This window comes from Sediminibacterium sp. GW821-FHT12F12 (assembly GCF_058806635.1).
The window spans coordinates 1-57353 of the sequence record NZ_JBXAPW010000016.1 but is presented as its reverse complement, the minus strand read 5'-3'; the positions used below and the strand labels follow the sequence as shown (position 1 = coordinate 57353).

Annotated in this window: 58 protein-coding genes (1 of these 58 running past the window's edge); 30 read left to right on the top strand and 28 right to left on the bottom strand. The window is 45.4% G+C overall.

Annotated features, from left to right (window positions below; translation table 11 throughout):
* Positions 1-257, bottom strand: partial view of a fimbrial biogenesis chaperone gene (locus tag AC1RNB_RS17220; protein ID WP_493084844.1) — the beginning only. 556 nt of this gene lie to the left of the window's left edge; 257 of the gene's 813 nt are visible here — the first part of the coding sequence; it begins with the start codon at positions 255-257; its stop codon lies off the left edge, out of view.
* A gap of 60 nt (positions 258-317) precedes the next feature.
* A complete protein-coding gene (locus AC1RNB_RS17215) occupies positions 318-830 on the bottom strand; it encodes a DUF4402 domain-containing protein (RefSeq protein ID WP_493084843.1) in 513 nt (170 codons plus the stop codon).
* Between the two features lie 400 nt (positions 831-1230).
* Between AC1RNB_RS17215 and AC1RNB_RS17210 the strand changes: the two genes are divergently transcribed.
* From AC1RNB_RS17210 to AC1RNB_RS17170, 9 genes are all read left to right on the top strand, one after another.
* A complete protein-coding gene (locus tag AC1RNB_RS17210) occupies positions 1231-3438 on the top strand; it encodes a TonB-dependent receptor (RefSeq protein ID WP_493084841.1) in 2208 nt (735 codons plus the stop codon).
* A gap of 51 nt (positions 3439-3489) precedes the next feature.
* The gene (locus tag AC1RNB_RS17205) at positions 3490-3765 is read left to right on the top strand and encodes a 2TM domain-containing protein (protein ID WP_493084840.1); all 276 of its coding nucleotides are present in this window, start codon (positions 3490-3492) and stop codon (positions 3763-3765) included.
* A 30-nt stretch (positions 3766-3795) separates the two neighbouring features.
* Positions 3796-4425, top strand: a complete 630-nt coding sequence (locus tag AC1RNB_RS17200) for a hypothetical protein (RefSeq protein ID WP_493084838.1) — start codon at positions 3796-3798, stop codon at positions 4423-4425.
* Between the two features lie 165 nt (positions 4426-4590).
* On the top strand, positions 4591-5193 hold the full coding sequence (locus AC1RNB_RS17195) for a hypothetical protein (RefSeq protein WP_493084836.1): 603 nt from the start codon (positions 4591-4593) through the stop codon (positions 5191-5193).
* A complete protein-coding gene (locus AC1RNB_RS17190; protein WP_493084835.1) occupies positions 5186-5878 on the top strand; it encodes a hypothetical protein in 693 nt (230 codons plus the stop codon). The genes AC1RNB_RS17195 and AC1RNB_RS17190 overlap by 8 nt, the downstream gene beginning before the upstream one ends.
* Positions 5871-6164 (top strand): winged helix-turn-helix domain-containing protein, encoded by a 294-nt coding sequence (locus AC1RNB_RS17185; protein ID WP_493084833.1) that lies wholly within the window; start codon positions 5871-5873, stop codon positions 6162-6164. Before AC1RNB_RS17190 ends, AC1RNB_RS17185 begins: the two co-directional genes overlap by 8 nt.
* 138 nt (positions 6165-6302) lie before the next feature.
* Positions 6303-7238 carry an ABC transporter ATP-binding protein gene (locus AC1RNB_RS17180; RefSeq protein WP_493084831.1) on the top strand — a complete coding sequence of 312 codons (936 nt, stop codon included), beginning with the start codon at positions 6303-6305 and terminating at the stop codon, positions 7236-7238.
* Positions 7216-8091: an ABC transporter permease gene (locus tag AC1RNB_RS17175; protein ID WP_493084830.1), complete on the top strand. Its 876-nt coding sequence runs from the start codon at positions 7216-7218 to the stop codon at positions 8089-8091. Before AC1RNB_RS17180 ends, AC1RNB_RS17175 begins: the two co-directional genes overlap by 23 nt.
* A 30-nt stretch (positions 8092-8121) precedes the next feature.
* Positions 8122-8823 carry a LolA family protein gene (locus tag AC1RNB_RS17170; RefSeq protein ID WP_493084829.1) on the top strand — a complete coding sequence of 234 codons (702 nt, stop codon included), beginning with the start codon at positions 8122-8124 and terminating at the stop codon, positions 8821-8823.
* A 41-nt stretch (positions 8824-8864) separates the two neighbouring features.
* On the opposite strand, the gene AC1RNB_RS17165 is transcribed toward AC1RNB_RS17170, so the two are convergent.
* Both AC1RNB_RS17165 and pdxA read right to left on the bottom strand, forming a co-directional pair.
* Positions 8865-9755: an aldose 1-epimerase family protein gene (locus AC1RNB_RS17165; RefSeq protein WP_493084827.1), complete on the bottom strand. Its 891-nt coding sequence runs from the start codon at positions 9753-9755 to the stop codon at positions 8865-8867.
* Positions 9745-10839, bottom strand: a complete 1095-nt coding sequence (gene pdxA, locus AC1RNB_RS17160) for a 4-hydroxythreonine-4-phosphate dehydrogenase PdxA (RefSeq protein WP_493084825.1) — start codon at positions 10837-10839, stop codon at positions 9745-9747. The genes AC1RNB_RS17165 and pdxA overlap by 11 nt, the downstream gene beginning before the upstream one ends.
* A 179-nt stretch (positions 10840-11018) precedes the next feature.
* On the opposite strand from pdxA, the gene rsmA reads away from it, so the two are divergent.
* The 4 genes from rsmA to AC1RNB_RS17140 all read left to right on the top strand — a co-directional run bounded on the left by rsmA (position 11019) and on the right by AC1RNB_RS17140 (position 13935).
* On the top strand, positions 11019-11774 hold the full coding sequence (rsmA, locus tag AC1RNB_RS17155; protein ID WP_493084823.1) for a 16S rRNA (adenine(1518)-N(6)/adenine(1519)-N(6))-dimethyltransferase RsmA: 756 nt from the start codon (positions 11019-11021) through the stop codon (positions 11772-11774).
* Positions 11775-11807: 33 nt separating this feature from the next.
* Complete coding sequence (locus AC1RNB_RS17150) at positions 11808-12734, top strand: NAD(P)-dependent oxidoreductase (protein ID WP_493084821.1); 927 nt, start codon at positions 11808-11810, stop codon at positions 12732-12734.
* A gap of 218 nt (positions 12735-12952) precedes the next feature.
* Positions 12953-13429, top strand: a complete 477-nt coding sequence (gene greA / locus AC1RNB_RS17145) for a transcription elongation factor GreA (RefSeq protein WP_493084819.1) — start codon at positions 12953-12955, stop codon at positions 13427-13429.
* 104 nt (positions 13430-13533) lie between these two features.
* Complete coding sequence (locus AC1RNB_RS17140) at positions 13534-13935, top strand: HIT family protein (protein WP_493084817.1); 402 nt, start codon at positions 13534-13536, stop codon at positions 13933-13935.
* A gap of 119 nt (positions 13936-14054) precedes the next feature.
* Here AC1RNB_RS17140 and ruvC read toward each other — a convergent pair whose 3' ends face one another.
* Positions 14055-14612, bottom strand: coding sequence for a crossover junction endodeoxyribonuclease RuvC (ruvC, locus tag AC1RNB_RS17135; RefSeq protein WP_493084815.1), 558 nt, complete (start codon positions 14610-14612; stop codon positions 14055-14057).
* A 294-nt stretch (positions 14613-14906) separates the two neighbouring features.
* Between ruvC and AC1RNB_RS17130 the strand changes: the two genes are divergently transcribed.
* Positions 14907-15794 (top strand): lysylphosphatidylglycerol synthase domain-containing protein, encoded by an 888-nt coding sequence (locus AC1RNB_RS17130; RefSeq protein ID WP_493084813.1) that lies wholly within the window; start codon positions 14907-14909, stop codon positions 15792-15794.
* Positions 15795-15803: 9 nt separating this feature from the next.
* Positions 15804-16604: a DUF3108 domain-containing protein gene (locus AC1RNB_RS17125; RefSeq protein ID WP_493084812.1), complete on the top strand. Its 801-nt coding sequence runs from the start codon at positions 15804-15806 to the stop codon at positions 16602-16604.
* An 18-nt stretch (positions 16605-16622) separates the two neighbouring features.
* On the opposite strand, the gene AC1RNB_RS17120 is transcribed toward AC1RNB_RS17125, so the two are convergent.
* The 6 genes from AC1RNB_RS17120 to AC1RNB_RS17095 all read right to left on the bottom strand — a co-directional run bounded on the left by AC1RNB_RS17120 (position 16623) and on the right by AC1RNB_RS17095 (position 21677).
* Positions 16623-16955, bottom strand: coding sequence for a hypothetical protein (locus AC1RNB_RS17120; protein ID WP_493084810.1), 333 nt, complete (start codon positions 16953-16955; stop codon positions 16623-16625).
* A gap of 137 nt (positions 16956-17092) precedes the next feature.
* Complete coding sequence (locus tag AC1RNB_RS17115) at positions 17093-17962, bottom strand: MBL fold metallo-hydrolase (RefSeq protein ID WP_493084808.1); 870 nt, start codon at positions 17960-17962, stop codon at positions 17093-17095.
* Position 17963: 1 nt separating this feature from the next.
* Entirely contained in the window at positions 17964-19280 is a 1317-nt protein-coding gene (locus AC1RNB_RS17110) for an MFS transporter (protein ID WP_493084806.1), read from the bottom strand.
* Positions 19281-19414: 134 nt separating this feature from the next.
* On the bottom strand, positions 19415-20212 hold the full coding sequence (locus AC1RNB_RS17105; protein WP_493084805.1) for an undecaprenyl-diphosphate phosphatase: 798 nt from the start codon (positions 20210-20212) through the stop codon (positions 19415-19417).
* A 227-nt stretch (positions 20213-20439) separates the two neighbouring features.
* Positions 20440-20688, bottom strand: coding sequence for a DUF3098 domain-containing protein (locus AC1RNB_RS17100; RefSeq protein ID WP_493084803.1), 249 nt, complete (start codon positions 20686-20688; stop codon positions 20440-20442).
* Between the two features lie 113 nt (positions 20689-20801).
* Complete coding sequence (locus AC1RNB_RS17095; RefSeq protein WP_493084802.1) at positions 20802-21677, bottom strand: cell division protein FtsX; 876 nt, start codon at positions 21675-21677, stop codon at positions 20802-20804.
* Between the two features lie 308 nt (positions 21678-21985).
* On the opposite strand from AC1RNB_RS17095, the gene AC1RNB_RS17090 reads away from it, so the two are divergent.
* The 4 genes from AC1RNB_RS17090 (at position 21986) to AC1RNB_RS17075 (ending at position 29353) form a co-directional block, all read left to right on the top strand.
* The gene (locus AC1RNB_RS17090; RefSeq protein WP_493084800.1) at positions 21986-24964 is read left to right on the top strand and encodes a leucine--tRNA ligase; all 2979 of its coding nucleotides are present in this window, start codon (positions 21986-21988) and stop codon (positions 24962-24964) included.
* Between the two features lie 58 nt (positions 24965-25022).
* Complete coding sequence (locus AC1RNB_RS17085; RefSeq protein ID WP_493084799.1) at positions 25023-25304, top strand: hypothetical protein; 282 nt, start codon at positions 25023-25025, stop codon at positions 25302-25304.
* A gap of 131 nt (positions 25305-25435) precedes the next feature.
* Complete coding sequence (locus AC1RNB_RS17080) at positions 25436-28555, top strand: S41 family peptidase (protein ID WP_493084797.1); 3120 nt, start codon at positions 25436-25438, stop codon at positions 28553-28555.
* A 102-nt stretch (positions 28556-28657) separates the two neighbouring features.
* A complete protein-coding gene (locus tag AC1RNB_RS17075) occupies positions 28658-29353 on the top strand; it encodes a peptidoglycan DD-metalloendopeptidase family protein (RefSeq protein ID WP_493084795.1) in 696 nt (231 codons plus the stop codon).
* Between the two features lie 5 nt (positions 29354-29358).
* Here the strand turns inward: AC1RNB_RS17075 and AC1RNB_RS17070 are convergent, their stop codons facing one another.
* The 4 genes from AC1RNB_RS17070 to AC1RNB_RS17055 all read right to left on the bottom strand — a co-directional run bounded on the left by AC1RNB_RS17070 (position 29359) and on the right by AC1RNB_RS17055 (position 31881).
* Entirely contained in the window at positions 29359-29649 is a 291-nt protein-coding gene (locus AC1RNB_RS17070; RefSeq protein ID WP_493084794.1) for a hypothetical protein, read from the bottom strand.
* Between the two features lie 67 nt (positions 29650-29716).
* Entirely contained in the window at positions 29717-30454 is a 738-nt protein-coding gene (locus AC1RNB_RS17065) for an SDR family oxidoreductase (RefSeq protein ID WP_493084792.1), read from the bottom strand.
* Positions 30455-30511: 57 nt separating this feature from the next.
* The gene (locus tag AC1RNB_RS17060; RefSeq protein ID WP_493084790.1) at positions 30512-31402 is read right to left on the bottom strand and encodes an NmrA family NAD(P)-binding protein; all 891 of its coding nucleotides are present in this window, start codon (positions 31400-31402) and stop codon (positions 30512-30514) included.
* Between the two features lie 56 nt (positions 31403-31458).
* Positions 31459-31881, bottom strand: coding sequence for a MarR family winged helix-turn-helix transcriptional regulator (locus AC1RNB_RS17055; protein ID WP_493084788.1), 423 nt, complete (start codon positions 31879-31881; stop codon positions 31459-31461).
* A gap of 126 nt (positions 31882-32007) precedes the next feature.
* On the opposite strand from AC1RNB_RS17055, the gene ruvB reads away from it, so the two are divergent.
* Positions 32008-33039, top strand: coding sequence for a Holliday junction branch migration DNA helicase RuvB (gene ruvB / locus AC1RNB_RS17050; protein ID WP_493084786.1), 1032 nt, complete (start codon positions 32008-32010; stop codon positions 33037-33039).
* A 133-nt stretch (positions 33040-33172) separates the two neighbouring features.
* Here ruvB and AC1RNB_RS17045 read toward each other — a convergent pair whose 3' ends face one another.
* Both AC1RNB_RS17045 and AC1RNB_RS17040 read right to left on the bottom strand, forming a co-directional pair.
* Positions 33173-33868 (bottom strand): response regulator transcription factor, encoded by a 696-nt coding sequence (locus AC1RNB_RS17045; RefSeq protein WP_493084784.1) that lies wholly within the window; start codon positions 33866-33868, stop codon positions 33173-33175.
* Between the two features lie 139 nt (positions 33869-34007).
* A complete protein-coding gene (locus tag AC1RNB_RS17040) occupies positions 34008-34955 on the bottom strand; it encodes a cytochrome-c peroxidase (protein WP_493084782.1) in 948 nt (315 codons plus the stop codon).
* Positions 34956-35024: 69 nt separating this feature from the next.
* Between AC1RNB_RS17040 and AC1RNB_RS17035 the strand changes: the two genes are divergently transcribed.
* Both AC1RNB_RS17035 and AC1RNB_RS17030 read left to right on the top strand, forming a co-directional pair.
* Positions 35025-35396 (top strand): co-chaperone GroES, encoded by a 372-nt coding sequence (locus AC1RNB_RS17035; RefSeq protein WP_493084780.1) that lies wholly within the window; start codon positions 35025-35027, stop codon positions 35394-35396.
* Positions 35397-35445: 49 nt separating this feature from the next.
* Positions 35446-36978, top strand: a complete 1533-nt coding sequence (locus AC1RNB_RS17030; RefSeq protein ID WP_493084779.1) for a helicase HerA-like domain-containing protein — start codon at positions 35446-35448, stop codon at positions 36976-36978.
* Between the two features lie 4 nt (positions 36979-36982).
* On the opposite strand, the gene AC1RNB_RS17025 is transcribed toward AC1RNB_RS17030, so the two are convergent.
* From AC1RNB_RS17025 to AC1RNB_RS17015, 3 genes are all read right to left on the bottom strand, one after another.
* A complete protein-coding gene (locus tag AC1RNB_RS17025; RefSeq protein WP_493084777.1) occupies positions 36983-38887 on the bottom strand; it encodes a RecQ family ATP-dependent DNA helicase in 1905 nt (634 codons plus the stop codon).
* A gap of 54 nt (positions 38888-38941) precedes the next feature.
* Positions 38942-39295 carry a four helix bundle protein gene (locus AC1RNB_RS17020; RefSeq protein ID WP_493084775.1) on the bottom strand — a complete coding sequence of 118 codons (354 nt, stop codon included), beginning with the start codon at positions 39293-39295 and terminating at the stop codon, positions 38942-38944.
* Positions 39296-39409: 114 nt separating this feature from the next.
* Complete coding sequence (locus AC1RNB_RS17015) at positions 39410-41572, bottom strand: heavy metal translocating P-type ATPase (protein WP_493084773.1); 2163 nt, start codon at positions 41570-41572, stop codon at positions 39410-39412.
* Between the two features lie 211 nt (positions 41573-41783).
* Here AC1RNB_RS17015 and tsaE point away from each other — a divergent pair, with 211 nt between their 5' ends.
* Both tsaE and AC1RNB_RS17005 read left to right on the top strand, forming a co-directional pair.
* A complete protein-coding gene (tsaE, locus tag AC1RNB_RS17010; RefSeq protein ID WP_493084771.1) occupies positions 41784-42209 on the top strand; it encodes a tRNA (adenosine(37)-N6)-threonylcarbamoyltransferase complex ATPase subunit type 1 TsaE in 426 nt (141 codons plus the stop codon).
* A gap of 122 nt (positions 42210-42331) precedes the next feature.
* Positions 42332-43543: an alanine dehydrogenase gene (locus AC1RNB_RS17005; RefSeq protein WP_493084769.1), complete on the top strand. Its 1212-nt coding sequence runs from the start codon at positions 42332-42334 to the stop codon at positions 43541-43543.
* 62 nt (positions 43544-43605) lie between these two features.
* On the opposite strand, the gene AC1RNB_RS17000 is transcribed toward AC1RNB_RS17005, so the two are convergent.
* The 8 genes from AC1RNB_RS17000 to AC1RNB_RS16965 form a co-directional block, all read right to left on the bottom strand.
* Positions 43606-44103 (bottom strand): DinB family protein, encoded by a 498-nt coding sequence (locus tag AC1RNB_RS17000; RefSeq protein ID WP_493084768.1) that lies wholly within the window; start codon positions 44101-44103, stop codon positions 43606-43608.
* Positions 44104-44163: 60 nt separating this feature from the next.
* Positions 44164-45120, bottom strand: a complete 957-nt coding sequence (locus AC1RNB_RS16995; RefSeq protein WP_493084766.1) for a helix-turn-helix transcriptional regulator — start codon at positions 45118-45120, stop codon at positions 44164-44166.
* Positions 45121-45134: 14 nt separating this feature from the next.
* Complete coding sequence (locus AC1RNB_RS16990; protein WP_493084764.1) at positions 45135-45662, bottom strand: hypothetical protein; 528 nt, start codon at positions 45660-45662, stop codon at positions 45135-45137.
* Positions 45663-45831: 169 nt separating this feature from the next.
* The gene (locus AC1RNB_RS16985) at positions 45832-46515 is read right to left on the bottom strand and encodes an ABC transporter ATP-binding protein (protein WP_493084763.1); all 684 of its coding nucleotides are present in this window, start codon (positions 46513-46515) and stop codon (positions 45832-45834) included.
* Between the two features lie 44 nt (positions 46516-46559).
* Entirely contained in the window at positions 46560-47357 is a 798-nt protein-coding gene (gene lpxA / locus AC1RNB_RS16980; protein ID WP_493084761.1) for an acyl-ACP--UDP-N-acetylglucosamine O-acyltransferase, read from the bottom strand.
* Between the two features lie 81 nt (positions 47358-47438).
* On the bottom strand, positions 47439-48848 hold the full coding sequence (locus AC1RNB_RS16975; RefSeq protein ID WP_493084759.1) for a bifunctional UDP-3-O-[3-hydroxymyristoyl] N-acetylglucosamine deacetylase/3-hydroxyacyl-ACP dehydratase: 1410 nt from the start codon (positions 48846-48848) through the stop codon (positions 47439-47441).
* A 106-nt stretch (positions 48849-48954) separates the two neighbouring features.
* Positions 48955-50007, bottom strand: a complete 1053-nt coding sequence (lpxD, locus tag AC1RNB_RS16970; protein WP_493084757.1) for a UDP-3-O-(3-hydroxymyristoyl)glucosamine N-acyltransferase — start codon at positions 50005-50007, stop codon at positions 48955-48957.
* A gap of 50 nt (positions 50008-50057) precedes the next feature.
* Complete coding sequence (locus tag AC1RNB_RS16965; protein ID WP_493084755.1) at positions 50058-51272, bottom strand: HD domain-containing protein; 1215 nt, start codon at positions 51270-51272, stop codon at positions 50058-50060.
* 222 nt (positions 51273-51494) lie between these two features.
* Here AC1RNB_RS16965 and porX point away from each other — a divergent pair, with 222 nt between their 5' ends.
* The 6 genes from porX to AC1RNB_RS16935 all read left to right on the top strand — a co-directional run bounded on the left by porX (position 51495) and on the right by AC1RNB_RS16935 (position 57291).
* Positions 51495-53057 (top strand): T9SS response regulator signal transducer PorX, encoded by a 1563-nt coding sequence (porX, locus tag AC1RNB_RS16960; RefSeq protein ID WP_493084753.1) that lies wholly within the window; start codon positions 51495-51497, stop codon positions 53055-53057.
* Positions 53058-53179: 122 nt separating this feature from the next.
* Positions 53180-53452 (top strand): hypothetical protein, encoded by a 273-nt coding sequence (locus AC1RNB_RS16955; RefSeq protein ID WP_493084751.1) that lies wholly within the window; start codon positions 53180-53182, stop codon positions 53450-53452.
* Positions 53453-53504: 52 nt separating this feature from the next.
* On the top strand, positions 53505-54281 hold the full coding sequence (locus tag AC1RNB_RS16950) for an MBL fold metallo-hydrolase (protein ID WP_493084749.1): 777 nt from the start codon (positions 53505-53507) through the stop codon (positions 54279-54281).
* 33 nt (positions 54282-54314) lie between these two features.
* Entirely contained in the window at positions 54315-55238 is a 924-nt protein-coding gene (locus AC1RNB_RS16945) for a ComEA family DNA-binding protein (RefSeq protein WP_493084748.1), read from the top strand.
* A gap of 150 nt (positions 55239-55388) precedes the next feature.
* Positions 55389-56531: an acyl-CoA dehydrogenase family protein gene (locus AC1RNB_RS16940; protein ID WP_493084746.1), complete on the top strand. Its 1143-nt coding sequence runs from the start codon at positions 55389-55391 to the stop codon at positions 56529-56531.
* A gap of 73 nt (positions 56532-56604) precedes the next feature.
* Positions 56605-57291 (top strand): tetratricopeptide repeat protein, encoded by a 687-nt coding sequence (locus AC1RNB_RS16935; protein WP_493084744.1) that lies wholly within the window; start codon positions 56605-56607, stop codon positions 57289-57291.
* Positions 57292-57353: the final 62 nt, after the last annotated feature.

Here is a 57353-nt window from a genome sequence, read left to right as displayed (position 1 = left end):
GGAAAAAAACGTATATGTGGTTCGGCAGAGAATCCGTTCATTTCGGACTCAGAAATTTCCTCAAAGCCGCCATTTTCTGTCATACGTAAGTGGATGAGAGAAATAACATAGAATGCCGTGTCTTTACCTGAATTGGCAAGATTGATATTTTCACTGGTTTTACCACCATTAAATACCACCCGTTTAGGGGTTAGCAGCAGGCTCCCCTGCGCATATGAAACCGAAGTCAGCAGGCTGGCACTGCATAAAGTAATCATAGCAGATATGCACAGTTTTTTGTATATATAAATCGTTTTCATAAAAAAGGTTGAGGGTTATTAGTTATAGTTAACCGTAACATTGAATCCGGTTTCAGAAGCATAGACACCAGTCGGTTGAGCTGCAGTAACATTCAGCGTGGCACCTACTGTTAGTGTTTGTGTCCCCCCGGTTAGCTGTCCTGTTCCCGATGGATTGCTGGTGAATGCTGTAACCGTCATACTGTTGGAACCACTTATAATGGTATGTGGGGTGGAAGGAAGGGTGATTACATACGTATAGGAGCCTTCTCCTCCCACTGTAAATGAAGCTGCTGTTACAGTTCCGGCAGTGGCAGGAAGTGTAACGCCACCTGTTGTAGAGCGAACACCTGCTGTACTCAATATAACGGTACCGCCGGAAGTGGCTTGTACCGAAATATTGCCAAAGTTCATATCTGCCGTTTTTGTAATACTGATAGCAGTAAGGATATTAGCTGTGGCTGTAGCACTTGCTGTAGCCTGCGCGGAAGCAGTATACACTGTTGCAGTTAGCAAGAACAGTATCACAAGCATCTTGTTAGAAGTTTTCATAAAAAATTAGTTTTAGCGTTAAAAATTAAGAATAATTTGATCAAACCGCTTTCTCGTAAGTTACGATTTTATTTACCAAGTAATTACCTGCAACTCAGTTGGTCACAGGTTATTTATGCATAGATTGGCATTAAAATAATACTGTCAATTAGGCCGGATTGGTTGGATATTGGTGTTGAGAATCCAGTTATAAAGCAGACTGTGTTTGTGGCCTGCCGGATACTCTTTACGGGAATGATCTTGCGGATCAGGTGTATGCAACGGCTACAAATTGTTGCCAAACCCTGATTAATCTCTGAATGGTACCTTAAAGATAAGTTTTTTGGAAAGGGAAATATTTAAAATAATTTGGTTTATAATATAAACTACTCTATGTTTGTTTTGTCAAACAGAAACAACCATGAAACAACTGATTATATCGCTGCTTATCCTATTCTCTGCCCATTTCGCCAATGCTCAGGTATTCATTAGCGGAACCGTTAAAGACAACCGGGGCCGCATTGTGGCCGGAGCCAGTATTGCCGTAAAAGGATCTTATGATGGCGGGGTGAGTGACTCAACCAGCCGGTTCTCTTTTAAAACCTACGAAAAGGGAGCGCAGGTGATTGTGGTTACCAATATTGGCTACAAACCGGTGGAGCAGCCTGTTATTATTGATAAAGATCCGATTGAGATCAATTTTGCCCTGAAAGAAGAAGTAAGCGAGTTAAAAGCTGTTACCGTAACTGCCGGCAGTTTTGAAGCCGGTGATAAAAAAAGAGCGGCAACTGTATTAAGTTCACTGGATGTGGTTACTACAGGTGGTGCCAATGCTGATATTTCAGCGGTGGTAAAAACCCTGCCTGGCGCACAGCAGGTAGGCGAGCAGGAAGGCTTGTTTGTAAGGGGAGGAGCCGGATATGAAACCAAACAATTCATTGATGGTACCATGGTGAATAATCCCTTTTTCAGCAGTGTACCGGATATTGCGCAACGCGGGCGTTTTTCACCGTTCCTGTTTAAAGGAACGGTATTCAGTACGGGTGGTTATTCTGCCTTGTATGGTCAGGCCTTATCCTCTGCATTGATATTGGAAAGTGTAGATGTGCCGGAACGTTCCGAAGCCAGCGCTTCTCTCTCTCCCATTTTTCTGGGAGCGGGTATTCAGAAAGTGGCCAAAGACAAAAAATCATCCTGGGGTATGCGCTATGATTATACCAATCTGGCTGCCTATTTTAAAGTAATAAAACAGACACCGGATTATTTTACCGTTCCTGAATACCATGCGGCGGATGCTAATTTTCGCATCAAAACCAAAAAAGGTGGTATTGTAAAATATTACACCACTTTTTCTGCCAACCGCTTGGGCTTACGCAGACCCAATATCGATGACCCATTGTTGAAAAATGCTTTTGGGCTGAAAAATACCAACTGGTACCAGAACCTGAGCTGGAGAGAGAATATTGGCAATGGCTGGAAAATGAACCTGGGATTGAGTTACAGCACTGATCACAATGAGATCCTTAACGAGATACAGAACCAGCAGAACCAACCAGCTACCACAGGTCTTGCGTGGATCGACAGCACCAATTTTAACCTGACCACAAGAGCGGATCTGAGTCAAATTAAAGCGGTGTTTGATAAAAGGCTGAGCGGCATCAGCGTGATCCGTTTTGGCGGAGAGTATTTATACAGTTATAACAGATCCCAGTATAATCAATACCGTGGTCTGTTACCTGATCATTTCAAAGCACTGTTCAGCGAAGCGGATCTCTATATCACCAATGAGCTGGCTGCAAAAGTGGGTATGCGTTTTGAGCAGTCTTCCATCATCAGCAAAACCAATATCGCACCCCGTTTATCGCTGGCGTATAAAACAGGGCAGGGCGGACAGATGAGTATCGCTTATGGCATCTTTTACCAGAAGCCGGAGAACACTTACCTGAGTGCCACCACCCAATTTGGCTACACAAAAGCTACTCATTATATCATCAATTATATCAAGAACACCACATTACAGACTTTCCGGGTAGAAGCATTTTATAAAAAATATGATGACCTCGTAAAAACCTATCCTGCCTTCGATAACAGCGGCAGTGGGTATGCCAAGGGACTGGAGTTGTATTGGCGGGATAAAAAAACATTCAAAGGACTGGATTACTGGATCAGTTATTCTTATCTCGATACCAAACGTGATTATCTGAATTATCCGCAGCAACTACAGCCCAATTTTGCAGCAGATCATACCGCCTCATTGGTGTTGAAAAGATTTGTGAACAGCATCAACACCGGGTTCAACTTCACTTATTCGTATGCCAGTGGCCGACCTTATTATTTTATGTTGAAGAATGGCAACAAATACGATATCACCGACAGGGGCAAAACCATCGACTACCATTCACTCGGCTTCAGTATGAATTACCTGGCTTCGCTTGGTAAAGCGTATGGGGTATTTGTATTGTCTGTAACCAATGTTTTTAACCAGAACCAGGTATTTGGATACAATTATTCGCACGATGGTGCCCGCAAAGAAGCCATTACCCCTGCGGCACCCAGGTTTATTTTTCTGGGTCTTTTCCTCAGCTGGGGTGTAGACCGCCGACAGGATGCCATTAATAACAATCTCTAAAAAATATTCACTCATTCACTCATCCACTCAATCACTCATTCAAAATTGTCTATGCTAACCGAACAACAAAAAGACGATGAACTTTGGCAGATAGCTAAATCCCGTGCTTCTTTCCGCTGGAACCTGATCAGTTATTTCTTTGTAAATGCATTTCTGGTAGCTATCTGGTTACTCAGCAGTCGCGGTCCAGGATCTTATTTCTGGCCTGTCTGGCCCATCCTGGGCTGGGGTTTGGGTTTATCGATTCAGTATTTCCATGCATTTCATGGCAACCAACTGATCAATACCCGTAAAGAGTATGAAAAAATGAAAAACACCAATTATTAATCTTTTTATATCACTACTAAACGATCCTTTATGAAACAAATACTTGTTATCGTCAGCATGTTCTTTATTGGTATGGCTGCTGCCCAAACCAAATATGAATCAGCCATGATCAAAGGTCTGGAACAATTCAAAGCGGCTAAAACTGCGGAAGATATGACTGCGGCCTCCTCTTTTTTTGAAAGAATCGGCGATGCAGAAAAAGACAAATGGCTTCCTTATTACTATGCAGCTTATACCAATTATATTACCGCCTGGATGAATCCCAAAGCGGATAAAGACAAAGTAGCTGAAAAAAGCAACGATCTTATCACCAAAGCGGAAGCACTGGAGGCCAATAATTCAGAACTGTTCTGTCTGCGCCAGATGACCGCTACCCTGCAGATGATCGTAGACCCGATGAGCAGGTGGCAGAGTTACGGTACACAGGCCAGTAATGCCATTGAAAATGCGATCAAAGCAGATCCTAAAAATCCGCGGAGTTATTACCTGAAAGGACAAAGCCTTATGAATACACCTGAAGCCTTTGGTGGTGGAAAAGCCGTGGCCAAAAAACTGTTTGAAAAAGCAGTGGAACTGTATAAGGATTTTCAACCGGCATCACCCCTGCATCCGAGCTGGGGAAAACCGGAAGCGGAGAAGTTGTTAGCAGCCTGTCAGTAAACTGCTGCTCCCTGTGCAGCACCTGAAGAAATGTTCAGTTATCTTTAACCTGAGATGATGGACGATTTCGATTACAGGGTGTACAAACATTATCATCAAACTGCCTGTTAATCACTGGCAGTTTGGTTGTTTCTATAACCCTAGAAAAACGTTTAAAACTAACATATGCAAGAAAACAAAGCGTTCTCGCCACAGGAAAGTCTTGCGTTGATCCAGACCATGATCAGCAAGACCAAAGATTCTTTTGCCGACAATACTTTCTACTTCCTGTTCTGGGGGTGGCTGGTATTTGGCTGTTGTTTGGTGAGTTATTCGTTGAAAGTGTTTCTGCATTACCCCAATCATTTCTACATCTGGTGGTTAATGCCTGTAGGAGGGGTAATTACCTGGATCTATGGGGCAAGACAGGCTAAAAAGGAAAGGGTAAAATCTTTTGTAGATGAAGCGCTGGATTATGTGTGGCTGGCAGTTGGACTCGCTTTTTTTGTACTGGTGCTGGTGAATGTGATCGGCGGTCAGACCTGGCAAACGGCGTTTACCTATTATATCCTTTTGTATGCCATAGGTACTTTTGTAACCGGAAACCTGATCCGTTTTAAACCGTTGATCATAGGTGGACTGATTAATTTTGTACTGGCGGTGGTTTCTATCCGCTTCGGGTATGATAACCAGTTATTACTGGGTGCATTGGCGATATTAATCAGTTATATCATTCCCGGTCATCTGTTGCGGGCCAGGCTTCAAAAAAATACATCACAACATGCCTAACCAGAACCAGATCACAGAAAAAGAAAGTCTTGAGATCATTACCAGCATGATCCAGAAGGCGAAGGGAACTTATTACGAAACAGGGATCGGTCCGATACTATGGGGATCGGTTGTATCTTTCGCCAGTTTTGTTACTTTTCTGCAGATGAAATACGAGTTCACCATCGGGTTTGATGTATGGCTGCTCGTACTCTTTGCCATCATTCCCCAGATCATGATCTCAATGCGTGAGAAAAAAACAGGCCGGATCAAAAAATATGAGGATGATGCACTGGATACGGTTTGGCTGGTGTTCGGTATTTCTTTGTTCTGCCTCATAGTATACCGGAATGCTGTTCCGTCTGTAACCACCCGACTGATCGCTGCAGAAGGTTGGCAGATGATGAAACATTATACGGATGGATCCAAACCAGATGAACCGTTAATACCCTTTGTTCCCAGTTTTTATTCGATCTATATCATGCTGTATGCTTTTCCAACGCTGGTAACCGGTCTGGTAAAAAAATTCAAACCCATGATCTATGGGTCCATTCTTTCGTATGGTCTTTTTATCATGTCTTGTTTTACTACTTCCTGGAATGATATGTTATTGGGTACCATCACAGCCATTCTGTGCTGGCTGATACCGGGCATCCTCCTCAGAAGAAAATACCTGGCGCAAAAAACAGCCAAAGCGAATGTTTAAAGAACTGGATCCCATATTACATTCCCAGCTTCGCCTTGCGGTGATGAGCCTGCTGATAGGGGTAAAGGAGGCCGAGTTCACTTTTATCCGCGAAAAAACCAATGCCACAGCCGGTAATCTCAGTGTGCAGGTACAAAAACTGAAAGAAGCCGGGTATATTGAAGTAGTGAAACAGTTTAAAGACAATTATCCCCTCACTACCTGTAAAATTACCTCCAAGGGCATTGAGGCTTTTGATGCCTATGTAAAAGCATTGCAGCAGTATTTGCAGGCGGGGCAGTCGTGAGACGTCAGTCGTGAGTTGAGACTGGTTGCCTCATTTACTCACCACTGACGTCTCACGATTCACGACTCAGGATCCGCCCCGAAAACATTCACCTTTCTTTTCTGAACCTCTTGCCTACCTTTGGTGTTATACTATCTCATGCAACCAATTGTCAGCGTAACAGGGCTTACCAAGCAGTTTACCAACCTCACAGCGGTTCAGGATCTTTCTTTTTCTGTACAGGAAGGAGATGTGTATGGATTTCTGGGACAGAATGGGGCGGGTAAGAGTACCACGATCCGTATGTTGCTCTCCCTGATCAAACCCAGCGAAGGGGAGATCCGGATTTTCGGGAAAGACCTGCAGACCCACCGCAACGAGATACTGGCACAGGTAGGTGCCGTGATCGAAAAACCGGATGTGTACAAATACCTCTCGGCCTATGAGAATCTGAAACTATTTGCGCGTTTAAGTGGGGTGAAAGTAACAGAGACCCGTTTGATGGATCAGTTGAATCAGGTTGGATTGTTACACAGGGCCAAAGACACGGTGAAAACTTTTTCGCAGGGGATGAAACAAAGGCTGGGTATTGCCATCGCACTGGTACATGATCCGAAGCTCATTATCCTGGATGAACCTACCAATGGACTGGATCCGCAGGGTATTGCCGATATCCGTAACCTGATCCTGCACCTGAGCCGCGACCTGAAAAAAACAGTGATTGTTTCTTCTCACCTGCTGAGTGAGATTGAACAGGTTGCCACACGGGTGCTGATCATTGATAAAGGGAAAAAAATCATTGAAGGAAATGCCCTGGAATTGTTCGACCCCTCGCAGACAATCGTGGAATTGCAAACTTTTGATAATGCAGCAGCGCTAACCAGATTGCAGCACAGCCACTGGCAGAAGAATCTGCAACCGCAAAGGGATACCGCCATACTGGTAAAACTGGACCGCAAAGAAATAGCACAACTTCACCGCGATCTGGTGGCGATGGATATAGAATTACTATCGCTGCAACCCCGGCATTCACTGGAAGATTATTTTTTACAAGTAACCTCAGGCAACCAACATGTGGACACTTATACAAATTGAGTTATTCAAGATCTTCCGCAGGCCCAGAACCTATATCGCTTTTGCGGCGATTACCGGTCTGATCGGGATCATCCAGTTTGGCCTGAAGCTGGACGGTGATTCCTATGTAGATTTTATGATGCGGGATATTACTTCTTCTATTACCGTAGAAGGAAAGATCCTGAACGGTTACCAGGTTTGTTATATCGTGCTGCAGATCCTGCTGGTGCATGTGCCATTGCTGATTGCACTGGTGGCGGCAGATATGATCTCCGGCGAAGCCAATATGGGAACCCTTCGTATCATGCTTACCAAACCCATCAGCCGCACCCGTTTTCTGCTGGCCAAGTTCATGGCTACGGTAGCTTACACTTTGCTGTTATTGGTATGGCTGGCGATCATGGCTTTGTTTGTGAACATGTTACTCTTTGGTACAGACGATCTGTTCCTGCTTAAATCGCAGTATGTGGTTCTGCTGAAAGAAAATGATGTTTTCTGGCGCTATGTATGGGCGTTTGGTTTTGCAGCACTGGCCATGACAACGGTAGCGTCACTCGGTTTCTTCTTTTCCCTGTTTGCTGAGAACTCAATTGGCCCGATCGTAGCTACGATGAGCGTCATCATTTTCTTTACCATTTTAAGCACATTGAATATTCCGGTCTTTAATACGATTAAACCTTTCCTGTTCACCACACATATGATCGGATGGAAAGAATTTTTTGATATCAAAGTAAATGAGGCAAATGAAGCGATTGTAGGCAGTATTCAGAACCCGCAAAAGATCATGCAATCAGCGATCGTGCTGGTATTGCATATCATCGGGTTTGTAACTGCATCTATCCTGGTGTTCCGCAAAAAAGATATTTTAAGTTAGTGTATAACTGAGCGATAGAAAATGACAAAAATGATCCGAATCAAAAAAATACTACTTCTTTTTATAGCAGCCCAGTTTTCTGTAGCGGCTAATGCCCAGGACATGACAGCCCTGATCATGAAAGTAAAAGCCAAACTTGACCAGGTAAGCGATTACGAAGCAGATGGCAAGATGAAAACAGATGTGGCTTTTATCAAAGCACCTGTTGGCAAAGTGAAAGTGTACTTTAAGAAACCGAATAAGTTCCGCCTGAAAAAAGACGGAGGTATTTCTTTGCTGCCAAGAGGTGGGGTGTCTGTAAACATGAATTCGATCATCACTACGGCTGATTTTATTGCCCTGGCTGCCGGGGAGGCAATGGTAGGTGGAACCAAAACCAAAGTGGTGAAACTGTTGCCCGCCAATGAAAACAGTGATATTGTATTAACCACCATGTATATTGACGAAGCGAACCTGCTTGTTAAAAAAGCAGTCACTTCTACCAAAGAAAATGGTACCTATGAGATTGAAATGAGTTATGGCGCTTTTGGACAGTATGGATTACCTGATAAAGTGGTGTTCAGTTTCAATACCAAAGATTACAAACTGCCCAAAGGTATTACCCTGGAGTTTGATGATAATGAAAAGGAGCTGACAGAAGCGCAAAAGATCAAAAACCGAAAGGGCAGGGTAGAGATCACATATACAAATTACCTGATCAATAAGGGAATGTCAGATTCCGTATTTAAATAAATATCTGCTGGTTTTCGTCAAAGAGAACTACTCTGTTCTGCTTAAAATATTTTTACCTGCCAGCTTCTCACAAAACTTCCGTCGGGATGTAAGGAGTTGATGCCTTCTTTCTGGGTGATGTCGCCGGTGGCTTCTTCTGTATCGGCAATGCCGCACCAGGGTTCAATACACACAAAATCTGCGTTTCGGGCACTCCAGATGCCCATATAAGGGAATCCATCAAACTGTAATTTGATACCGTGGTTATTAACCAGGTTGCGGATAGCAATGCTGTTGGAACGGAGTGATTTAAAAACCAAAGCATCCTTATAAAACAGTTCCTTCATCAACGGCAGATGATCAGTATTCTCGAGAAAAGGTTCTGGCGCTTTTCTGATCAATCCTTCGCGGGTAAGCGGCCAGATACCGGTGCTTTCTTTCTCGCTGAACTCAAGATAATGATCCGGGAATTCCGTTCCCTTCACCAGTGGCACAGCAAATGCCGGGTGCGCGCCAACAGAAAACCAGAGTGTTTTATTTCCGGTATTATCTACCTGGTAAGTAACTGTTAGTCTATTGTCCTGCAAACTATAGATAACAGAAAAGCAAAAATCGAAAGGATAGATTTTCCTGGTTTCCTCATCTGCCAATAAAGTAAAGTGAATCTGGTGGGGTGTTTGTTCTGTAACCGTAAAAACTTTCTCCCTCGCAAAACCATGGCGGCTCATTTCGTATAGATTGCCTTCGTATACGTAACTGTTGTCTTTCAGTCCGCCTACAATGGGAAATAATACCGGGCTTTTTTTACCCCAGAAAGCGGGGTTACCACTCCAGAGGTATTCCTGTTTGTTCTCTCTGTGGTAAATGCCCTGCAGTTCAGCCCCGGTAGCACTGATGCTGATGGTTAACTGGTCGTTGGAGATCTGGTACATACTGGCGTTCTTATCCTTCATTCTCGTCAATTCTTTCATCAACGGCATTGGCAATCATGCGTGCACTGATCTTCTTCAGCGGATTGCGGCGCATATCAGCATAACCCAAACGCATACGGATGATCTCAATACACTCAAATACGGCAGCGAGGAAAGAACTGTGATCGGCTTTGCCCTTACCCGCAATATCAAAAGCTGTTCCGTGATCCGGGCTCGTTCTTACCACCGGTAAACCGGCCGTATAATTTGTGCCTTCGCCCAGTGCCAGTGATTTGAAAGGGATCAATCCCTGGTCGTGGTACATGGCCAGTACAGCATCAAAACGTTCAAACTGTCCGCGCGCAAAAAACGCATCCGAACTGTAAGGTCCGAACACCATCATATTGTGCTTGGCTTCTTTGATGGCGGGTTTGATGATGGTCTCTTCTTCATTACCGATCAGTCCCTCATCACCGGCATGCGGGTTAAGGCCTAATACGGCAATACGTGGTTTATCTAACCCAAAATCTTTCTGCAGGCTGTTATGGATGATCTTCAGTTTGGTGAGGATATTCTCCCGGGTAATATGTTTTGCGATCTCGCTTACCGGAACATGTTCTGTAACCAGTCCCACGCGCATGTTTTCTGCAATCATCAGCATCACCACATCAGGTACATTGAACATGGCTTTGAGGTAAGGCGTATGTCCGCTGTAATCGAATTCGGCAGATTGTATATTCTTTTTATGGATCGGTGCGGTTACCAATCCCTGTAAATGACCGTCTTTTAAAGCCTGCGTAGCCTGTTGCAGCGAAATGAGGGCGTATTTACCTCCTGTTTCAGTTAACTGGCCCGGGGTAATGGCTACTTCTTCTTCCCAGCAGTTCACCACATTCACCTGTTTGGGGTTGAGGCGGTTCAGCTCGCGGGTATTGGCATAATTGAAAGTATGATCGGGTAATCCTTTTTTATAAAAATTGAGGCTTTTGTTACTTGCAAAAACTACCGGGGTGCAGATCTCCAGCAGCCGATGGTCTGCCAGGGTCTTAATAATCAGTTCCATTCCGATCCCGTTCAGATCGCCGCAGGTGAATCCAATGACCGGTTTTTGCTGTTCGTTGCTCATAGCTGGTGTTTATCGTGTAAAAATAAGGAGAATAGCGGAGGAAACGTGAATCGTGAATCGTGAGTGGTCAGTGGTGAGTAGGTAGTTAAAACTGATTCCCCGGTCCTTACTCGCTACTGACTACTCACTGCTCACGATTCACGCCTCACGACTCCCGGTAAATGTCCTAATTTTGCCGGATGCAGTACACCCTCAAAAAATCACTCGGACAGCATTTTCTGAAAGATGAGTCGGTTTGTAAACAGATTGTAGCCGCTTTGCAGGAAGATGATTGTAAACAGTTGATAGAAGTGGGTCCCGGGGGAGGTGCTTTAACCAAATACCTGTTACCCCTCGAAGGTATTGATTTCAGGGCGGTAGAGCTGGATGATGAGAAAGTGGTGTACCTGGAAAAGACCTATCCGGCTATCAGGGGAAAAATCATTCACCAGAGCATCCTCGATATAGATCCGCCTTTTGAAGGGTTGTTTACGGTGGTGGGCAATTTTCCCTATAATATCTCTTCGCAGATCCTGTTCAAAGTGATTGACTGGAAAGAGCAGGTGCCTGTAATGATCGGGATGTTCCAGAAAGAAGTGGCGCAAAGGATCGTATCGAAACCGGGCAGCAAAGTATACGGGATCCTGAGTGTATTGGTACAGGCTTTTTATGAAGTGGAATATTTGTTTGATGTGCCGCCAGAATCTTTCAACCCCCCACCCAAAGTAATGAGCGGGGTGATCAGGCTGAAACGTAAAACAGCAGTGCTGCCGATGAAAAGCGAGCGTGCTCTCTTTACACTGGTAAAAGCCGCTTTTAACCAGCGCCGGAAAATGTTACGCAATTCGCTGAAGAGCCTGTTTGAAGATGAATTTCTACAGGATAGCTTATTTGATAAACGAGCAGAACAGTTAAGTATAGAGCAGTTTGCCGCACTGACCTTTCAGATGCGCTAAGCATCTATGCACTGTTTTCAAAAATAACAGACCTTGAAACCTAAAGTACTCATCACATCCAAAGTTCATCCCTACCTCTTGCAAACACTGGACGCAAAAGGTTACGAGGTCTTACACCAACCCAATATCAACTATGAGGAATTGATGGGATTGATCGGTGAACTCACCGGGCTGGTGGTTACCACCCGTTTAACCATCGATAGAAACCTGCTGGAAAAAGCGGACCAATTGAATTGGATCGGGCGTTTGGGCAGCGGCATGGAGCTGATTGATACGGTGTATGCCGAAAGCCGCAATATCCGATGTGTAAGCAGTCCGGAAGGTAACCGCAATGCCGTGGCTGAACATGCATTGGGTTTGCTGCTGAACCTGATGAACCGCATCAACAGCAGTTATCTCGAGATCAAAGCAGGTAAATGGATCCGCGATGCCAACCGGGGTGATGAACTGACGGGTAAAACCGTAGGTATCATCGGTTACGGCAACACCGGCAGTTCGTTTGCGAAACTATTGACGTCTTTTGATGTAACGGTGCTGGCCAATGATCGGTACAAAGCCGGCTTTGCCAAAGACCATGTACGCGAAGCGGGGGTAGAACAGATAACGAGGTATGCCGATGTGGTAAGCCTGCATTTACCGCTCACAGCAGACACCAGGCATTTTGCGAATGATGCTTTTTTTGATTCGCTGGAACAGCAGCCTTATTTTCTCAGTACCTGTCGGGGGAAAGTGACCGATACCAAGGCCCTGATCCGGGCCCTGCGGCAGGGTAAGATCAAAGCTGCCGCACTGGATGTGCTGGAGAATGAAAAGCTCGAAACCTACACTCCCGATGAGCAGGCAGACCTGGACTGGTTACTGCAACAACCCAATGTGATCATCACCCCGCATATTGCCGGTTATAGTCAGGAGGCTTTTTATAAAATGGCCAGTATACTGCTGGATAAACTCGGAATCTAAGGATCAGCCCGGATTTTACCCTCCAAATGCAGTTGCTGAGGCTGTTTGGCGGGGTTTTCAGAGGCTGAATGTGACATAAGCAGGAAGAAAAGCCCGGAATTCATAAAAACCGGGCATTTTGGGGTAGATTTTAAATGAATTTCTTACTTTTGATATCATGCAACGCTGCAGTCAAATGTGGCGTTGTATTTTTTTTGACTCTACTAAACAGAATGACTATGAGTGAAGCTACCATGTATGTGACCAAGGAGACGTTTGACAGGATGCGTGAAGAGTTGCAAAAAATGAAAGCGGTTGACCGCCCGGCATCTTCCCGCGCTATTGCGGAAGCCCGCGAAAAAGGCGACCTGAAAGAGAATGCAGAATACGATGCGGCCAAAGAGGCGCAGGGCATGCTGGAGGCCAAGATCAAACAACTGGAAGGAGCGATTGCGAATGCAAAGATCGTTGATACCAATTCGATTGATACCAGCAAAGTTACCATCCTCACAAAAGTGACCATTACCAATATGGCTACCAAAAAAACGGTAACCTACCAGATCGTGGGCGAAAAAGAAGCGGATCTGAAACTGAGCAAGATCTCTGCCGGTTCGCCGATTGGCAAAGGATTGATGGGAAAAGTGAAAGGAGAGATCGCTGAAATTCAGGCACCCAATGGTGTGATGAAATTCCGTATTGATGACATTACCATTTAAACCGGTTCTCAACCGATAGCGAAGCGCTGGCTATATGCCGGCGCTTTCTTTTTGTAGTTCCCGCAAAATATCCCAATTTTCCTTTTCTAAAAGGTTCCTGTACCATGACCATCTTTTCAAAAATCATTGCCCGCGAAATCCCCTCCTATACAATTGCCGAGAACGAACATTTCTTTGCTTTCCTCGATATCTTTCCCCTGGTAGAGGGGCATGTACTGGTAGTACCCAAAACGGAAACCGATAAATTCTTTGATGTGGCCGATAACTACCTGTCTGAGTGGTTGCTCTTTGCCAAACCCATTGCCCATGCCATTGAGAAGGCTTTCCCCTGCAACCGTTGCGGCATCAGCGTAGTAGGCCTGGAAGTGCCGCATGCACATATGCATCTCATTCCTATCAATAGTGCAGATGATCTGAACTTTAACCGTCCTAAATTACAATTATCTCCCACTGAATTAAAAGAAGTGCAGGAAAGGATATTGAAGGCGTTGGAAGGTTTTAAGTAGTAAGTTCTGAGTTCTATGTTCTGGGTTCGGAGGGGGTATATAGTGAGTAGTAAGTTTCGATGAATGGCCAGCACTTAAAACATAGAACCGAGAACTTAGAACCCAGAACATAAAACTTCCTACTTAACTCTCCCCGGATTCTTCGCAATAAAATCATCCCACCCCTTTAACCCTTTTACGGCTTTACCCAGTACGGAGCTGTTTTGGTAGTGGTGACAGAGGGCTACGGCCAGGGCATCGGTGGCATCAAAATACTGGGGTTTTTCTTCTATACTGAGGATACGTTGTAACATGCGCCATACCTGGTCCTTATCCGCATTACCATTGCCGGTGATGGATTGTTTCACTTTCTTGGGTGAGTATTCGGTAACCTGGATTTTTGCCTGCATGGCAGCCGCAATGGCCACTCCCTGTGCGCGGCCCAGCTTCAGCATACTTTGCACATTCTTCCCGAAAAAGGGGGCTTCAATGGCAAAAGTGGAAGGGCGATACAGGGTAATCAATTCACACACTTTACTATGAATCATATCAAGCCTGGCATAAATGTCTTTCTCTTTGGTAAGCTTCAGCACATCCATCAGTAATACCTGAGGTTGCCCGTTTTGTATGCGTAAGAGGGCGTATCCCATTACCTGGGTGCCGGGGTCGATGCCTAAGATGATCTCGGGTTTCTTCATTTGGTGAGGTGAAAATACGGAAATGTGGGGCGTGAATCGTGAGTCGTGAGTCGTGAGTCGTGAGTCGGTAAGTAAACTTAAATTGTTAAAGATACTCCCTACTCACGTCTCACGTCTGACGACTCACGATTCACGCTTTTCTATCTCCCCCCGAACACCGTTCTTTGCAGGGAATAACCAATACCAGGGATCCTGAACAAGCGACTGAAAATATTTCTCAACTATTTTGTAGGACCGGTACTATTTGTATGGCTGTCGTATTCCATTTACCGGCAGGTAAAGGAGCAGGGCGATGTGCAGCAGTCCTGGCAGTTGATACTGGCAGCGTTCAGTGGTCCGCAGTTGGAAAAATTCGTGGTCGTGATGCTGCTGATGTTCCTGAATTGGGGTCTTGAGGCCCGAAAATGGCAATTAGCAGTAAAAGGGGTACAGCGGGTATCTTTTGGCCGGGCATTCCGGGCCGTTTTTTCTGGGCAGGCGCTGGGTTTTAACACCCTGAACCGGGTGGGCGAATCGGCGGGTCGGGCGCTTTTTCTGGAAGAAGGTAACCGATTAAGGGGGATTCTCCTATCGGTAGTAGGCAGTATGAGCCAGATCATTGTCACTTTTGTGGCGGGTTTATTCTCACTACTGTACCTTCGCATATATATATTGGATAACAGTCATCACCTGGAAGGGCTGTCTGTTTTCTGGCTGGATGGGTTATTGTACATCATTACCATCGGTGTTTTACTTTTTACACTGCTGTATTTCCGGTTATCCTGGTGTGTACAGTTACTCGAAAAGATACCCTGGATAGCCAAACACAAGTTCTTTGTACAGAAGCTGGAAGATTTTCACTGGAAAGAATTAACAATTATCCTGTTACTTTCTATGTTCCGGTACGTTGTATTTGTGGTACAATATGTGTTATTGCTACAGGTGTTCGAGGTAAACATTGCCTGGCAGGATGCGGCCAGTCTGGTATCGGTGATGTTTCTGGTGTTGGCCATTGTGCCCACCATTGCATTGGCTGAGCTGGGCTTCAGGGGTAAAGTGAGTTTGCAGTTGTTTGGTTTGCTGAGTACCAATACCGTGGGTATCATTGCTACTGCCGCCGGTATCTGGATCATTAACCTCATCATTCCGGCCATTGGTGGAAGCCTGTTTTTGCTGGGAATCAGATTGTTCAGAAATAAATAAGACCTGGATTTGAAAAAGATCGTTCTTCTTTTCGTATTGATTACGGCCGTTAGCTGGCAACCGGCTTCAACAGCATCTGAATTCTGTGGCGGTATCCACAACCTGGCATTTGAAGATGGTGAGAATATATCCTACAATGTATTTTATTCAGTAGTAGGGTTATACATCAACTCCGGCACGGCCAACTTTACAGTAACCCAGACACATCTCAATAACAGACCTGTTTACCATGTTGTGGGCGTAGGTAACTCGAACCCCAGCTACGACTGGATCTTCAAAGTGCGTGATCGTTATGAAAGTTATATAGACACTGCCACTTTAAAACCCCTGAAGTTTATCCGGAATGTAAATGAAGGCGGTTTTAAGAAATATGAGAATATCAGTTTCAATTACCAGGCCAATACCGCTGTAACAACAGATGGCGTATTCAAGATCCCTACCTGTATACAGGATGTGCTGAGTTCAATTTATTATGCCCGTAATATTGATTTCAGTAAATACAAACCAGAAGACAAGATCCCGTTTGCCATGTTCCTGGATAATGAGGTGTTTAACCTGTACATTAAATACATGGGTAAAGAGATCGTGAATACCAAGTACGGAAAATTCAGGGCCATTAAATTCAAACCCTTACTGGTAAAAGGTACCCTGTTTGAAGGTGGCGAAAAAATGACAGTATGGGTGAGCGACGATGCCAACCATATTCCTTTACGGATCGAAAGTCCGATTGTGGTAGGTAGTGTAAAAGTAGATATGATGCAATACCGCAACCTGCGGTATCCGCTCAGTTCCATGATCAGTTTCCGGTAAGGATGGCCTGAGGAACCCTCATTCCAGATGAATCCTGTTTAACTGCGAATGCCGGTAGGCATACATGCAGATGGCCACTATAATGATCGTAGCAACACTGAGTCCGCCGAATAACCCACCTACCAGCGATTGATAATCTTTCTGGCCGATATAGGCGCCTAAAACAATAGAAGCTGCGGAAACCACACCCGAAACAGCAGCGATGATAGCATTGGCTGTTCTGTTGGAGATCTCAATACGGGCATTACAGGTACCGCAATTGGTCACTGAAAAATTATTCAGCTGTACAAATTTCTTAAATGGTATGCGCCCGCCACAGCCGGGGCAGCATGCGATTTGGTTCCTGGACATTGGATATTGGTTTTGTTGGGGGACAATTCCTGCGCCCTAAATTAAGCATCCAATATCCCGGAACACCACAAAAATCACTGAATTTAACGGGTGATATAACTGAAAATCCCCGTAGACAAATCCTACAGCCTGTAGTGCTACAGCTCTGAAAGCCTGAATACCTCTTTGGGGCGGATGCCCTTCTCGGTTGTATGCAGGGTACAGCATTCGTTCTCCGGATCGTGTTCAAAATAGAGGATATAGTCCTTGTCTACTGCCTCCTGCAGAAAGCTTTTCTTCTCCTGCAGGGTAGTAAGCGGGAACATATCATAAGCCATTACATAGGGTAAGGGGATATGCCCCACCGAAGGCAGCAGATCGGCCATATATACCAGCGTTTTACCCTGGTAGCTGATCTGTGGCAGCATCATTTTATCGGTATGGCCGTTCACAAAACGGATCGAGATATTGTCTGTAAAGGGGGTACTGCTCAGTGTGCCGTTGGGTGCCAGGCCTTTGTCCGGGACCTGCACAAACTGCAACTGCCCGCTTTCTTTGATGGGTAAAATATTCTCTTTCAGAAAAGAGGCTTTTTCCCTGTCGTTGGGTTCTGTGGCCCATAACCAGTGATCCTCATTGCTCCAGTACACTGCGTTGGGGAAAGCAGGCACCAGCAGCCCCTCTTCCCGAACAATACTGCCACCACAATGGTCGAAGTGGAGATGGGTTAAAAAAACATCGGTAATATCAGCTTTGCTGAAACCAAGCCGGTTTAGAGAACTATCAAGGGTATCTTTGCCGTGCAGGTAATAATGCCCGAAGAATTTGGCATCCTGTTTATTACCCATGCCATTATCTACCAGTATCAGCCGGTTGCCGTCTTCTATCAGCAAACAACGCAATGCCCAGGAGCACATATTGTTCTCGTCTGCGGGATTCAGTTTGTTCCAGATGCTTTTAGGTACCACACCAAACATGGCACCGCCATCCAATTTAAAATAACCGGTATTGATGGTATGTAGTTTCATGCTAATTAACTTGTCCGGGTTTGTGTTTGGTAACAGAAGCAAAGATCAGCAATACCAGGCCAATGGCAAAGAAAACCACCAGGGCCAGTACCGAATTGCGCTGCGATCCGCTGAGTTCATTGATATACCCAAAACTGAACATGCCGATTACGATGGCAATCTTCTCAGTCACATCATAAAAACTGAAGAAGGAAGTGGTGTCTTTTGTTTCCGGCATCAGTTTGGCGTAAGTGCTGCGGCTGAGTGATTGGATCCCGCCCATCACAAATCCTACTAACACAGCCAGACCATAAAACTCATTCACGCCATCTCTCGGCAATAAATAACCGATCACACAAAGAATGATCCAGAAAGAAACGGTGATCATTAATGCCCGGAAGTTGCCTATTTTTTCTGAAAGTTTAGCAATCAGAAAGGCCCCCGGAATAGCTACCAGCTGAATGATCAGGATGGCAATGATCAGCTTGGGAGTAGGAATGTTTAATTCACTTTTACCATATAAAGTGGCCGCCAGCATTACGGTCTGAACGCCCATATTATAAAAGAAAAAAGCACCCAGATACCGTTTTAGTACCGGCATATGTTTCAGTTGTTTCCATACTTTATTCAGTTCCTTGTAACCATGCGTAAGAATACTGCCGCGATCATGGGCGGTAGCAATCGGGGTACCCTTGGGTAAACGGCTCAGTGCCAGTTGTCCAAACCCCCACCACCAGATACCCACCAGCAGAAAAGAGATCTGCGATGCTTTGCCTACGGTAATGCCGAACAATTCGGGTTTTAATACAAATACAAAACAAACAATCTGCAGAATCACACTACCGGTATACCCCATGGCAAAACCTTTGGCACTAACCCGGTCCTGGTCTTCCGGCGCTGCAATCTCGGGCAGGTAAGAATTATAAAATACCAGGCTGCTCCAGAAACCGATACAGGCAATGATCAGGCAGAGCAGGCCATAAGCCAGGTTGGTTTTATCGTAGAAATACATGGCACTGCAGCCAATACTACCCAGTGTACAGAAGAAGAACAGGAATTTTTTCTTATTACCCTTATAATCTGCGATAGAAGAGAGTAGTGGCGACATGAACGCTACTACCAGGAAAGCGATACCCAGGGCATAATTATAAAGAGAGGTATTCACAAACTCCCTTCCAAACAGCACCACAGAATCGTTGGAAGTAGCATCATTGCCATCTCCTGTTACCGCTTCGTAATAAGCCGGAAAAATGGTGGATGTAATAACCAGGTTGTACACACTGTTGGCCCAGTCGTACATGGCCCAGCCGTTGATGACTCTCTTGGGTGCAGTCTTCATGAAAGAAAATTAAAAATTAGAAATTAAAAATTAAGAATTATTTCTGATATGGCCCGCCTTATTACTTACCAACGACTTTACGATTGGTTATACACTAGGCCCTCAATTTTTAATTGTTAATTTTTAATTGCTAATTATTGCAAGTGTCCTGTCAATACAAGCGCCAGCAACACAGCCCCTACAATCACCCGGTACCAACCAAAGAGCCGGAAACCATGTTTCTGCAGGAAACCGATGAAGAATTTGATGGCCAGCAGGGCAACCACAAAAGCAACTACATTACCGACTGCCAACGCAATGAGATTATCCTGGTTAAAGAGCAATTCAGGTGTGTCTTTATAGGCTTTCAGCAGTTTATAGCCGGTAGCGGCTGCCATGGTAGGTACAGCCAGGAAAAAAGAGAATTCAGCGGCCAGGTTACGTGTCAGTTTCTGCTGCATACCGCCAATAATGCTGGCCGCACTGCGGCTAACGCCGGGGATCATGGCAACACATTGCCAGATGCCGATAGTAAAAGCTTTGGCCAGACTGATATTTTCTTCTTTTTCTACGGTAGGCTGCTGAAAAAGTTTGTCGATGAACAGGAGGATAAAACCACCGAGCAACATGGTAATAGAAACGGTTAGCGGACTTTCCAGCAGGTCATCGATCTTATCAGAAAAAACAGCGCCCAGTGCCAATGCAGGTAACACGGCTACAATCAGTTTGATATAAAAATTAAACCGGTTCAGCGGGAAGAATTTTTTCCAGTACAACACTACCACTGAAAGAATAGCTCCTAGCTGAATGGCTACTTCAAATAATTTGGTAAAGGGATCTGCTGCAATGTGCAGAAAGGAACTGGCAATGATCATGTGCCCGGTAGAAGAGATCGGTAAAAACTCGGTAATGCCTTCCACAATGGCAATTACTACGGCTTGAAAAATCGTCATGTCTTTTGATTCAATGAGTGAATGAGTGATTGAGTGAATGAGTGAATGCTGAATGTAGCAGTTAGTCATTAAATAAATGTTTCCATTCACTCAATCACTCATCCACTCATTCGCTCATTAAAAAAGCGGCTCCACACCGCTTAGTAAATAATAATATCATTTGAAAACAGCATTCCTGACTCACGATTCACGACTCACGTCTCACGATTAACGTCTCACGCGCTGCCTTACGCCGCTTTCGGTTTCTTGAAGATGGCATAAATCTCTACCATCAATCCCAACACAATCAGTATGGGAGCAATGGTAATGCGGGTAGTGCCATATACTTCCGTGGTATCAAATACCTTGGGATCGGCGCTTTTACCACCGCTCATCAGAAACAGGCCAAGGGCCATGATCACACCGCCGATCAGCATCCAGGTATAATTTTCCTTGGCAAATAAAGTAGAATTCACGTTTTGTTTTTGCTCGCTCATGGTATTGATTTGTAAAGGATGTAAGATAGGGATTTTTGGTTTGGAGTTTGGAGTTTGGAGTTTGGGGTTGAGGAAAAAATAACTCCAAACTCCAAACCCCAAACTCCCAACTTCTAATATAAGTCGTCCAGTTTCATTTTCAGGTATTTCATCACACTTCTGTGGGTGCTGTAAACTGAAATGCCGATGCCCAGCAGTATCAGTCCGCCGAATAAGCTGATGGTGAGTTTGGTATCGCGTACGGCTTTCAGGGGTTCAAACTGGTTCTCGGCCCAGGTAATGATAAAAAACAGGAGCACAATGGCAATGCCCGAGCTGATCAGCCCGTTGATCAGTGCCCTAATATTCAATGGTTTTACAATAAAACCGCGGGTGGCCCCCACCATCTGCATGGTTTTAATAAGGAAACGGTTACTGAACATGGCCAAACGGATGGTATTATCAATACTGAAAGTAACGATCAGGCATAAAATAATGGCCACCACCAGGAACACCAGGCCAATTTTGGAGGCCCGCTCATTCAGGTTATTCACCAGCTTGGATGGGTATTTCAGGTCGGTGATCTGGTCTCCGTACACTGCCATCAGGCTCGTAGAGATCTTGTTCAGACTATCGCTGTTCACGTATTCGGCCCGGGCATAAAAATCAATGCTCTCGGGTAAGGGATTGTCTTTTAAAATCTGCGCCCAGTCTTCATTGTTCTCACTGTTCCAGATCTGTCTGGCAGCAACCTTGTCTACATAAGTTACATTCTTGGCAAAAGGCTGGCGGGCAATATACTGCTGGATCTGCCCGATCGTATCCTTGTTCTGTGTACGCAGGTAAGCACTCAGGCGGATATCTTCCTTAAAAGCATTACCTACGGAATTGATGTTGAGAAAGAACCAACCCATGATACCCATAATCAGTAATACCAGTGCCACACCAATAATGCTGTAGATATAATTGGGTTTGCTGCGTTTCATGGATGATTTTCCGATAACTGCCATTCTTTCAAAAAATTTAAGGTGTTTGGTCCCGCAAACGGGGTCGGTACTATGGCAAATGTACGGTTTTGAAGCCTAAAGACTTACATTTGCAGCCACGCTAACGATCATTTTGCTGTTGAAAAATAGCGCATTCCCGCCGGAATAGGGTTAAAGAATTGTTAGGATTGTTTTGAGCCCGGCACCGGTACCCGAATCAGCTGTTGTTGCGTCGCACACTTGTACGGCAGTAACATGGAATAACTTGCTATCCGATAGTCAGTAAAATCAACAAAAAACTACTTAAAACTCCTTTTAACGGAAGAACGAATATGGAATACGATTTCAGGAAAATTGAAAAAGAATGGCAGGCACAATGGAAAGAAAGCGGTGCCTACAAAGTAAAAAATGACTTTACCAAGCCCAAATGTTATGTGCTGGATATGTTCCCTTATCCAAGCGGTGCGGGTTTGCATGTGGGGCATCCGCTGGGCTATATCGCTTCTGATATTTACAGCCGTTACAAAAGACTGAAAGGATTTAACGTATTACACCCCATGGGGTACGATGCCTTCGGGTTACCTGCAGAACAATATGCCATCGAACATGGCGTACATCCTGCCAAAAGTACCGCACAGAATATTGATACTTTTCGCAAACAGTTAGACAATATCGGGTTCTGCTACGATTGGGACCGCGAAGTACGCACCTGCGAGCCGGGTTATTATAAATGGACACAGTGGATCTTTCTCCAGCTCTTCCATAGTTTTTTCAACCGCGCAACAAGGAAAGCGGAAAGCTTAACACAACTGGTGGCAGAATTTGAAAAAAATGGTAATGCGGCACATGAATGTCCGGGTGATGCATCTGTTCGGTTTACAGCCGCCGGGTGGAAAGCTTTCAGTGAAAAAGAAAAGCAGGATATACTGATGAATTACCGCCTGGCTTTTTGCGGCTACGGCGAAGTAAACTGGTGCGAAGCCCTGGGTACCGTATTGGCCAACGACGAAGTGGTGAATGGTGTAAGTGAGCGCGGCGGACATCCTGTTGTAAAAAAGAAATTACGCCAATGGTACCTGCGCATCACCGAATATGCAGATCGTTTACTGGAAGGTCTGGAAACCATTGAGTTCTCCGAAGCCATGAAAGAAATGCAGACCAACTGGATCGGCAAATCCTATGGTGCGGAGATCGATTTTGTGATCGTGAGTCATACCGTGAGTCGTGAGTCGGCAGGCGTGAGTGAACAACTCACTACTCACCCCTCACCACTCACCGTGTACACTACCCGACCGGATACTATTTTCGGTGTAGATTTTATGGTCATTGCACCGGAGCATGAACTGATCGCCACTATTACCACAGCCGAACAAAAGCAGGCAGTGGATGAATATATCACTTACGTAAAAAGTCGCAGCGACCGTGAACGGCAGGCTGAGAAAAAGATCAGCGGTTGTTTTACCGGAGCCTATGCGGTAAATCCGTTCAACGGAAAACAGATCCCGATCTGGATCTCTGAATATGTACTGGCCGGTTACGGAACAGGTGCCATCATGGGTGTGCCCTGCGGCGATGAGCGCGATCATAAGTTTGCCAAACATTTCAATATTCCCATCACCAATATTATTGGCGAACATTATAACGGTGTAGATGCCAATCCCACCAAAGATGCCCAACTGGAGAACAGTGAGTTTCTGAATGGGGTAGTGATGCGCGATGCCATCGGTATTGTAAACGCAAAGCTGGAAGAAATGGGTATCGGTAAAAAGAAAGTGAACTACAAAATGCGCGATGCCGCTTTCAGCCGCCAGCGTTATTGGGGTGAGCCTTTCCCGATCCAGTGGAAAAACGGTGTGGCCGTTCCGTTAAGCGAAACGGAATTGCCATTGTTATTGCCGGAGGTAGAGAGTTATAGTCCCGGCCCCGAAGGCGAAGGGCCGCTGGCCAATATACCGGAATGGGTAGCCAAAGAACTGGAAACGAATACCATGCCCGGTTATGCCGGCAGCAGCTGGTATTTTCTCCGCTACATGGACCCGCACAATACCGAAACCTTCTGCGACCGCAAAGTGAGCGATTACTGGAACCAGGTAGACCTCTACATTGGCGGAACCGAACATGCGGTGGGGCACTTGTTATATAGCCGAATGTGGACCAAAACCTTATACGATCTGGGACATATCGGTTTTGATGAACCCTTCCGGAAATTATTGAACCAGGGGATGATACAGGGGAGTTCGAGGTTTGTATATAGATATAATCAGGTAGCCAACTCTGATTTAGGTCGACCCCCAATCTTCATCTCAAAAGGACTTAAAGACAAATTAGAAAACCCAAGCGTAGGTGAAGAAGAAATTGCCAAGTCATTAAAGAAGATATTCGGTAACGATTTTAAAACCTGGATTGAAGATCAAAGTTTATTTACAACATGGGTAGAGTTAAGAGTCGATGTGAATTTTGTAGATGGTGTTGAATTAGATATCGCAGCTTTCAGGAAATGGAGAAATGGCGAGTACGCCAATGCAATTTTGATTTGCGAAAATGGCGAAATAGTAATGCCAAATACTCCCCTCTCCACAGGTGGAGAGGGGCCGGGGGTGAGGTACATCTGCGGTTCTGAAGTAGAGAAAATGTCCAAATCCAAATTCAACACCGTAAACCCCGATACACTTGTAGAAAAATTCGGTGCAGACACCTTCCGTATGTACGAAATGTTCCTCGGTCCGGTAGACCAGAGCAAACCCTGGGATACCAAGGGCATTGAAGGGGTACACCGGTTCCTCAAAAAACTCTGGCGTTTATTCTTTGATGAGGTAAAAGGTAAAATCTGGACCGAAGAAAAAGCCAGTGCCGAAGAACTGAAAGTATTGCACCGTACCATCCGGAAAATAGAAGAAGATACCGAGCGTTTCAGTTTTAACACAGCGGTAAGTGCCTTCATGATCTGCGTAAATGAACTGGCCGATCTGAAATGCCATAAGCGCGAAATACTGGAACCGCTGGTAATAATGGTCACTTCTTATGCCCCACATATCAGCGAAGAGCTCTGGAAGGCCCTTGGCAACCAAAATTCAGTACTGGATGCCGCATTTCCTAAATATGAAGAAAAATATACAATTGAATCTTCCAAGGAATATCCTGTGAGCATTAACGGGAAAGTGCGTACCAATATTAACATTGCTTTAGATGCAAGTCCCGAGCAGGTGCAGGAAATTGCCATGGCAAATGAACTGGTACAGAAATGGATGGAGGGCAAGCCTTTGAAGAAATTCATTTTTGTGAAAGGGAAGATGATCAATGTAGTTATTTAGTTCTAAACTTTTGGAAAGTTTAGAACTTTCCAAAAGTTACAAACTAAAACTCCGTATAATGAAGAGAAGCTTTACCCTCATTGCTGTATTAACCGGTGCGCTTTTTATGAATGCTGCCAAAGCGAATAACCACAACGATTCTGCGCAGCAAAACCTGAAAGCAAAACTGGAACTGATGGAAAAACATATTCACCAGTTGCAGACCGAAGTAAAAACCTTACGCGAAACCGACCGTGCCCAACAGGCCGAACTCAGCGCTATTAAACAGGGTACACCTGCTACCAGAACCAAAAAACTGGTGATAGACCGCAGGGGTAGCAAACAGGCCAGTTTCCAATAAACTAAATGGAACTTTTGGAAAGTTCTAAAACTTTCCAAAAGTTCTTTACCATCAATTCCAGCCGTTTATATAACTCCTCTTTTTAAATCACCCCGGGGTTGCTTATCTTGTCTGTCACAAAAAATGACTGAATGAGAAAGTTGCTCCTGCTGGCAGTAAGCTGCTGGCTTTATCAGGGTATACAAGCCCAACAACCGGGGTCTTATTTTTTATCTGCCCCCAGTTTAAGTCCCGATGGACAAACCGTCGTTTTCAGCTTTGAAGGCGATCTCTGGAAAGCTTCCGTAGCCAATGGCGAAGCCGTTCGATTAACTGCTATGCAGGGTTACGAAACCAATGCCCGGATCTCACCTGATGGCCAATGGGTGGCATTTACCGGAAGACAAATGGGTAATCCGGATGTGTACCTGATGCCACTGGCTGGTGGTGAGATCAAACAACTCACTTTTCACAGCGGTAATGATGATGTGAACAGCTGGAGCTGGGATAGCCGCAGCATTTATTTCACGTCCAACCGTGCCGGACAACAATCCGGTTATACAGTAGCTATTAACGGCGGTACACCGAAACGTTTATTCGGCGATCATTTCTTTATGCTGGATCATGGCCTGTTCGAACACCCCCGTAGCGGTGATATCTATTTCAACGATACCTGGGAAAGCAGCAGCCAGGCCGCACGCAAACGATATAAAGGACCGTTTAATCCGGAGATCCAGTCGTACAATACCAAAACAAAAACCTACACCAAACACACTAATTGGGAAGGAAAGGATTTTGCCGTGTCGATAGACAAATCCGGTAATATTTATTTCATTTCCGATGAAGCCAATGGCGAATACAATCTCTACACGTTTGAGAAAGGAAAAAAAACAGCTTTAACACGTTTCTCTACCTCTATCAAAGCTCCCATGGTAAATGCCAATGGCGGTAAAGTGGTATTTGAAAAAGATTACCAGCTCTGGTTATATGATGTAGCAGGCAAACGTTCGCAGAAACTCGATATTAAACTGCTGCGCAATAATATTCTTGCGGCTGATAAGGATTACCAGGTAAGATCCAGTATCAGCAACTTCGATATTTCTCCCGACGGGAAAAAAATCGCTTTCACCTCCCGTGGTGAAATTTTTGTAAGTGATGCAGATGGTAAATTCATCCAACAGATCAACAGGAAAAATGCGGAACGTGCCAGAGAAGTGAGGTGGCTGAGCGATAACAAAACCCTGCTCTTTAACCAAACTGCTGATGGTTACCTGAACCTTTATACAGTGGCGGCAGATGGCAGTGCGGGTATCAAACAAATTACCAGCGATCAAAAAGACAACCGTTCAGTGGTACTGAATAAAAGCAGATCCAAAGCCGTATTCCTCAGTGGCAGGGATGAAGTACGTTTGCTTGATCTGAAAACATGGGAAACCAAAACCCTGGTAAAAGATGAGATCTGGGCCTTCCAGAATTCTGATCCCGGATTTTCGCCTAATGAAGAGTATGTGTTCTTTACCGCTGTTCGCAATTTTGAGCAAGACCTGTTTATCCATCACCTGAAAGACAATAAAACCACCCATCTTACTAATACCGGCGTATCTGAATTTAATCCGGTATGGTCGCCCGATGGTAAGTATATCTATTTCAATTCTGCGCGTACCAAACCTTCTTATCCTTTTGGTCCGCAGAACCCAAGAATTTACCGTATGCCATTGGAGAAACTGGACGATCCTTTCCGTAGCGATAAATACAATGAACTGTTTACCACTGAGAAAAAAGACACCAGCAAAAAAGAGCCCGCTGTGGTGCCTATTAAAGTGGATCTGACCCGGATCATGGACAGGCTGGAACAGATTGGTCCTGATTTTGGATCTCAATTCCTGATGACGGTATTACAGAAAGGAGAAAAGACCACCGTGTTATTCGCCAGTAACCATGCAGAGGGCCGCGGTGCTTTGTGGAAAACCACCCTTGAGCCTTTTGAAAACCCTAAAACAGAAAAAATTGCCGGTGCCGATGCCTTCGGTTTTGATTATGCTGCTGCGGGAGATAAGAGCATGGTGTTGATGAATGGCAACCTGTTTAAACTGAACCTCGATGCAAATAAGGTAGATCCGGTTTCAATCACCTACACTTTCCGCCGTAACCTGGCTGCCGAGTTTGCACAAATCTTTGAAGAAACCTGGGCACAGGTAGAACAGAATTTTTATGATGAGAAATTTCACGGATTAGACTGGGTTGCTACCAGGAAAAAATACGCAGCTTTTATTCCTTATCTCAACAGCCGTTCAGACCTGCGGGTATTACTGAACGATATGCTGGGCGAGCTGAACTCTTCGCACCAGGGATTCAGTACGTTCGGGGATGATGAAAATATCAGTCTCTCCAACCGTACCATGGAAACAGGTATCCTGTTCGACAATGAGGATCCTTATAAAGTAAAATCCATTGTAGCGAGAACCAACGCGGATAAAAAAACAGTCGATGTTCGTCCGGGAGATGTACTGGTAAAAGTGAACGAAGAAGAAGTGGATACCAAACTCGATCGTAACATGTATTTCAGCAGACCATCATTGGATCGTGAAATTAAACTGGGTTTCCGTCGCGGTACAGAAATGGTAGAAGTAAAGATCCATCCGCAGCCCTCCCTGTTTATGAATCTGTACGATGATTGGATCGATACCAACCAGAAGCGGGTAGATGATAAAAGCAATAACCGGATTGCTTACCACTGCATGAAAAATATGAGTACGGAAGAACTGGAAAAATTCCTGATCGATATGACACAGGATTTTTACCGGAAAGATGCCATGATCCTCGATCTCCGTTATAATACCGGTGGTAATGTACACGATGAAGTGCTGAAATTCCTGAGCCAGCGTACTTACCTGAACTGGAAATACAGGGAAGGGAAACTGTCGCCGCAGTCTAATTTTGGTCCGGCAGACAAACCCATTGTACTTCTGATCAACGAACAATCTTTGAGTGATGCAGAAGTAACGGCCGCTGGTTTTAAAGCGCTGAAATTGGGTAAGATCATCGGAGCGGGTACCTATCGCTGGATCATTTTTACCAGTGGCGCCGGACTGGTAGATGGTTCTTTTGTACGCCTGCCGGGCTGGGGTTGTTACAGTATTGATGGGAAAGACCTGGAACTGACAGGTGTGGATCCGGATATACAGGTAGGCATGAATTTCGAGGACCGCATCAACAAACGCGACCCGCAATTAGACAGGGCTATTGAAGAGATCCTGAAACAGTTGAAATAAGTACAACATATATCAGTCAATACATCAGCCGCCGGAATTTTCCGGCGGCTTTTTTTGAGAATGAGATGGCATCATTTCTTAGCCAGCCACTAACTTTACCAGATGTTGCCAGACATCCTGAAAAAATATCAAAAAGAATTTCAGCCGGTTGTAGCTTTTGATCCGGAGAAAGACAGCCTGTTACTGTTGGATTTTACAGAAGCCAATACATCCCTTACTGCAGCGATAGTAGAAGATACGCAACTATTCAGTAATCATATACAGCGGCAACTTACAAACGCCGGTGCGTTATATGGCATTGGCGGTTATGATGAACATAGAACGGTATACAGCAGAAGCCGTGTGTTTGATGCCCCAGATGGCGAAGAACCCCGCCGCCTGCACCTGGGTATAGATATCTGGGGTACTGCGGGTACAGCCGTTTTTGCTCCGTTGGATGGGATCGTACACAGTTTTGCTTTTAATGATCATTATGGCGATTATGGTGCTACCATTATTCTGCAGCATCAATTGGATGGTTTTCAGTTTCACACATTGTACGGTCATCTCTCTTTACGGGATCTGGCGGGACTCACAGAAGGCAAACCCATCCACGCAGGAGAACTGATCGCGCATTTTGGAGAACCGCAGGAGAATGGTCATTGGCCGCCACACCTCCACTTTCAACTGGTGATAGATCCGGAAGGTAACAAAGGAGATTACCCGGGTGTTTGTCAATTCAGTAAACGGGCACAATATCTCGCCAATTGTCCCGATCCCGATCTCATACTGGGTATGTTGGCTTATGCCAGAAAATAAGCATCCTATTTTGTTGTGTACAGTTTTACCATTTCCTCCCATTCATCCTGTAAGGAACTGTTGCAGGGTACTTGTCCAGCCCTTTTGTACCAATAAAGGGCATTACCCGCATCGCCTTCTTTGCGATGCAGGTACGCGTGTACATGGGCCGCATCCTTATCGGTCAGGTCGTTGATGAGGTCATGAGCTTTGTTCCAGTTGCCTTTGGCATCGTACCATAAAGAACGGAGTACTACGTTGAGTGCTGCAGGAGGTTCTGCACACTGCAGACTTTCCCTGAAACTTTGTTGATCCATACATTAAAAATAGAAAAAGGGCAGGAATATTCCTGCCCCGATCGATTGCTTGCTTGTATAGATTTGTTTACCAGGGAAGTTCAGCTCCGAGGTGGATGTATTTACCGGTAGGACCGTCTTCTTTCAGCAAAGCCAGTTCTACAGAAGTTTTGGCTCCTTCAACCACATGCATGGGGGCTGCATCTGAACCCATATCTGTTTTTACCCAACCCGGGTGTGCGGAGTTTACTTTGACCATGGTGCCGCTTAAAGAAGCTGCCAGATGAACGGTGTAGGCATTCAGCGCTGTTTTAGAGGCATCGTAGGCAAAGAGTTTTGATCCGTAAATGGGAGAACTGCTATCGGCATGCAGATTCAGCGATCCGAGAATACTGCTCAGATTTACAATTCTGCCGGCTTCACTTTTTTTGATCAGCGGCAACAGGGTGTTGGTGAGTTTTACCACATTGATAAAATTGGTGTCAAAGGTTTGGCGTAATACTTTTTCATCAATTGTCTCAGCAGTATTTATACTCCATTCATTACTTTCTATCTGAATACCTGCGTTGTTTACCAGTATATCCAGTTTGCCATAACGGTTCAGGATATACTCGTAGGCAAAGCGGATCTCCTGCTCTTTGTCTACATCCAGTTGCAGGAATTCTGCATCAATCCCTTCCGCTTTCAGTTGTTCAACGGCTTTGATCCCGTTTTCCCTGTTACGGGCGGCTGCAATAACCGTAATCCCCTGTTTACCCAGTTGACGGGCGGTTTCGAATCCAATGCCTTTATTGGCACCGGTTACCAATGCGATTTTTTTTGACATGCTTGCTTGTTTTAATTGTATAGTGAATGATCTGTGTTGCTGTGTTTGTTTGTGTTATTAACCTGCTGCATATATTGATGCAAATAGTTTTGCAAAATCTGTGAGTTTGATATTGCCCAGCGAAGGTTTGTTGTTGAAATAATCGGCGTACATACTGCCGGTATCAATAGCGTGATTCATTTCGGCATAGTTTTTAGCGGCTTCTTCCGGTAAACCTGCCTGTATCATTCCGCCCAAAGCCTGTTCGTCGGTGAATTTTACCCAGGCCAGATCCGGTTTACCGATAGCGGCTCCCAGTACCTGCGCAATCTGGTCTGTACCGGTTTCATCGCTGGCGATATAACGGATGGTATGTCCGTGAAAGTCTAATGATAATAACGCTTCCGCAGCAACAGCGGCAATATCATCCGTTGCTACAATCGGGAATTTGCCAGGTGCGGCCGAGAAGTTGGCTCCAATAATGCCCATACCCTTGATCAGGGAAATATTGGCGAGCAGGTTCTGGTAAAAATACGCAGGACGCAGGTGCAGGATGTTTACACCCGTCAGCGTATTCAACGCTTTCTCCGCACGATGTAAGCCACTAACAGGCCCAACACCATCGGGTAAATGCGCACCCACACTGCTCAGGTTCACTACCTGCTTCACGCCGGCTGCGGTTATGGCGCTTGCATAGTTCTCACCGATCTGGCCAATATATGCTTTCCAGTCAGTTACTGCATAAGTGGGCGGCACCATGGTATACACCGCATCGGCTCCCCGGAAAGCGGCTGTCAGAAAAGCTACATCTTCCACCGATCCAATAGCAGCGATGGCACCGGCATCAGTGAGTTCTTTCAGTTTGGCTGCATCGCGGCCAATGACGGTTACGGTATGTCCCGCTTCCAATAAAGCCAGTGCCAAAGGCCTGGTAATGTTTCCGGCTCCACCGGTTAATGTGTACTTCATACGATAGGTTTAGAGTTGAATAATATTTGTATATACAAATATCGAGTGAAAAAAAATTATAATTTATCTGCTATGGTGTTCATATTCTGGATAAACTGTTTGCTTTCTTCCTTACCGAGTATCTTCACATATTTCTCGTGAAATTCTTCAATACATTGTTTGATCTGGGGCTTCATCTCTTTTGCTTTCTGCGTAGGAAATACATTGGTGGTTTTTCCTTCCGTTACGCGTGTTACCAGTTTCTTCTCTTCCAGTTTCTCAATCAGCCGGGTAATGGTACTGGGGGTCAGTTGTAACTGTTCCGCCAATACACCGGCCTGCATACCCGGTTCCTCTATCACCAGTTTCAGCAAATACGCATGACTCGGGGCCAGACCTATTTTTTTCCAGCTCTCAACCGCCAGTTTCTCCACTTTACGCGCCAGGGCATTGGTGGTAAAATACAGGCAACTGCAAAATTTGCTTTCTGATGTTTTCATTGACAGAACAAAGATAAAGGTATTTCATTTGTATATACAAATATTTCTGCAAAAATATTTTACGCCACTCAAACCAACCTTTTCTGCAACGGGGGGATGGATTGTATTTTGTAGTTTTGAACCGTTATGGCCAACCCCAACCTGCATACCGATCCCACAAATCTGACTTCTGCGGATAAGGAATTTGAAAATACGATACGTCCCAGTGAGATCAATGATTTCTCCGGCCAGCCGCAACTGATCGAGAACCTCGTCATTTTTATCAAAGCCGCCAAAATCAGGGGTGAGGCATTGGATCATATCCTGTTTCACGGTCCGCCCGGTTTGGGTAAAACCACGCTGAGCCGTATCGTGGCCAATGAGCTGGGTGTGAATATCAAAGAAACTTCAGGCCCGGTAATTGAAAAACCCGGCGACCTGGCGGGTCTGCTCACCAACCTGCAACCCAACGATGTTTTATTTATTGATGAGATCCACCGCTTAAGTACGGTGGTAGAAGAATATTTATACGCTGCCATGGAAGATTTCCGCATCGATATCATGATCGATAGCGGTCCCAATGCACGCAGCGTACAGATCAACCTGAATCCGTTTACGCTGGTGGGTGCTACCACCCGCAGTGGTTTGTTGACAGCGCCTTTGTTATCGCGTTTCGGGATCAAATCAAGACTGGAATATTACCAGGCAGATACGCTGCAGAAGATCATTGAAAGAAGTGCGGCTATCCTGCAGACAAATATCACTACCGATGCCTCTTTCGAGATCTCAAGGCGAAGTCGTGGTACACCACGAATTGCCAACAGTTTGCTCAGAAGGGTGCGCGATTTTGCGCAGGTGCTCAATGATGGTAAGATTGACCTGGGCATTACCCAGCACGCATTAAAAGCACTGAATGTGGATGAACATGGACTGGATGAAATGGATAACCGCATCCTGGCCGCCATCATCGATAAATTCAAAGGTGGTCCGGTTGGTTTAACTACCATTGCCACTGCCGTGGGCGAAGAAGCGGGAACCCTGGAAGAAGTGTACGAACCCTTTTTGATACAGGAAGGATTTTTACAACGTACCCCACGCGGGAGGGAAGTAACGGCCAAGGCGTATGAGCATTTGGGAAGGGCACCGATTGCGGGGAATCAATCTACTTTGTTTAGTTAGTAATGAATAGTTAGTAGTTATTAGCCAATAATTAATAGTTGGGGCTTAGCAGTGTTCATCTTCTGATAGCTTTGATATGGTTGCAAAAAAAATGCCTCCCGACGGAGGCATTTTTTATATCAGTAAGATAAGATTAAGGAGCTACTAAACGGAAACCGTTGCCGTGAATATTCACGATCTCAATATTGCTGTCTTCTTTCAGGTACTTACGCAGTTTGGCAATGTACACATCCATACTGCGACCATTGAAATAGGTATCGCTGCCCCAGATCTTTTTCAGTGCTCTTTCGCGGGGAAGCAGATCGTTTTTGTGTTCGGCCAGCATTTTCAGCAATTCGTTTTCTTTGGGAGAAAGCGTTTGCGTTAAACCATCGTGCTTCAGCTCGCGCAGTTTTGGGTTGAAATGGTATTTGCCCAGATCAAATTCAATATTATCGCTTACGCGGTTCTCTTCTTCATTTCTTTTCAGGATGGCTTTGATCTTTAACAGCAACACTTCACTATCGAAGGGTTTGGTAATATAATCATCGGCCCCGAGTTTATACCCCTGGATAATATCATCCTTCATTGTTTTCGCACTCAGGAAAAACAAAGGTATATCCGGATCTACATCACGGATCTCTTCTGCCAGGGTAAAGCCGTCCATATTGGGCATCATCACATCCAGCAAACAGATATCGAATTTCTCGCGCTGAAAAGCGGCCAGTCCCAAACGTCCGTCTCTCTCCAGTGTAACATCATATTCGTTCAACTCCAGGTAGTTCTTTAAAACCATACCCAGGTTGGTATCATCTTCGCATAACAGTATTTTGTTCTTTTTGTCTTCCATGATAATCAAGTATTTAACGTGAAATAAAGATAAAACAAAGCTAATTCACTTACTGTTGCCGCAATCTTTTGTTAAATCGGTCTGTATTCAGAATGAAAAGTTAAACATTTCCAAACAGCTAAAACAGGATCGGGCTGTTTTATTTCAGCAAGGCCTCATATCTTTTATCGGTCAGACTTTTCAGAAAAGCCACCAGGTCGGCTTTCTCCTGCCGGGTTAATCCCAGGGGTACTTCCAGCCTTTTGTCTATGTTGATCGGGTTCAGTACAAAAGCGCCGGGATTGTTATAATACTCCACCACTTCTTCCAGTGTTTTAAACATGCCATTGTGCATATAGGGCCCGGTAACGGCCACATTGCGTAACCCCGGCGTTTTGAATTTGCCAAGGTCTTCTTTTTTGCCGGTGATCTTATAACGTCCGGGATCATTCAGGGTATTGCCATCGTACAGGCCGATATTGAAAAACTCATCGGTGGTAAAATCCTGCCGGCGGTGACAGTCGAAACATTTTGTTTTTTCGCTCACGAATAATTTGCGTCCTCTTTCTTCCTGTTCGGTCATCAGGGTACTGTCATCGAAAGAGAGATCAAATCGGCTGCTGTCTGTTTCCAGTGTTTTTTCAAAAGCGGCAAAAGCGGCAGCTAAATTGGCGGCGGTGGGTACAGTGCCGAATGTTTTGAGAAAGAGATCGCGGTAGGTTTTGTTTTTATTCAGTCGGGCAACGGCTTCTTTCACCGGTAAGCCCATTTCATCCGGGTGAGAGATAGGCATCAGCGATTGCTGCTCCAGCGAAGCGGCCCTGCCATCCCAGAAAAAATAAGGCCGGTTTTTCATATTCAGGACCGGAGGTGTGTTACGGGTAGTTGGCCTGCCATAAATACCCATGCTGAAAGCAACGGTATCCGAAAAACCATAATCAGGCAGGTGACAACTGGCACAACTGATGGAAGAATCTTTTGAAAGGATCTTTTCCTGAAACAGTTTTTCGCCCAGTTTGGCTTTTGAAAAGGTTTTTGGGGGAGAGGTAAAGGCAACCAGGCAGTATACGGTGAGTGATAGTAAGCCGATCAGTCCTGTTTTTTTCATGGTACAAAGATAAAACAGAACTGAATTACCTGAAATTGTGTTTTAAATTGCTGTTTAAATGACCCAACTATGTTGTTAACGCCTGATAACAAGCTAAAGAAACTGATCGTGATCGGAGATAGGGTGTTGATACGCCCCTCCAAAGCAGATGCGCAAACAGCCAGCGGACTGTACCTGCCACCGGGTGTGCAGGAAAAAGAAAAAGTGCAACAGGGCTATATCATTAAAACCGGTCCGGGTTATGCCATACCCATGCCAGTAGATGATGAACCCTGGCGCTCGGAAGATGACAGTGTGAAATACGTACCATTGCAGGCACGGGAAGGTGATCTGGCTATTTTTCTGTTGGGTGGTGCCACCGAAGTGATGTATGAAGGAGAACGGTATTTTATTGTGCCACAGAGTGCGATATTGTTGCTGGAAAGGGAAGAGGAATTATAGACCTTTACAGGCAGGGTTGAGAACAAATAATTTTTAAAACCAGAATACAATGGCCAATCCCGAATCTTTTTTACAGACAGTGAATACCGGTTACCAGTTCAAAGGTGACCGTGTGAAAATTGGGAGCGCTATGCTGGGTGGTGCTGTAGTGACCGGTGCGGATGTGTACCTTCCTTTACGTACTCTAAACCGCCACGGATTGATTGCCGGCGCTACCGGAACCGGTAAAACCAAGACACTGCAAATGATCAGCGAGCACCTGAGTGATAACAGCGTGCCCGTATTATTGATGGATATCAAAGGCGATCTGAGCGGCATTGCGGCCAGTGGTACCAGTAATGATAAGATCAAAGACCGATGCCAGACCCTGCAGGTAGATTGGCAGCCGGCCGCTTTTCCTGCCGAATTGATGACTTTGAGTAATGAAAAGGGAATCCGATTGCGGGCCACGGTGAGCGAGTTTGGGCCGGTTCTGCTGAGTAAAATCCTTGGGTTAAATGATACGCAATCCGGGGTGGTAGCCATGATCTTCAAGTATTGTGATGACAATGCCATGCCACTGCTTGACCTGAAAGATTTCATCAAAGTATTGCAGTATGTAGGTAATGAAGGCAAAGCAGAGCTGGAAAAATCCTACGGTAAAATATCCACTACCTCAACAGGTACCATTCTGCGGAAAGTGATAGAACTGCAGCAGCAGGGCGCAGATGTTTTTTTTGGCGAGAAAAGTTTTGAAGTAGACGATCTCATGCGCATCAGCGATGATGGACGTGGTATGATCAATATTCTGCGCGTAACCGATATGCAGGACAGGCCCAAACTCTTCTCTACCTTCATGCTGCAATTACTGGCAGAACTCTATGCCAGCAGCCCGGAAGAAGGCGATCTGGACAAACCCAAACTGATTCTTTTTATTGATGAAGCGCACCTCGTATTCAAGGAAGCTACCAATGCATTAATGGAGCAGCTGGAGACCGTGATCAAACTGATCCGTTCAAAAGGGATTGGTATTTATTTCTGTACACAGAATCCGCAGGATATTCCGGCGCCTATATTGAGTCAGTTAGGACTGAAAGTGCAGCATGCATTACGTGCGTTTACGGCAGCAGACAGAAAGACCATTAAACAGGCAGCAGAAAATTTTCCGGAAACGGATTTTTATCAGACCGATGAACTGCTTACGCAGATGGGAATTGGGGAGGCATTGGTAACACTTCTGAACGAAAAGGGGATTCCTACACCATTGGTGCATACCCTGCTTTGCCCGCCCAGGAGCCGGATGGATATATTAACAGAGGAAGAGATCCACGATATTGTATCAGCGAGTAAACTTTCTGCCAAATATGCCAAAGAGATAGATAGCGAAAGCGCTTACGAGATACTGACTGCCAAACTGCAGGAAGCGGCAGAGAATACAGGGGCGGCAGAAGCCCCGCAAAATAAAAAAGCCGCTAAAGAAGAAAGTTTTTTTGATAACCCGGTAGTAAAACAGGTAGGCAGAACGGCAGCGAGTGTTATTACCAGGAGTTTACTGGGCGCACTGGGTTTGGGCGGAAGAAGCCGGCGGAAAAGCAGTTGGTAACATTTTATTGCTGAGCACGGATATAACCCTGCTCATCAACCAGAATCACTTGCTCGGCCAATAAAAAATCAAGTACGGTCCATGTTTTTTCTTTGCTGAATTGTTTCAGGGAACTAATCAGTACTTCTGTAGTGATGGGAGTAGCGAGATGTTGTTTGATCTGTGTCTCTATCTGCAGAAAATCTTCCGGCGAAATGGCTTTCCTTTTTTTGGTGAGGCAATTGTCGCACCAGCCACAGTCTTTATTTGCCTGGTCGCCGAAATAATTAGCGATATAAGTGCTCCGGCACTGATCTGTCAGCGAAATATAACGGATCATATTTTCCACCCTTTCCGTGAACTGTTTTTTCCGTTCCAGGTATTTATCCTGATTAATATGCAGGTATTCTGCCGGTGCGCGGTTCAGTAAATAATGGATCTGGGGTGTGTCTTTTTGCGGCAGGTATTCAATGATGCCGAATGATTGCAGCTGCAACAGTTGTTGCTGCACCTGTTCAACAGGCATATGACAAAGCCAGGCCATACTTTTTTCTGAAACAGAAACCCGGTTGTCTATAATACCCTGGTAAGAACGCAGCAAACATTTGATCAGTACTTCCGTTGCCGGATGACTCTCCATAAACTGGTTCAGCGTTTCTTTCGATACCGTAAAATTTACCTGCGCTGGCAGAAAAATACTTTCCGAAAAAGTGATATGCCCTTCCTGCTCCAGCACTTTCAGGGTATTGATCACCAGTAAACTATCCAGCTTAAAATTTTTGATAAACTCCAGCAGGTTGCAATCATAATACTGCCCTTCGCCCACGCCTACCGGCACCTGCAAATAATCAGCCAGCGCCTGGTATATCTTTTTGATATCCTGAATAGGAGGGAAACGTTTGTCAGGTAAGTTTTGCAGGTTCTGTAAATTCTCCGGTTGATAGATCAGTACGGCATAAGCTTTCTTCCTGTCTCTGCCGGCACGTCCTGCTTCCTGGTAATAATTTTCCAGGCAATCGGGAATATCAAAATGGATCACCGTTCGTACATCAGGCTTATCAATGCCCATACCAAAGGCATTGGTGCATACCATTACTCTTACCTGATTATTGATCCAGGCTTCCTGTTTCTGTTTACGGATCTCTTGGGGCAAACCGGCATGGTAGTAGTCGGCCGGTATGTTTTGCAGTCCCAGTAAATAAGCCAGTTCTTTGGTTTGTTTACGGCTGCTGCAGTATACAATGCTGCTGCCGGGTACTTTCTGCAGGATCTCCAGCAGTTTATTGACTTTACTATCTACACAAAAGCTACTGTACGAAATATTCGGTCTTTCAAAAGATTGCCGGAACACCTGTGTATTCGTAAACCTGAGCTGGCGGCAAATATCTTCCTGCACCACCGGCGTAGCGGAGGCAGTTACGGCAATCAAAGGCACGCCCGGCAGTTCTTCCCGCAAATTAGCAATGCGCAGGTAGGGTGGTCTGAAATCATAGCCCCACTGCGATACGCAATGCGCTTCATCTACCACTATCAAACTGATATTTAATGCCGGTAAATATTCTTTGAATACGGCTGTTTCCAGTCGTTCGGGAGATAAATAGATAAACTTATAATCACCATGTGTAGCTGCCTGCAATATGCTTTTTACTTCATAATAAGCCAATCCGCTGTGCAGGGCCACCGCCGGAATTTCTTTTTGAGTTAAGGCTTCTACCTGGTCCTGCATCAAAGCGATCAGCGGACTGATCACCAGACAAACGCCCTCCAATAGTAAACTCGGTACCTGAAAGCAGATAGATTTACCACCACCAGTGGGCAGCAAGGCCAGTGTATCATGTCCCTCCAGTACCGAACCAATGATCTCTTCCTGCATTGGACGGAAGGCGGTATGTTTCCAGTAGTGTTGTAATATGGAGAGAGGGGTGGTCATTGGTGAATGGTGAGTTGTGAATCGTCAGTCGTGAGACGTGAGTCGTGAGTTTTTTTAGGACGTGATCATTTTTGATAGCATCTGAAAACAGCGAACCATATTCTCTACTTCCGGCGCCAGCGTTTCTTGCTCGGTATAATCAAGTTCAATGGCTATATCCAATGCAGTATCTATTTCAATTAATGAACCTCGGGAAATTTCAAAGAATCGCTTTCTTTCGGCAGCAGATCTTCTGGAACAGCCTTCGGCAATATTCAAATGTACAGAAACAGCCGCTCTTCTGATCTGTTGTGTTAAAGTGTATTTTTCCTCTGGAGGGAAGTTGCGGGTAATTTTATATAAGCGCAAAACCAAGTCCCTGGAGGCAGAAAAGATATCTAAATGCGTATGTGATAATTTGAGAAACATAAAAATTGTTTTATCTCAAATTACATTTTTACCTAACCCCCAGATTAGGTATTTATACCCTAATTCACCCTACTCACGACTGACGACTCACGACTCACGACTGACGATTCACGGTCAAATCACTTTCTTAAAATTCAACCTCACAGAATTGATCGCCAATACCACATCACTCAAACCCATCATCAAGGCACCAAAGGTAGGATTCAGGAATCCGAATGCCGCTACGGGGATAGCTACGATGTTGTAGGCAAATGCCCAGAATAGGTTTTCCTTGATGGTGATATACGTGTGTTTACCCAAGCCGAGCGATAAGGGTAGATGCTTCAGTCCATGATTCATCAATACCACCTGCGCGCTCTGCATGGCAATCTGCGAAGCATCACTCAATGAAATGCCCACGGTGGCTTTGGCCAATGCCGGTGCATCGTTGATTCCATCACCCACCATGGCCGTGGGCATCTGTTGGTTCAGTTCTGCAATTTTATCCAGCTTTTGCTGAGGACTCTGTTCTGCATATACTTCTTCAATACCCAGTGCAGCAGCTACCTGTTCACATTTTTCTTTTTGATCACCACTAAGTAAGATGGATTTAATGCCTTTGCGGTGTAACATTTCAACTACTTGTTTGGCTTCGGGTCTGATTTCATCCACCACATCAATGGTTCCGAGCAGTTGACCGTTTTTTAATACGTAAATATTGTGCTGCCTGTCTGTGGTTGCATTGGCAGCGAGTTTATACGAACCAGCAAGGTATTCGTTTCCTTCTTTATCAACTGCCTTCATACCAATCCCCTTGATCTCTTCGATCTTTTCCCAGCGGATCTCATCTTTTACTTTCCATTCTTTGGCAATGGCTTTGGCTATGGGGTGACTGGCATATTTCTCGAGCGAGTAGGCAATGCGCTTGAATGCGTCGTGAGTCGTGAGTCGTGAGTCGTCAGTTTTTTCTTCACTCACTACTGCCCATTCACTGCTCACTGCAAACCCCGCAATACTGAACTGTCCGGTTGTCAGCGTTCCTGTTTTATCAAATACTACCTGTTTAATACTTTTAAAAATTTCGAGGCTTCTGGCGTTTTTAAATAAGACACCATTTCTGGCAGCACGGCCCAGTCCTACGGCAATGGCAGCAGGTGTGGCCAGTCCCATGGCGCAGGGACAGGAGATCACCAGTACGGCAATGGATCTCAGCAAACTATTGCTGAAGGATTGATCACCGATGAAATAGTTAGCCAGAAAAGTTACCAGTGCAATGCTGATGACAACCGGTACAAAAATGGCACTGATTTTATCGGCTAACTGCTGAACGGGTGGTTTTTCTGTCTGCGCTTCTTTTACCATTTTCAGGATATTGGCCAGCACCGTATCTTCTCCCACTGCTGTTACATAGGTTTTTACGGTGCCCCTCTCCAGTACACTGCCGCCAATGAGTTTGTCATTCATCTTTTTTTCTACCGGTGCACTTTCGCCACTGATGATGGCCTCATTCACACTGGCTTCGCCCCAGAGTACTTTACAGTCCATAGGAACGGTTTCGCCGTTTTTGATCAGTAGTATATCGCCCACTTTTAAACTGCTGCTTTCCACAGGAAATACATGTTCGTTGTGCTGGTCGTCGTAGGCGATCATATTGGCCATCACTTTCTGGCTTACGGCCAGTTTGCGCAGGGCGGCCTGGGTGGTTTCTACGGATTTATCTTCCATCCAGTTGCCGAGGAATACCAGGGTAAGAATAGTAGCGGTGGTTTCGTAAAACAGGTACTGCTCCGCTTCGCCAATCAGGGTTCCGTACAAGCTATAACCGAAGGCAGCAACGGCGCCCAGTGCAATCAGCACATTCATGTTGGGAATGCCTTTCAGCACGCTCTTAATGGCACTGCGGCCGAAAAAATCCATACCCACCATAAATACGGGTAAGGTAAGCGCGATCTGCACATAGGGATTCATCAGGAAATGAATATGCAGGCCCGGGATCATGTGTAGCATTAAGGGAGCCGTAAAAACAAAACAGAAGAGGAAACGCTGAAAATGGTTTTTGAAGATCCGTTTGTTTTTGGGCTGATCCGATTTATCGCCTGTGATCACATGGTAACCCAGTCCTTCAATACCTTTGGCAATGTCCTGTTTGGGTTTGCCTGCTTCTATTTCAAAACTGACGTCGCCACCGATGAAATTTACTTTTACCTGATCAAGACCTTGTGCCTGCAGGTATTTATCAATTGTTAGGGCACAATTGGTACAACTCATACCTTCTACTTTCCAGTTCACTTTTTCCACGGGAGCTTTTTATAATTAAAAAGTAAAAATTAAAAATGGGTAGTGTTTTTTCGGTAAGCCTGTTGGTTACCGGCCGGGTTACTATGGCTAACGACCCTCCATTAGTATAATTGCAAAGATAAACAGTACCCGGCCCGGGTTATTTCGAAATGAGGATTATAAATACAGCATGGTTTCAAATCTCTTGCTTTTGCTGCTTTATCTTTGCCACATGGATGCAATCTTTACGATCGGGCAGATCAGGCAGGTGGCGGCAGTTTTGTGGAAAGAGGGGAAGAATAAAAAAGTATGGGCTTTTTATGCACCCATGGGAACGGGGAAAACCACTTTGATTCATGCACTTTGCGAGGAACTGGGCGTTAGTTCGGCCATCAGCAGCCCTACTTTTGCGATCATTAACGAATACAACAGTCCGGTAGCCGGCACTATTTACCATATGGACTGGTACCGCCTGAAAAGCGAAGAAGAAGCCGTGAATGCCGGGGTAGAGGACTGTTTGCACAGTGGTGCCCTCTGCCTGGTAGAATGGCCAGAGAATGCCCCCGGGCTGCTGGATGAAACCACGTTCCGGGTCAACCTGGAAATCCTGGACCCCCAGACCCGCCGGCTGTTTACGGGGGAGGTGGGTAGTGAGTAGTCAGTAGTGAGTAGTCAGTAGTGAGTGGCAGTTAACTCCAGACTCCAAACTCCAAACTCCATACTCTTCTCCCCCATACTCATTTAAATCAATTAATTTTAAATTATCAACCTATACCTGCTATGGCTACCAAACCTTCTATCAGTACCTCTTTTACCTACGAAACACTGGAGGAAGTACTGGATGTAAAGCCCAAGGGCGAAAAACTGCATATCGGCATCCCGAAAGAGATTGCTTTTCAGGAGAACCGGATTGCGCTAACACCCGATGCTGTAGGCGTACTGGTAGCCAATGGTAACCAGGTAGTGGTAGAACACAAAGCGGGCGAAGCCAGTCATTTTTCTGATAAAGACTATGCAGAAGCCGGTGCACGTATTGTGTACGAAAGAGCGGAGATCTTTAAATGTCCGATCCTGGTAAAAAGTGCTCCGCCGGTAGAAGAAGATATGCCGCTACTGCAGATGAACCAAACCATCATCTCACCCATACATCTTTCTGCACTGAAGAAGGAATATATTGAGAAAATGATGGAAAAGCGGATCACCGCTTTGAGTTTTGAGAATTTTAAAGATGATAGCGGTACTTATCCCATTGTAAGAAGTATGAGCGAGATTGCCGGTAGCGCGGTGATGCTGATTGCCGGGCAATACCTCAGTAGTTTTAATAAAGGGAAAGGTGTGCTGCTCGGTGGTATCAGCGGCATTCCACCTACCAAAGTAGTGATCATCGGTGCCGGTATTGTGGGCGAATTTGCTACGCGGAATGCATTGGCACTGGGGGCTTCGGTAAAAGTGTTCGACAGCAATGTGTACCGGTTAAAACAACTGCAGAATAATTTAGGGCAACGCATCTGGACAAGTGTGCTGGAGCCCCGCATCCTTGCCAAACAGTTAAAGAGTTGCGAAGTGGCCGTAGGTGCTTTGAGTAATGAATACGGGCGCGCACCGGTAGTAGTTACCGAAGATATGGTGGCAGCCATGCGGCCGGGCAGCATTATTATTGACGTGGCAATAGACAGGGGAGGATGTTTTGAAACGAGTGAACTTACCAGTTATGAAGATCCTACTTTCCTGAAATATGATGTGATCCACTATTGCGTACCTAATATACCCAGTGGTTTTGCCCGCACAGCCAGCCAGGCTATCAGTAATGTGCTGATGCCGCTGATCCTGGATATCAGTGATGAGGGTGGACTGGAAGAAATGGTATGGCACAAATTCAATCTGCGCGAAGGCATTTACATGTTTAAAGGAGCCCTCACCGATTTTTATATCAGCCAACGCTTTGACCTGAAGTATACCGACCTGAATCTGTTGATCGCCAGCAGAAGATAAATACCGAATTACGTTGCATAACCAAGGGCCGAAACAAACCGTTTCGGCCCTTGGTGTATTGATCAGAAGTTCATTTCATCTGCACTGGGTCCATAACTTCCCGGAATAGGGATGTTTAGCAAACGCAGGTACACACCCAATTGTGCACGGTGATGGGTGATCTGGTTAAACACCATACGGATCACATCCAGTTTAGGATCGGTACTATAGATCTGCTCTCCGTTACGCAGGGTCCAGTTCTCGGCCAGGGTTTCTTCTTTGCCAGCGGCCAATGCCTCCCGACCATCTTTCAGACAGGTTTCGAAATAATCCACGAGGGTGTTGGTATCGCTGATCTTTTTGGGGTTGTATGCATTTACGGCAAAATCCAGTTCAGCGGTGTTGAGTACCATGCCTATCCAGGTAGGTAACTCCGCAATATGCGTAGTTAACTGACTGATGGGCATGCTTTTGGGATGGGGTTTCCAATCGTACTTGTCGTTGGGTACGATCGACAGCATTTTACGGGTAATAACGGCTTCGTTTTCCAGCTCTTTCCGGAATTGTTGAATCTGTGACATAAGGTTGATTTGTTTAGACAACAAAGTAACCATGGGGTAGTGTCAACCCTATGTCAGCAGTTATTCGGTTCCTGATAATTTTTTTTGAACGGCCAGCAGATTTTTTTCTACGATGCCCGGAAGTTCTTTCGGCGATAGGATGGTGGCCCACTCTCCCAACAGCAGGTACCATCGGGCAAAACCTTCGAGCGAGCGGGTTAGAAAGGTCATTTCTACCTGGTCACCCAGGTCTTTCTGCGATACATAACCGTTATAGTATTTCTGCTCACCCAGGTACCCGATCACAGATTTTTCTATCCGGATCACAACGGTGAACAGTTCTTTTTCTTTGGAAATCTTCGATAAAAAACTTTGTAAAGAAGGATGGGTTTTATCAAAACGAATAGCCGTAACGGAAAGATACCTGATATGATCTACGCGGAATGTACGGTAATCGTTCCGCAAACAACACCAGCCGATCAGGTACCAGTACCTGCCCATAAAAAAAATGCCCACCGACTCAACGTTCCGGTTGGTTTTTTCCTGCGAATGTTCCGCAAAATAATCGATATTGATCACAGCCTTTGCGGCAATGGCTTTCAGGATCTGTTGCAGGTAAGCTGTGTCAGTTTGCGGCCCTGAGAAATTAGGGCTGTTGATCACTTCAATATGTTGTTCCAGATTTTCGATATGATCGCGCTCGGTTAAGCGCAATACCGATTTGATCTTGAACATGGCGGCCTGGTATACTTCGCGGGTAGATGTATCGGTTAGTTTTTCCACCAGCTTCTCCGCCGTCAGCAAGGCGGTGGCTTCCTCCTGCGTAAACATCACGGGCGGTAACCGGTAGCCTTCCATGATCGAATAACCAACACCCGCTTCTCCAATTACAGGGATACCCGCTTCTTCCAGTGTTTTTACGTCGCGGTACACTGTGCGCAGACTGATCCCGAAACGGTCGGCGATCTCCTGCGCTTTTACCACTCTTTTGGATTGCAACTGGATCAGAATAGCAGTTACACGATCAATTCGGTTCACAGGAATCTGTTTGGTTATTCTTCTCTAAGATAAGTATCTATTAATTGCATGATCCGGTTACTGATTACCTGTTTCTGGATGATAGCGGTCAGCCATGCCACACCAAAGGGGATTAATGCATAAAGTAACCTAACATCAGATTCCTCAGTCGTAAATATGAAAACAGCCATTGCTCCGATAATGCCGATGATCCAGATATAATAAACAGGCATCCTCGCTTTTACAAATGAACTGAATTCGTCCCGGGTATAGTAATATTTTTTCGATTGTTTATCTACATAACCAATGATACGCCCCTGCAATCCCATGACCATTACTTTCTGTCCGTTATAAACAGATAGGTTGCGCCCGTCTATGGTAACCGGCCAGTCTTCGTTTGTGTCACTGCTTCTAAACACCAGGTCGGTGTAGAGATGCGAGCGAACAGGGGCATTACCCCAGCCGCCGCTTGTTTCGGAATATTTATCAGCGTGGATCACGGTAGCGTTGTGCAGCGTAAATTCCAGTTCTTCTTCATTAAAGAGAAGGGTGGTACGTATCATTGCGTTGTGTTGTAATTTCTGGTGACTGCTTTTAATAGTCGCAATCAGGATTATTTTCTTACAGGTTTTCAGATGTTTCTGATAGTAGCCGGGGGGAGTACTACTATTTTTCCAAACGGTAGTGATTACAACTATTCAGTCATTTACTTAGGTGTAAGAAGCAGAAAGCTTATTTATAATCCAATATACTGATCTTCTCTGTACAAAAATCCATTTCATTGGGATCATTACTGCTGACCACAATCAGTTTGCCCTGGCAGTATTTATCAATCAGGGTATGGTAGAGGTTATAACCGGGTTTGTCGAGGTTGGTACAGGGTTCATCCAGCAGTAATACCGGAACATGGGAGAAAATGGCCTGCGCCAGTTTGATCCTTTGTTTCATACCGCTGCTGAAGTAACGGATCTGTTTATCCATGGCTTTGTGCAAACCGATCTCTTCCAGGATCTGTTCTATGCTAACCGATTGATTCAATGCTTTGAACCGGCTGTGAAACAACAGAAATTCCTTTGCTGTCATTTCTTCTATCAGTTCCAGATAAGGTGCGGCAATAGAAATATACCGGTAAAAATTTTCTGCTTCAATCGCATCCGTATCGCCGTTCGCGGTTTCGTAAGCCAGCCTCCCTTCACTCAGGTGCAGGCTTCCGGCAATGGCCTGTAACAAAGTACTTTTGCCACTTCCATTGGGTCCGGTAATGGCGTAAGACTTTCCTGTTTCAAAACGATAGTGTACATGACGGAAGATCCAGTCGCGGTTAAAACGTTTACCGGTATCTGTGAGAAGAATTGCTTCCAGCCCTCTTAACGGAGAGTTGACGAAAGAATCCTGGGTAACAGTAGTGCTATTCATGAATAGTAAGGTCAGAAAAAAAAGCTCCATCCCGGAGCCATGGCTTAATCTTCGTCCGTAGCGCCCTTCACAAAACGCTTGATGATACCTCTGCCACTTTCGCGGATAAAGGTTACAATTTCATCGCGCTCATCCGAAGCAGGTAATTCTTCCTCGATAAATTCCAGCGCCTGCGAAGTGTTGAAGCCTTTGTTATAAATGGTACGGTACACATCCAGGATCCCGTTGATCTGCTGGAGGGGGAATCCCCTTCTTTTTAAACCTACACTATTTACACCACCATAACTCAATGGGTTACGTACGGCTTTGATATAGGGAGGCACATCTTTACTCACCAGGCTTCCACCTGCTACAAAACTGTGCTGACCAATATTCACAAACTGGTGTACGGCACTTACGCCCCCTACCACCGCAAAATCGCCCATGGTTACATGTCCTGCTACCTGAACACTGTTGCTTAAAATACAATTATTGCCGATCACACAGTCGTGCGCAATATGACTATATGCCATAATGAGGCAGTTATCACCCACTTTGGTTTTGCCCCTGTCTTCTGTACCGCGGTTTACGGTTACAAATTCGCGGATGGTGGTATTGTCTCCGATCTCAACAGTGGTTCTTTCGCCACTGAATTTCAGGTCCTGCGGAATGGCACCCAATACAGCACCGGGAAATACCCGGCAGTTTTTGCCAATGCGTGTACCATCCATGATGGTTACATTACTCCCTATCCAGGTGCCTTCACCGATCTGTACATCACCATGTATCACCGTAAACGGATCGATCTTTACATTGGGGGCCACCCTTGCATTGGGGTCGATATATGTATAAGGATGCGTCATTGTGCTATGTATGGGTTTGTATGATATTATGGTGAATGGTGAATAGTCAATAGCGAATTGACCATTCACCATTCACTATTGCTACGCCTGTCTTTTTACTACCTGTGCTACCAGATCCGCTTCGGTGGCTACTTTCCCACCTACGTATACGGTTCCTCGCATTTCACAAATGCCTCGGCGGATCGGTCCGGTGAATTCCATCTTCAATACCATTGTATCGCCCGGGCGAACCATCTGTTTGAACTTACAGTTATCGATCTTCAGAAAATAAGTGTCATAGGTTCCTTCCGGCATAGAGTTGATGCAAAGGATTCCGCCTGTTTGCGCCAAAGCCTCTATCTGTAGTACACCGGGCATTACCGGGTTACCGGGGAAGTGGCCGGGGAAAAACCATTCATTGAATGTAACATTTTTGATCCCTACAATATAGGTGTCAGTGAGTTCAATGATCTTATCTACCAGCAGAAAAGGATGCCTGTGCGGTAAGGTTTTTTCAATTTTCTCCAGCGTAAAAACCGGGGGCATGGCCGGATCGTATACAGGTACATCTTTTACATGCCGGTTCTTTTTGATGTATTGTTTGATCTTTTTGGCAAACTCTACATTGGTGCTGTGCCCGGGGCGGTTGGCAATGATCCTTGCTTTGATCGGATAACCAATCAGGGCCAGGTCGCCTACCACATCCAGTAATTTATGACGGGCCGGTTCGTTAGGGAAACGGAGCTCCAGGTTATTGAGGTACCCTTCGCTTTTTACCTCAATCTTATCTCTTTTAAAAACTTTGGCTAACCGGCTCATTTCCGAATCGGTTACGGGTTTATCTACCACCACAATGGCGTTATTGATATCGCCACCTTTAATAAGGTCATTATCGAGCAAAGCCTCCAGCTCATGCAAAAAGCAGAATGTGCGGCAAGGTGCTATCTCGGTCTGAAAATCTTTGATGGTCTTCAAACCGGCATGTTGTGTACCGAGCACCGGACTATTGAAATCGATCAGGGTAGTGATCTGGTAATCCATCGAAGGGAGGGCCACCATTTCAACACGTTTGGCTTCGTCGTAATGGTAAATATTTTCATCTATGCTGTACCAGGCTTTGGTAGCTTCCTGTTCGGTTACCCCCGATTCCTGTATCAGCGTAATAAAAGGAGCGGAGCTGCCATCCATGATCGGGATCTCGGGTCCGTTCAGTTCTATCAATACATTATCTACCCCCATGCCTACCAGGGCAGCCAATACATGTTCTACGGTACTTACTTTGGCATCGCCCACCTGTAAAGTGGTTCCGCGGCTGGTATCGGTTACCAGGTCGCAGTCAGCTTTAATGATCGGCTGCTGGGGAAGATCCACCCTTTGAAACTGGATACCAAAACCCGGATTAGCGGGACGTAGGGTCATATCAACCAAAACACCGGTATGTAAGCCGGTGCCACTGATGCTGATAGGGTTACTGAGGGTATGTTGTTTGTCGGGATTGAAATTGCTATCCATTCTTAGGTACTTGTTTATAGGTAACCGGCTAATTACCGGTTCAACGGGTTAGCTGGTAAAAAATAGTAAGCGAAAATAAGATTTCAGGCTGGTTTAATGGCTTTTGTCAGGCATTTACCCGCTCAGAAAGCAACTGTTCTACCATTTTTTCCAAATCCTTAACCCTTTTTTCCAGTTCGGGGAGGTTTTTGGTCATGATCTGGAGACGAAGCGACTGCGAAAACTCCAGTGCCGGGGTGCCGTTAAAAGCTTTGTTAGGTTCTTTGATAGACTTATTTACGCCGGTCTGTCCATTGATACGGCTACCATCTGCAATGCTGATATGGCCCGCGGTACCTACCTGTCCGCCAAACATCACATTCCTGCCCACCTTGGTACTACCGCTGATTCCGGTCTGGGCCGCAATCACGGTATCGGTACCTATTTCAACATTATGTGCTATCTGTATCAGGTTATCCATTTTCACCCCTTTGCGGATGATGGTAGAACCCATGGTAGCCCTGTCGATGGTGGTATTGGCACCGATCTCCACCATATCCTCAATCACCACATTACCAATCTGCGGTACTTTCTGGTAAGTGCCATCCGGTTGGGGGGCATACCCAAAGCCATCGCTGCCTACTACGGTGCCCGCATGAATGGTTACCTGTTTGCCCACCAGACAATCCACATATATTTTTACGCCTGCATGCAGGATGCTGTTATCTCCGATGTTTACATTATCGCCCAAAACCACACCCGGGAACAGCTTTACATTGTTTCCGATCCTTACGTTCTCGCCTATGTATACAAAAGCGCCCACAAATACATTTTCTCCCAGTGTAGCGGTACTGGCTATATAACTGGGTTGCTGTATACCCGTCAGCTGCTGCGTTTTCAGTTCCTGGTATTTGGCCAGTAAAGTAGCAAAAGCAGTATAAGCATCCGGTACACGGATCAGCGTGGCGGTTACGGGATTTTTTAACTCCAAAGAAGCGTTGATAATCACAATAGATGCCTTGGTCTGGTAGAGATGTTCCTCGTATTTGGGATTGGCCAGAAAGGATAATTGTCCCTCAGTGGCTTCTTCTATCTTGCCAAATGAAGATACTGCGGCAGCAGCGTTGCCTTCCAGTTGGCCATTAACCAGCATGGCGATTTGTGCAGCAGTAAATTGCATAATGTGCGGTTTTGATGCATGAATCGTAGTGGCTGAACCCGGGGGTGCGACTATGTCAATAAACAAATGTAAAATTTTTTAACCGGCGAGGAAAGGTTTTGGTGGATTAATGCATTGTCTATCTGTGAAATATCTTTTACAGAGCCATCTTTAAACAGGATATTGATCCTTTCATCCCTGGTCTGGTAAAGGGTATTGGACGCTTCTCCGTTAAAACACAGATAGTGTATATCAGCATTCTCTATGCCAAACTGCCGGGCGGCAGCGGCTTTTTTTTCAGCCATATAGGCCGGGTCAAAAGGCTCCGACTGAATCCTTGCCTTATACAGTTCCCGGTTCAGGAAACGGCGGCAAAGCAGGGAAAGAATTTTATCGGGATGATGGCTCCAGCGTTTTACCGCATGCATCACATCATGGTCGTCTATGGAACAGAATTTTTCCAGGGCAGCATCATTCATCTCCCCGTCAAAACTCCCCAGAAAAAAATCCAGTGCGGAAAGTGTTACCAGTGGCTCATCAGCCGCGGTATAAATTTCCCTCACTCTCTCCAGAATCTTGACCAGCATTTTTTCTGCTGCCAATACGGTTTTGTGGAGGTACACCTGCCAGTACATCTGCCGCCGGGCCACCAGGAATTTCTCCACGCTGTAAATGCCTTTTTCTTCTACCAATAATTGTCCTTCATGTACCACCAGCATCTTCAGTATCCTGTCATAGCCGATTACTCCTTCACTTACACCGGAATAAAAACTGTCGCGGCTGAGATAATCCATACGGTCTACATCCAGTTGTCCACTGATCAGCTGGTGTAAAAAGGGTTTGTGGTACTGATCGGTGAAGATCTGTATGGCCAGTGTTAGCTGTCCGCCCAGTTCCGCATTCATCTTGTGCATGATCTGCAGCGAAAGCTGCTCATGGTGTACACCTTTTACCAAAACCTGTTCCAGCGCATGCGAAAAAGGTCCATGCCCTATATCGTGCAGCAGGATGGCTGCTTTAACCGCGATCTCTTCTTCTGCTGTGATCTCAACACCTTTGCTGCGCAGTTCCATCACCGCATTGCTCATTAAATGATAGGCACCGAGTGAATGATGTAAGCGGGTATGCACCGCCCCTGGATATACCAGCTGCGCCATGGCCATCTGTTGTATACGGCGAAGGCGTTGGTAATAGGGGTGGGATATGATGGAAAAGATCAACGGATGGTTGATCGTGATAAAACCATATACGGGGTCGTTGATGATCTTTCTTTTGATGGGCGTCATGCCTGTTGTTGAATTGTTAAATCGTTCCCCTGCGGGAAGGCAAAAGTACAAATAAGAATTCCGATAGCCGGAATGAAATAGATTTACCGCAATATTTTAACAGCCATTGCTATAAACTATTCCCCTATCGCCGCCATTTCTACCCATGTTCCTTATTTTTAATGAAAGTTTGCGTCTGTACCGATAACTCCAGACTCCAAACTCCAAACTCCAGACTAACACATGGCCGTAGCAAAAATCGTATGGGTAGATGATGAGATCGAAAGCCTGCAGTCGCAGAAGCTGTTTCTCGAAGGCAAAGGGTATGAAGTAGTCACTTTTACCAATGGTTTCGACGCCATTGAATACCTGAAAACAGAACCTGTAGATGTGGTGCTGATGGATGAGACCATGCCGGGTATTACCGGACTGGAAACCCTGGCCCGCATCAAAGAAGCCAATGCGCAGATCCCCGTTGTACTCATTACCAAAAATGAAACGGAGAACCTGATGGACGATGCTATCGGCAGCCAGATCACCGATTATCTCATCAAACCTGTAAACCCCAATCAGGTATTGTTATCACTGAAAAAGATAATTGATAACAAACGACTGGTGGCCGAAAAAACAACCACCGCTTACCAGCAGCAGTTCCGCGAACTGTTTATGGCGCTGAACAACAATCCTGATTATAACGAGTGGATGGAACTGTATAAAAAACTGGTTTACTGGGAGCTGGAAATGGAGAAAAGCGATAGTCCGGAAATGCGTGAGGTTTTCTATACACAGAAACAGGAGGCCAATACAGAGTTCTGCAAGTTCATCAGCAAGAATTATACTTCCTGGCTGGATCCGAAAAGTTTTTCGGCACCCATCATGAGTAATCATCTGTTCCAGTTCAAGGTATTGCCACACATGGAAAAAGGGGTGCCTGTTTTTTTTATCCTCATCGATAACCTGCGTTACGACCAGTGGAAAGCCATCCAGCCCATTTTTGCAGAAAGTTTCCGGATACTCGAGGAAGAAACCTTTTACTCCATCCTTCCTACGGCTACACAATACTGCCGCAATGCCATTTTTGCCGGACTGCTTCCGATAGAGATTGAAAAACAGTTTCCCCAGCAATGGAAAAACGACGATGATGAAGGCGGGAAAAACCTGTTCGAAGAAGAGTTCTTCAAGGCACAGCTGAAAAGATTAAAGAAAGATGATATCCGCTTCAGTTATAACAAGATTGTGAATCACCAGGATGGACAGCAACTGGTCAGCAATATCCACAACCTGCTGGAGAATGATCTCAATATTATCGTGTATAATTTTGTGGATATGCTCAGTCATGCACGAACCGAAATGGAAGTGCTGAAAGAGCTCGCCAGCGATGAAGCCAGTTACCGCAGTATTACCCGCAGCTGGTTTGAACATAGTCCGCTGCATCAGGCTTTGAAAAAGATCGCGGATAAAAAAATGAAGATCGTGCTGGCAACCGACCATGGCAGTGTGCGGGTAAATACGCCCCACAAAGTGATCGGTGATAAACAGACCACCGCCAATCTCCGCTACAAACATGGCCGGAACCTGAATTTTGAAGCGCGGGATGTACTGGCTTTTAAAGATCCCAAAGAAGCGGGTTTACCGGTACCTAATGTGAATTCTTCTTTCATTTTTGCCAAAGAAGACGGTTTTCTCTGTTATCCCAATAACTATAATCATTATGTGAATTATTACCGGAATACCTTCCAGCATGGGGGTATCAGCCTGGAAGAGATGATCGTGCCAATCATTAAAATGGTGAGTAAAAGTGTCTAACCAGGCCCCGACGCTCTTAGTAATAATGTGAATAACTACTGAATTACCGGACGAATGCCACGTTCAGGGTTTCGTACCTTTACCGGGTAAAATTTCAAGATTCAAGATCGACGATGTACATTATGAAGTATACGCAAACCACCTTAGATAAATTAGGCAATATCCTCGAAGAAACCGGTTATGTGGTTCGTTACGAACGCGGAACCTTCCAGAGTGGCTGGTGTTTGCTGGAAGCGAGGAAGATTGTGGTACTGAATAAATTCCTGAGTATTGAGGGTAGGATCAATACCCTCATGGAGATCATCCCGCAGCTGCAGGTAGATTTTGATAAGCTCACCCACGAATCGCAGAAACTTTATGAAGAAGTGGTGAAAAAATCAGCCGCTGAAGCCTGATTTTGCGGTTAATACCTGTTGCAGTAGCTACTATTTGGCTTAGTTTTGAACAGTGAGCCATCAGCATCTTACCATAACATTTTTAGGTACCGGAACCAGTTCGGGTGTACCCATGATCGGGTGTAAATGCGCTGTGTGCACTTCTTCCGATCCGAACGATAACCGGTTACGGAGCAGTATTCTGGTGAAATCGGCACATACCACTTTTGTGGTAGATACCACGCCGGATTTCCGTTACCAGATGTTGCGCACCCATACCGATCACCTGGATGCGGTTTTGTATACACATCCTCATAAAGATCATATGGCCGGACTGGATGATATCCGCGCCTATAATTTTACCAGTAAAAAAGCGATGAATATTTATGCCAACTCTCTCACAGAGGAAGCAGTGCGTCGCGATTTTTACTACGCATTCACCGATACCAAGTATCCCGGTGTGCCGGAAATGGACATGATCACCATTGATGAAAATCCTTTTACCATTGGCGATATCAAAGTAAAACCCATCCCGGTGATCCATCATAAGATGCCGGTATTCGGTTACCGCTTTGGTGATTTTACCTATATCACCGATGCGAATAAAATAGAAGAGACTGAAAAGGAGAAAATCCGCGGATCAAAGATCCTGGTGCTGAACGCGCTGCGCAGAGAATCGCATATCTCTCATTTTACTTTGTCAGAAGCTGTTGCGATGGCGCTGGAACTGGAAGTGCCCGAAGTATATTTTACGCATATCAGTCACCAACTGGGCAAACACGAAGACGTGAACCGTGAATTACCCAGCCATATCCGTTTAGCGCACGATGGCCTGACCCTTCATCTGTAACCCTTTGCGAACGTTACCCTAAAAAGTTACGTTATGAAAAGGATCCTCAAAAATTATCTCACATTCACCCGTAAGGAAAGAACGGCAGTATTGGTTTTACTGGTATTGATTACCGGATTAATGGTTGCCCCACTGTTTTATTCGCCTGAGCTGGCACCACCCAGAGATACCCGTTTATTACAGCGGTATCTGGATAGTGCACAAACCGGAAAAGACGTAAAGTTCATGGCAGCTGACGCAGATGCAGAAACGGCAGAAACCGAAATAGTGAAATCTCCCGGTTCACTGTTTTTCTTCGACCCCAATACATTGCACCCTGCGGATTGGCTTCGCCTGGGTATTCCGGAAAAAACAGTGCATACTATTGTGAATTTCCGCAACAAAGGCGGGCAGTTCAGGTTGCCGGAAGATCTCCGGAAAATATGGGGTTTACGTAAAACTGATGCAGATCGTTTGGTTCCCTATATCAGGATCAAACCCCAAACAAATGATGCGTATGCAAGCCGTTTTCCCCTCCCCGCCAGGGAAAAAAAATTAGTGGAACAAAAACTGATTATTGATGTGAACACGGCTACGGCAGAAGAATGGGAAACCCTGCCCGGTATTGGAAAAGTACTGGCCAGCCGTTTAATTAAGTACCGCGAAAAATTAGGTGAATTTACCAGCCTGGAGCAGGTGAAGAAAACCTATGGGATCAGCGATTCGGTTTTTACTCAGATTCAGCCCATGCTGCGGTTAGAACCGGGGAAGGTTTTGGGTAATCGCTTTCTGGATCTGAATACGGCAACGGTTAGCCAACTCACCACTATTGCGGGCATACCGGAAGCTATTGCAAAAGCGATTGTGGTATATCGAAAAGAATACGGACCTTTTCAGCAAATAACGGATCTGAAAAAACTGGTATTGATTTCCGATACACTTTTTGTACGGGTAGCAGGTAGTTTTCATGTTAAATAAATGAGTAACATAAATTGTATTTGGCGGAGAAAAATAATCCCCTACTTTTGCGCTGAAAACTAACAAACAGTAGTTTGTTAGTTTTCAGGAGGTTGCCAGATAACGATTGCTTGTTTTTCTGGCAGCCTCCGTCTATTTAACCATACTTATATGAACTTTCAAGCCGACGAATTAACCAATCAGGTAGCCCAGACTGCCCGTGAATTTGCCCTGCAGCACATCAAACCGCATGTAATGGAATGGGATGAAGCGCAGGTATTTCCCATAGCCCTTTTTAAAGAAATGGGAAAACTGGGTATGATGGGGGTGCTGGTGCCGCAGGAATATGGCGGTGCCGGACTGGGTTATTTTGAATACAATGCTATTATACAGGAGATCTCTAAAGTATGTGGGTCTATTGGCTTGAGTGTAGCGGCGCATAATTCGCTCTGCACCAACCATATTCTTTCTTTTGGCACGGAAGCGCAGAAAAAACAATGGTTACCCAAACTGGCCACGGCCGAATGGCTGGGTGCCTGGGGTTTAACAGAGCCCAATACGGGCAGCGATGCGGGTAATATGAGAACGACCGCGGTAAAAGATGGCGATCATTGGGTATTGAATGGCACCAAAAGCTGGATTACCCATGGCAAAAGCGGCGATGTGGCAGTGGTTATCTGCCGAACCGGTGAACCCCGCACCAGCGGTAATTCCACCAGTTTTGTGGTAGAACGTGGTACCCCAGGGTTTACGGCGGGCAAAAAAGAAAACAAACTGGGTATGCGTGCCAGCGAAACCGCAGAAATGATTTTTGACAACTGCCGGATCCCCGATAGCAACCGTTTGGGCGAAGTAGGGGATGGTTTCCGGCAGGCCATGAAAATACTGGATGGTGGAAGGATCTCCATTGCTGCATTATCTGTGGGCATTGCCAAAGGCGCTTATGAAGCGGCTTTGCAGTACTCGCAGGAAAGATATCAGTTCGATAAACCCATTGCCAGTTTCCAGGGAATCAGCTTTAAACTGGCCGATATGGCTACCGAAATAGCCGCCGCCGACCTGCTGATCTGGCAATGCTGCGACCGGAAGCAACGTGGTGAAAAAGTTACCAAAGAAGGGGCTATGGCCAAGTATTATGCCAGTGAGATAGCAGTAAAAACCGCCAATGAAGCCGTACAGGTTTTTGGTGGATACGGGTACACAAAAGATTTTCCGGTAGAAAAATACTATCGTGACGCAAAATTGTGTACTATTGGAGAAGGAACTTCAGAGATACAGAAGCTCGTGATAGCAAGGGAAGTCCTGCATAATTAGTCTCTTTTCGATTGCTTGCTTATAAAAATGCCCTCCGCAAGAGGGCATTTTCTGTGCTGTTTTTCAGTAATTTATGCTATCTTCCTTTTTTACTATTTCGCTGAAACCCGTGACCAGACCTATCTTCTTATACCTATTGCTGCTGGCGGTATGCACAGGCAGCACAACGGGTGAACTGAAAGCTGCTGATAATAAGGTACTTGCTGCCGACAGAAAAAAAGTAGACTCCCTCAACCAGTTGGCTTTTGATCAGAAGCGGTTTGATGTGGCCCAAGCCCTGAATAACCTCTTTAATGCGGAGAACCTGGCCATAGCCGGCAATTACCAGAAAGGCCTGGCCACCACTTTGTTTTATGAAGCCGGGATCTACCACCAGACCGGTTACGATAAAAAGGCCCTTGCTACGTATTACAAATCCAAACTGATCTTTCAGTCATTGAAAGACACCCTGAACATGGCGATTGTTAACAAAGAGATCGCCACCTCGCTTTATGCCAGCGGTCAATCGGCTGAAGCAATTCAGTTGTACGATGAATCATTAACAGTATTTACCAAACTAAAGGATCAGCGGCAGATAGCCAATATCAAAAACAGCCTGGGATTGGTGCAACTGGATCAGCGGAAATTTGAGATGGCCGAAGCTTCGTTTAATGAAGCGCTGACTCTCAGCATCCAAATCCGTCACCAATACGGCGAGAAAAAAGCGTACTATAATCTGGGCTTACTGGAAGAAAAAAGAAATAATTTAGAAGCTGTTTGAGTTAATTAATATTTTTTACCATTAGACACATCATCGCTAAAAAGATGTAACTGATAGCTGAT

What these genes read in the sequence shown, in the direction of transcription:
- AC1RNB_RS17020 (WP_493084775.1), bottom strand. Translation starts at nt 39,295, where the DNA reads ATGTTTCTCAAATTATCACATACGCATTTAGATATCTTTTCTGCCTCC.
- AC1RNB_RS16985 (WP_493084763.1), bottom strand. Translation starts at nt 46,515, where the DNA reads ATGAATAGCACTACTGTTACCCAGGATTCTTTCGTCAACTCTCCGTTA.
- AC1RNB_RS17210 (WP_493084841.1), top strand. Translation starts at nt 1,231, where the DNA reads ATGAAACAACTGATTATATCGCTGCTTATCCTATTCTCTGCCCATTTC.
- AC1RNB_RS16940 (WP_493084746.1), top strand. Translation starts at nt 55,389, where the DNA reads ATGAACTTTCAAGCCGACGAATTAACCAATCAGGTAGCCCAGACTGCC.
- AC1RNB_RS17200 (WP_493084838.1), top strand. Translation starts at nt 3,796, where the DNA reads ATGAAACAAATACTTGTTATCGTCAGCATGTTCTTTATTGGTATGGCT.
- AC1RNB_RS16935 (WP_493084744.1), top strand. Translation starts at nt 56,605, where the DNA reads ATGCTATCTTCCTTTTTTACTATTTCGCTGAAACCCGTGACCAGACCT.
- AC1RNB_RS16965 (WP_493084755.1), bottom strand. Translation starts at nt 51,272, where the DNA reads ATGACGCCCATCAAAAGAAAGATCATCAACGACCCCGTATATGGTTTT.
- AC1RNB_RS17075 (WP_493084795.1), top strand. Translation starts at nt 28,658, where the DNA reads ATGTTGCCAGACATCCTGAAAAAATATCAAAAAGAATTTCAGCCGGTT.
- ruvB (WP_493084786.1), top strand. Translation starts at nt 32,008, where the DNA reads ATGGCCAACCCCAACCTGCATACCGATCCCACAAATCTGACTTCTGCG.
- AC1RNB_RS17090 (WP_493084800.1), top strand. Translation starts at nt 21,986, where the DNA reads ATGGAATACGATTTCAGGAAAATTGAAAAAGAATGGCAGGCACAATGG.
- AC1RNB_RS17190 (WP_493084835.1), top strand. Translation starts at nt 5,186, where the DNA reads ATGCCTAACCAGAACCAGATCACAGAAAAAGAAAGTCTTGAGATCATT.
- AC1RNB_RS17180 (WP_493084831.1), top strand. Translation starts at nt 6,303, where the DNA reads ATGCAACCAATTGTCAGCGTAACAGGGCTTACCAAGCAGTTTACCAAC.
- AC1RNB_RS17195 (WP_493084836.1), top strand. Translation starts at nt 4,591, where the DNA reads ATGCAAGAAAACAAAGCGTTCTCGCCACAGGAAAGTCTTGCGTTGATC.
- AC1RNB_RS17055 (WP_493084788.1), bottom strand. Translation starts at nt 31,881, where the DNA reads ATGAAAACATCAGAAAGCAAATTTTGCAGTTGCCTGTATTTTACCACC.
- AC1RNB_RS17005 (WP_493084769.1), top strand. Translation starts at nt 42,332, where the DNA reads ATGGCTACCAAACCTTCTATCAGTACCTCTTTTACCTACGAAACACTG.
- AC1RNB_RS16945 (WP_493084748.1), top strand. Translation starts at nt 54,315, where the DNA reads ATGAAAAGGATCCTCAAAAATTATCTCACATTCACCCGTAAGGAAAGA.
- AC1RNB_RS16975 (WP_493084759.1), bottom strand. Translation starts at nt 48,848, where the DNA reads ATGGATAGCAATTTCAATCCCGACAAACAACATACCCTCAGTAACCCT.
- ruvC (WP_493084815.1), bottom strand. Translation starts at nt 14,612, where the DNA reads ATGAAGAAACCCGAGATCATCTTAGGCATCGACCCCGGCACCCAGGTA.
- lpxA (WP_493084761.1), bottom strand. Translation starts at nt 47,357, where the DNA reads ATGACGCATCCTTATACATATATCGACCCCAATGCAAGGGTGGCCCCC.
- AC1RNB_RS17030 (WP_493084779.1), top strand. Translation starts at nt 35,446, where the DNA reads ATGGCCAATCCCGAATCTTTTTTACAGACAGTGAATACCGGTTACCAG.
- AC1RNB_RS17175 (WP_493084830.1), top strand. Translation starts at nt 7,216, where the DNA reads ATGTGGACACTTATACAAATTGAGTTATTCAAGATCTTCCGCAGGCCC.
- AC1RNB_RS17140 (WP_493084817.1), top strand. Translation starts at nt 13,534, where the DNA reads ATGACCATCTTTTCAAAAATCATTGCCCGCGAAATCCCCTCCTATACA.
- AC1RNB_RS17060 (WP_493084790.1), bottom strand. Translation starts at nt 31,402, where the DNA reads ATGAAGTACACATTAACCGGTGGAGCCGGAAACATTACCAGGCCTTTG.
- AC1RNB_RS17065 (WP_493084792.1), bottom strand. Translation starts at nt 30,454, where the DNA reads ATGTCAAAAAAAATCGCATTGGTAACCGGTGCCAATAAAGGCATTGGA.
- AC1RNB_RS17080 (WP_493084797.1), top strand. Translation starts at nt 25,436, where the DNA reads ATGAGAAAGTTGCTCCTGCTGGCAGTAAGCTGCTGGCTTTATCAGGGT.
- AC1RNB_RS17035 (WP_493084780.1), top strand. Translation starts at nt 35,025, where the DNA reads ATGTTGTTAACGCCTGATAACAAGCTAAAGAAACTGATCGTGATCGGA.
- greA (WP_493084819.1), top strand. Translation starts at nt 12,953, where the DNA reads ATGAGTGAAGCTACCATGTATGTGACCAAGGAGACGTTTGACAGGATG.
- AC1RNB_RS17170 (WP_493084829.1), top strand. Translation starts at nt 8,122, where the DNA reads ATGATCCGAATCAAAAAAATACTACTTCTTTTTATAGCAGCCCAGTTT.
- AC1RNB_RS17205 (WP_493084840.1), top strand. Translation starts at nt 3,490, where the DNA reads ATGCTAACCGAACAACAAAAAGACGATGAACTTTGGCAGATAGCTAAA.
- lpxD (WP_493084757.1), bottom strand. Translation starts at nt 50,007, where the DNA reads ATGCAATTTACTGCTGCACAAATCGCCATGCTGGTTAATGGCCAACTG.
- AC1RNB_RS17040 (WP_493084782.1), bottom strand. Translation starts at nt 34,955, where the DNA reads ATGAAAAAAACAGGACTGATCGGCTTACTATCACTCACCGTATACTGC.
- AC1RNB_RS16955 (WP_493084751.1), top strand. Translation starts at nt 53,180, where the DNA reads ATGAAGTATACGCAAACCACCTTAGATAAATTAGGCAATATCCTCGAA.
- pdxA (WP_493084825.1), bottom strand. Translation starts at nt 10,839, where the DNA reads ATGAGCAACGAACAGCAAAAACCGGTCATTGGATTCACCTGCGGCGAT.
- AC1RNB_RS17165 (WP_493084827.1), bottom strand. Translation starts at nt 9,755, where the DNA reads ATGAAGGATAAGAACGCCAGTATGTACCAGATCTCCAACGACCAGTTA.
- AC1RNB_RS17095 (WP_493084802.1), bottom strand. Translation starts at nt 21,677, where the DNA reads ATGGCAGTTATCGGAAAATCATCCATGAAACGCAGCAAACCCAATTAT.
- AC1RNB_RS17070 (WP_493084794.1), bottom strand. Translation starts at nt 29,649, where the DNA reads ATGGATCAACAAAGTTTCAGGGAAAGTCTGCAGTGTGCAGAACCTCCT.
- tsaE (WP_493084771.1), top strand. Translation starts at nt 41,784, where the DNA reads ATGGATGCAATCTTTACGATCGGGCAGATCAGGCAGGTGGCGGCAGTT.
- rsmA (WP_493084823.1), top strand. Translation starts at nt 11,019, where the DNA reads ATGCAGTACACCCTCAAAAAATCACTCGGACAGCATTTTCTGAAAGAT.
- AC1RNB_RS17110 (WP_493084806.1), bottom strand. Translation starts at nt 19,280, where the DNA reads ATGAAGACTGCACCCAAGAGAGTCATCAACGGCTGGGCCATGTACGAC.
- AC1RNB_RS17105 (WP_493084805.1), bottom strand. Translation starts at nt 20,212, where the DNA reads ATGACGATTTTTCAAGCCGTAGTAATTGCCATTGTGGAAGGCATTACC.
- AC1RNB_RS17215 (WP_493084843.1), bottom strand. Translation starts at nt 830, where the DNA reads ATGAAAACTTCTAACAAGATGCTTGTGATACTGTTCTTGCTAACTGCA.
- AC1RNB_RS17045 (WP_493084784.1), bottom strand. Translation starts at nt 33,868, where the DNA reads ATGGAAGACAAAAAGAACAAAATACTGTTATGCGAAGATGATACCAAC.
- AC1RNB_RS17085 (WP_493084799.1), top strand. Translation starts at nt 25,023, where the DNA reads ATGAAGAGAAGCTTTACCCTCATTGCTGTATTAACCGGTGCGCTTTTT.
- porX (WP_493084753.1), top strand. Translation starts at nt 51,495, where the DNA reads ATGGCCGTAGCAAAAATCGTATGGGTAGATGATGAGATCGAAAGCCTG.
- AC1RNB_RS16990 (WP_493084764.1), bottom strand. Translation starts at nt 45,662, where the DNA reads ATGATACGTACCACCCTTCTCTTTAATGAAGAAGAACTGGAATTTACG.
- AC1RNB_RS17185 (WP_493084833.1), top strand. Translation starts at nt 5,871, where the DNA reads ATGTTTAAAGAACTGGATCCCATATTACATTCCCAGCTTCGCCTTGCG.
- AC1RNB_RS17100 (WP_493084803.1), bottom strand. Translation starts at nt 20,688, where the DNA reads ATGAGCGAGCAAAAACAAAACGTGAATTCTACTTTATTTGCCAAGGAA.
- AC1RNB_RS17025 (WP_493084777.1), bottom strand. Translation starts at nt 38,887, where the DNA reads ATGACCACCCCTCTCTCCATATTACAACACTACTGGAAACATACCGCC.
- AC1RNB_RS17115 (WP_493084808.1), bottom strand. Translation starts at nt 17,962, where the DNA reads ATGAAACTACATACCATCAATACCGGTTATTTTAAATTGGATGGCGGT.
- AC1RNB_RS17000 (WP_493084768.1), bottom strand. Translation starts at nt 44,103, where the DNA reads ATGTCACAGATTCAACAATTCCGGAAAGAGCTGGAAAACGAAGCCGTT.
- AC1RNB_RS17120 (WP_493084810.1), bottom strand. Translation starts at nt 16,955, where the DNA reads ATGTCCAGGAACCAAATCGCATGCTGCCCCGGCTGTGGCGGGCGCATA.